At 57.4% G+C, this 56,716-nt stretch carries 58 protein-coding genes and 1 pseudogene (2 of these 59 running past the window's edge); 26 read left to right on the top strand and 33 right to left on the bottom strand.

All coding sequences use genetic code 11. The features are described from left to right. Window positions 1-834 carry the 3' portion of a cytochrome c gene (locus tag C1J02_RS10670; protein ID WP_114878565.1) on the top strand. 57 nt of this gene lie to the left of the window's left edge, so the window shows 834 of its 891 coding nt (coding positions 58-891); the start codon falls outside the window, past its left edge; it ends in the stop codon at window positions 832-834. A 27-nt stretch (window positions 835-861) separates the two neighbouring features. Here C1J02_RS10670 and lipA read toward each other — a convergent pair whose 3' ends face one another. The 3 genes and pseudogenes from lipA to C1J02_RS10655 all read right to left on the bottom strand — a co-directional run bounded on the left by lipA (window position 862) and on the right by C1J02_RS10655 (window position 3,867). Beyond that, on the bottom strand, window positions 862-1,815 hold the full coding sequence (gene lipA, locus C1J02_RS10665) for a lipoyl synthase (RefSeq protein WP_114878564.1): 954 nt from the start codon (window positions 1,813-1,815) through the stop codon (window positions 862-864). A 123-nt stretch (window positions 1,816-1,938) separates the two neighbouring features. Continuing rightward, the gene (locus C1J02_RS10660; RefSeq protein WP_114878563.1) at window positions 1,939-2,532 is read right to left on the bottom strand and encodes a hypothetical protein; all 594 of its coding nucleotides are present in this window, start codon (window positions 2,530-2,532) and stop codon (window positions 1,939-1,941) included. Window positions 2,533-2,742: 210 nt separating this feature from the next. Then, window positions 2,743-3,867 (bottom strand): annotated as a pseudogene (locus C1J02_RS10655) (DUF6456 domain-containing protein). 255 nt (window positions 3,868-4,122) lie between these two features. Here C1J02_RS10655 and C1J02_RS10650 point away from each other — a divergent pair. Then, on the top strand, window positions 4,123-4,425 hold the full coding sequence (locus C1J02_RS10650) for a DUF6477 family protein (protein WP_114878562.1): 303 nt from the start codon (window positions 4,123-4,125) through the stop codon (window positions 4,423-4,425). A 22-nt stretch (window positions 4,426-4,447) separates the two neighbouring features. Here the strand turns inward: C1J02_RS10650 and C1J02_RS10645 are convergent, their stop codons facing one another. After that, window positions 4,448-5,986 (bottom strand): trimethylamine methyltransferase family protein, encoded by a 1,539-nt coding sequence (locus tag C1J02_RS10645; protein ID WP_114878561.1) that lies wholly within the window; start codon window positions 5,984-5,986, stop codon window positions 4,448-4,450. 205 nt (window positions 5,987-6,191) lie between these two features. Here C1J02_RS10645 and guaA point away from each other — a divergent pair, with 205 nt between their 5' ends. From guaA to C1J02_RS10595, 10 genes are all read left to right on the top strand, one after another. Then, on the top strand, window positions 6,192-7,766 hold the full coding sequence (gene guaA, locus C1J02_RS10640) for a glutamine-hydrolyzing GMP synthase (protein ID WP_114878560.1): 1,575 nt from the start codon (window positions 6,192-6,194) through the stop codon (window positions 7,764-7,766). Between the two features lie 57 nt (window positions 7,767-7,823). After that, window positions 7,824-8,699, top strand: coding sequence for a DMT family transporter (locus tag C1J02_RS10635; protein ID WP_114878559.1), 876 nt, complete (start codon window positions 7,824-7,826; stop codon window positions 8,697-8,699). A 132-nt stretch (window positions 8,700-8,831) separates the two neighbouring features. Then, on the top strand, window positions 8,832-9,950 hold the full coding sequence (locus tag C1J02_RS10630) for an OmpP1/FadL family transporter (protein ID WP_114878558.1): 1,119 nt from the start codon (window positions 8,832-8,834) through the stop codon (window positions 9,948-9,950). 110 nt (window positions 9,951-10,060) lie between these two features. Further along, window positions 10,061-10,987: a DMT family transporter gene (locus C1J02_RS10625; protein WP_114878557.1), complete on the top strand. Its 927-nt coding sequence runs from the start codon at window positions 10,061-10,063 to the stop codon at window positions 10,985-10,987. 17 nt (window positions 10,988-11,004) lie between these two features. Further along, window positions 11,005-11,865: an ATPase gene (locus C1J02_RS10620; protein ID WP_114878556.1), complete on the top strand. Its 861-nt coding sequence runs from the start codon at window positions 11,005-11,007 to the stop codon at window positions 11,863-11,865. A 96-nt stretch (window positions 11,866-11,961) separates the two neighbouring features. Further along, window positions 11,962-12,879 (top strand): homoserine O-succinyltransferase, encoded by a 918-nt coding sequence (gene metA / locus C1J02_RS10615; protein ID WP_114878555.1) that lies wholly within the window; start codon window positions 11,962-11,964, stop codon window positions 12,877-12,879. Between the two features lies 1 nt (window position 12,880). Further along, a complete protein-coding gene (locus tag C1J02_RS10610) occupies window positions 12,881-13,840 on the top strand; it encodes an alpha/beta fold hydrolase (RefSeq protein WP_254693084.1) in 960 nt (319 codons plus the stop codon). A gap of 51 nt (window positions 13,841-13,891) precedes the next feature. Beyond that, window positions 13,892-14,761, top strand: a complete 870-nt coding sequence (ppk2, locus tag C1J02_RS10605; protein WP_114878553.1) for a polyphosphate kinase 2 — start codon at window positions 13,892-13,894, stop codon at window positions 14,759-14,761. Then, a complete protein-coding gene (locus tag C1J02_RS10600; protein ID WP_114878552.1) occupies window positions 14,754-15,371 on the top strand; it encodes a TetR/AcrR family transcriptional regulator in 618 nt (205 codons plus the stop codon). The genes ppk2 and C1J02_RS10600 overlap by 8 nt, the downstream gene beginning before the upstream one ends. 55 nt (window positions 15,372-15,426) lie before the next feature. Beyond that, window positions 15,427-15,732 carry a hypothetical protein gene (locus tag C1J02_RS10595; protein WP_114878551.1) on the top strand — a complete coding sequence of 102 codons (306 nt, stop codon included), beginning with the start codon at window positions 15,427-15,429 and terminating at the stop codon, window positions 15,730-15,732. On the opposite strand, the gene C1J02_RS10590 is transcribed toward C1J02_RS10595, so the two are convergent. From C1J02_RS10590 to C1J02_RS10575, 4 genes are all read right to left on the bottom strand, one after another. Continuing rightward, entirely contained in the window at window positions 15,696-16,712 is a 1,017-nt protein-coding gene (locus C1J02_RS10590; protein ID WP_114878550.1) for an LLM class flavin-dependent oxidoreductase, read from the bottom strand. The genes C1J02_RS10595 and C1J02_RS10590 overlap by 37 nt on opposite strands. 198 nt (window positions 16,713-16,910) lie before the next feature. Continuing rightward, on the bottom strand, window positions 16,911-17,399 hold the full coding sequence (rpsI, locus tag C1J02_RS10585) for a 30S ribosomal protein S9 (RefSeq protein WP_114878549.1): 489 nt from the start codon (window positions 17,397-17,399) through the stop codon (window positions 16,911-16,913). 2 nt (window positions 17,400-17,401) lie between these two features. Next, a complete protein-coding gene (gene rplM, locus C1J02_RS10580) occupies window positions 17,402-17,863 on the bottom strand; it encodes a 50S ribosomal protein L13 (RefSeq protein ID WP_114878548.1) in 462 nt (153 codons plus the stop codon). Between the two features lie 161 nt (window positions 17,864-18,024). Next, a complete protein-coding gene (locus tag C1J02_RS10575; protein WP_114878547.1) occupies window positions 18,025-19,431 on the bottom strand; it encodes a PLP-dependent aminotransferase family protein in 1,407 nt (468 codons plus the stop codon). Between the two features lie 98 nt (window positions 19,432-19,529). Between C1J02_RS10575 and C1J02_RS10570 the strand changes: the two genes are divergently transcribed. Continuing rightward, complete coding sequence (locus tag C1J02_RS10570; RefSeq protein ID WP_114878546.1) at window positions 19,530-19,760, top strand: DUF1127 domain-containing protein; 231 nt, start codon at window positions 19,530-19,532, stop codon at window positions 19,758-19,760. A 64-nt stretch (window positions 19,761-19,824) separates the two neighbouring features. Here the strand turns inward: C1J02_RS10570 and C1J02_RS10565 are convergent, their stop codons facing one another. Beyond that, entirely contained in the window at window positions 19,825-20,253 is a 429-nt protein-coding gene (locus C1J02_RS10565; protein ID WP_114878545.1) for a PaaI family thioesterase, read from the bottom strand. A 59-nt stretch (window positions 20,254-20,312) separates the two neighbouring features. On the opposite strand from C1J02_RS10565, the gene C1J02_RS10560 reads away from it, so the two are divergent. The 4 genes from C1J02_RS10560 (at window position 20,313) to gluQRS (ending at window position 24,207) form a co-directional block, all read left to right on the top strand. Continuing rightward, window positions 20,313-21,098 (top strand): enoyl-CoA hydratase, encoded by a 786-nt coding sequence (locus C1J02_RS10560; protein ID WP_114878544.1) that lies wholly within the window; start codon window positions 20,313-20,315, stop codon window positions 21,096-21,098. A 269-nt stretch (window positions 21,099-21,367) separates the two neighbouring features. After that, window positions 21,368-22,705 (top strand): methylenetetrahydrofolate--tRNA-(uracil(54)-C(5))-methyltransferase (FADH(2)-oxidizing) TrmFO, encoded by a 1,338-nt coding sequence (gene trmFO / locus C1J02_RS10555; protein WP_114878543.1) that lies wholly within the window; start codon window positions 21,368-21,370, stop codon window positions 22,703-22,705. 39 nt (window positions 22,706-22,744) lie between these two features. Beyond that, window positions 22,745-23,359 (top strand): class I SAM-dependent methyltransferase, encoded by a 615-nt coding sequence (locus C1J02_RS10550; RefSeq protein ID WP_114878542.1) that lies wholly within the window; start codon window positions 22,745-22,747, stop codon window positions 23,357-23,359. Then, window positions 23,356-24,207 (top strand): tRNA glutamyl-Q(34) synthetase GluQRS, encoded by an 852-nt coding sequence (gluQRS, locus tag C1J02_RS10545; RefSeq protein WP_114878541.1) that lies wholly within the window; start codon window positions 23,356-23,358, stop codon window positions 24,205-24,207. The genes C1J02_RS10550 and gluQRS overlap by 4 nt, the downstream gene beginning before the upstream one ends. A gap of 9 nt (window positions 24,208-24,216) precedes the next feature. On the opposite strand, the gene C1J02_RS10540 is transcribed toward gluQRS, so the two are convergent. Beyond that, complete coding sequence (locus tag C1J02_RS10540) at window positions 24,217-24,996, bottom strand: hypothetical protein (protein WP_162798302.1); 780 nt, start codon at window positions 24,994-24,996, stop codon at window positions 24,217-24,219. Between the two features lie 83 nt (window positions 24,997-25,079). Beyond that, entirely contained in the window at window positions 25,080-25,436 is a 357-nt protein-coding gene (gene hisI, locus C1J02_RS10535; RefSeq protein ID WP_114880508.1) for a phosphoribosyl-AMP cyclohydrolase, read from the bottom strand. An 81-nt stretch (window positions 25,437-25,517) separates the two neighbouring features. Here hisI and C1J02_RS10530 point away from each other — a divergent pair, with 81 nt between their 5' ends. Next, window positions 25,518-25,979, top strand: a complete 462-nt coding sequence (locus C1J02_RS10530; RefSeq protein ID WP_114878539.1) for an iron-sulfur cluster assembly scaffold protein — start codon at window positions 25,518-25,520, stop codon at window positions 25,977-25,979. A gap of 235 nt (window positions 25,980-26,214) precedes the next feature. Here the strand turns inward: C1J02_RS10530 and C1J02_RS21235 are convergent, their stop codons facing one another. From C1J02_RS21235 to C1J02_RS10510, 5 genes are all read right to left on the bottom strand, one after another. Beyond that, the gene (locus C1J02_RS21235) at window positions 26,215-26,343 is read right to left on the bottom strand and encodes a hypothetical protein (protein ID WP_302622750.1); all 129 of its coding nucleotides are present in this window, start codon (window positions 26,341-26,343) and stop codon (window positions 26,215-26,217) included. Window positions 26,344-26,441: 98 nt separating this feature from the next. Next, window positions 26,442-28,532 carry an ATP-dependent DNA helicase RecG gene (gene recG / locus C1J02_RS10525; RefSeq protein WP_114878538.1) on the bottom strand — a complete coding sequence of 697 codons (2,091 nt, stop codon included), beginning with the start codon at window positions 28,530-28,532 and terminating at the stop codon, window positions 26,442-26,444. Then, window positions 28,529-30,649 carry an NAD-dependent DNA ligase LigA gene (gene ligA, locus C1J02_RS10520; RefSeq protein WP_114878537.1) on the bottom strand — a complete coding sequence of 707 codons (2,121 nt, stop codon included), beginning with the start codon at window positions 30,647-30,649 and terminating at the stop codon, window positions 28,529-28,531. Before ligA ends, recG begins: the two co-directional genes overlap by 4 nt. A gap of 100 nt (window positions 30,650-30,749) precedes the next feature. Continuing rightward, entirely contained in the window at window positions 30,750-31,457 is a 708-nt protein-coding gene (gene ctrA, locus C1J02_RS10515; protein WP_114878536.1) for a response regulator transcription factor CtrA, read from the bottom strand. Between the two features lie 98 nt (window positions 31,458-31,555). Next, window positions 31,556-31,834: a DUF1153 domain-containing protein gene (locus C1J02_RS10510; protein WP_114880507.1), complete on the bottom strand. Its 279-nt coding sequence runs from the start codon at window positions 31,832-31,834 to the stop codon at window positions 31,556-31,558. Window positions 31,835-31,956: 122 nt separating this feature from the next. Here C1J02_RS10510 and mnmA point away from each other — a divergent pair, with 122 nt between their 5' ends. Next, complete coding sequence (gene mnmA, locus C1J02_RS10505; protein ID WP_114878535.1) at window positions 31,957-33,099, top strand: tRNA 2-thiouridine(34) synthase MnmA; 1,143 nt, start codon at window positions 31,957-31,959, stop codon at window positions 33,097-33,099. A gap of 32 nt (window positions 33,100-33,131) precedes the next feature. Here mnmA and lpxB read toward each other — a convergent pair whose 3' ends face one another. The 14 genes from lpxB to pyrH form a co-directional block, all read right to left on the bottom strand. Next, window positions 33,132-34,343, bottom strand: a complete 1,212-nt coding sequence (lpxB, locus tag C1J02_RS10500; protein ID WP_114878534.1) for a lipid-A-disaccharide synthase — start codon at window positions 34,341-34,343, stop codon at window positions 33,132-33,134. After that, on the bottom strand, window positions 34,280-35,080 hold the full coding sequence (locus C1J02_RS10495; RefSeq protein ID WP_114878533.1) for an LpxI family protein: 801 nt from the start codon (window positions 35,078-35,080) through the stop codon (window positions 34,280-34,282). The genes lpxB and C1J02_RS10495 overlap by 64 nt, the downstream gene beginning before the upstream one ends. Beyond that, the gene (gene lpxA, locus C1J02_RS10490; protein ID WP_114878532.1) at window positions 35,077-35,859 is read right to left on the bottom strand and encodes an acyl-ACP--UDP-N-acetylglucosamine O-acyltransferase; all 783 of its coding nucleotides are present in this window, start codon (window positions 35,857-35,859) and stop codon (window positions 35,077-35,079) included. Before lpxA ends, C1J02_RS10495 begins: the two co-directional genes overlap by 4 nt. Then, window positions 35,856-36,326: a 3-hydroxyacyl-ACP dehydratase FabZ gene (gene fabZ / locus C1J02_RS10485; RefSeq protein WP_114878531.1), complete on the bottom strand. Its 471-nt coding sequence runs from the start codon at window positions 36,324-36,326 to the stop codon at window positions 35,856-35,858. The genes lpxA and fabZ overlap by 4 nt, the downstream gene beginning before the upstream one ends. A 63-nt stretch (window positions 36,327-36,389) precedes the next feature. Next, window positions 36,390-36,995, bottom strand: coding sequence for an OmpH family outer membrane protein (locus C1J02_RS10480; RefSeq protein ID WP_368073753.1), 606 nt, complete (start codon window positions 36,993-36,995; stop codon window positions 36,390-36,392). Continuing rightward, window positions 36,967-39,231: an outer membrane protein assembly factor BamA gene (bamA, locus tag C1J02_RS10475; RefSeq protein ID WP_254693083.1), complete on the bottom strand. Its 2,265-nt coding sequence runs from the start codon at window positions 39,229-39,231 to the stop codon at window positions 36,967-36,969. Before bamA ends, C1J02_RS10480 begins: the two co-directional genes overlap by 29 nt. A 251-nt stretch (window positions 39,232-39,482) precedes the next feature. After that, window positions 39,483-39,608: a hypothetical protein gene (locus C1J02_RS21230; RefSeq protein ID WP_302622749.1), complete on the bottom strand. Its 126-nt coding sequence runs from the start codon at window positions 39,606-39,608 to the stop codon at window positions 39,483-39,485. A 138-nt stretch (window positions 39,609-39,746) separates the two neighbouring features. Continuing rightward, window positions 39,747-41,261, bottom strand: coding sequence for a cryptochrome/photolyase family protein (locus tag C1J02_RS10470; RefSeq protein ID WP_114878529.1), 1,515 nt, complete (start codon window positions 41,259-41,261; stop codon window positions 39,747-39,749). A gap of 25 nt (window positions 41,262-41,286) precedes the next feature. Then, window positions 41,287-42,639, bottom strand: coding sequence for an RIP metalloprotease RseP (rseP, locus tag C1J02_RS10465; protein ID WP_114878528.1), 1,353 nt, complete (start codon window positions 42,637-42,639; stop codon window positions 41,287-41,289). Window positions 42,640-42,643: 4 nt separating this feature from the next. Beyond that, window positions 42,644-43,819: a 1-deoxy-D-xylulose-5-phosphate reductoisomerase gene (gene dxr / locus C1J02_RS10460; RefSeq protein WP_114878527.1), complete on the bottom strand. Its 1,176-nt coding sequence runs from the start codon at window positions 43,817-43,819 to the stop codon at window positions 42,644-42,646. Between the two features lie 6 nt (window positions 43,820-43,825). Further along, complete coding sequence (locus tag C1J02_RS10455; RefSeq protein WP_114878526.1) at window positions 43,826-44,620, bottom strand: phosphatidate cytidylyltransferase; 795 nt, start codon at window positions 44,618-44,620, stop codon at window positions 43,826-43,828. A gap of 12 nt (window positions 44,621-44,632) precedes the next feature. Next, window positions 44,633-45,385, bottom strand: a complete 753-nt coding sequence (gene uppS, locus C1J02_RS10450) for a polyprenyl diphosphate synthase (RefSeq protein ID WP_114878525.1) — start codon at window positions 45,383-45,385, stop codon at window positions 44,633-44,635. 42 nt (window positions 45,386-45,427) lie between these two features. Then, window positions 45,428-45,994, bottom strand: a complete 567-nt coding sequence (frr, locus tag C1J02_RS10445) for a ribosome recycling factor (RefSeq protein WP_114878524.1) — start codon at window positions 45,992-45,994, stop codon at window positions 45,428-45,430. Between the two features lie 337 nt (window positions 45,995-46,331). Continuing rightward, window positions 46,332-47,072: a UMP kinase gene (pyrH, locus tag C1J02_RS10440; protein ID WP_114878523.1), complete on the bottom strand. Its 741-nt coding sequence runs from the start codon at window positions 47,070-47,072 to the stop codon at window positions 46,332-46,334. Between the two features lie 112 nt (window positions 47,073-47,184). Between pyrH and miaA the strand changes: the two genes are divergently transcribed. The 5 genes from miaA (at window position 47,185) to C1J02_RS10415 (ending at window position 54,033) form a co-directional block, all read left to right on the top strand. Then, window positions 47,185-48,060: a tRNA (adenosine(37)-N6)-dimethylallyltransferase MiaA gene (gene miaA / locus C1J02_RS10435; RefSeq protein WP_114878522.1), complete on the top strand. Its 876-nt coding sequence runs from the start codon at window positions 47,185-47,187 to the stop codon at window positions 48,058-48,060. An 86-nt stretch (window positions 48,061-48,146) separates the two neighbouring features. Next, a complete protein-coding gene (locus C1J02_RS10430; protein ID WP_114878521.1) occupies window positions 48,147-48,971 on the top strand; it encodes an AraC family transcriptional regulator in 825 nt (274 codons plus the stop codon). 301 nt (window positions 48,972-49,272) lie between these two features. Further along, window positions 49,273-50,358 (top strand): ABC transporter permease, encoded by a 1,086-nt coding sequence (locus tag C1J02_RS10425; RefSeq protein ID WP_114878520.1) that lies wholly within the window; start codon window positions 49,273-49,275, stop codon window positions 50,356-50,358. Window positions 50,359-50,370: 12 nt separating this feature from the next. Further along, window positions 50,371-51,837, top strand: coding sequence for an ABC transporter permease (locus C1J02_RS10420; protein WP_205389795.1), 1,467 nt, complete (start codon window positions 50,371-50,373; stop codon window positions 51,835-51,837). Window positions 51,838-51,939: 102 nt separating this feature from the next. After that, window positions 51,940-54,033, top strand: a complete 2,094-nt coding sequence (locus C1J02_RS10415; protein ID WP_114878519.1) for an ABC transporter ATP-binding protein — start codon at window positions 51,940-51,942, stop codon at window positions 54,031-54,033. 146 nt (window positions 54,034-54,179) lie between these two features. On the opposite strand, the gene C1J02_RS20895 is transcribed toward C1J02_RS10415, so the two are convergent. Then, window positions 54,180-54,767: a hypothetical protein gene (locus C1J02_RS20895; protein WP_162798301.1), complete on the bottom strand. Its 588-nt coding sequence runs from the start codon at window positions 54,765-54,767 to the stop codon at window positions 54,180-54,182. 10 nt (window positions 54,768-54,777) lie between these two features. After that, entirely contained in the window at window positions 54,778-55,380 is a 603-nt protein-coding gene (locus tag C1J02_RS10405) for a lytic transglycosylase domain-containing protein (protein ID WP_114878517.1), read from the bottom strand. A gap of 201 nt (window positions 55,381-55,581) precedes the next feature. On the opposite strand from C1J02_RS10405, the gene C1J02_RS10400 reads away from it, so the two are divergent. Together C1J02_RS10400 and C1J02_RS10395 are read left to right on the top strand one after the other, a co-directional pair. Next, a complete protein-coding gene (locus C1J02_RS10400) occupies window positions 55,582-56,097 on the top strand; it encodes a single-stranded DNA-binding protein (protein ID WP_114878516.1) in 516 nt (171 codons plus the stop codon). Beyond that, complete coding sequence (locus tag C1J02_RS10395; RefSeq protein ID WP_114878515.1) at window positions 56,097-56,534, top strand: GNAT family N-acetyltransferase; 438 nt, start codon at window positions 56,097-56,099, stop codon at window positions 56,532-56,534. Before C1J02_RS10400 ends, C1J02_RS10395 begins: the two co-directional genes overlap by 1 nt. Window positions 56,535-56,537: 3 nt before the next feature. On the opposite strand, the gene aroB is transcribed toward C1J02_RS10395, so the two are convergent. Further along, window positions 56,538-56,716 carry the 3' end of a 3-dehydroquinate synthase gene (gene aroB, locus C1J02_RS10390; RefSeq protein ID WP_114878514.1) on the bottom strand. Its footprint extends 934 nt past the window's final position, so 179 of the gene's 1,113 nt are visible here — the last part of the coding sequence; its start codon lies beyond the right edge, outside the window — the gene reads right to left on this strand; the stop codon is at window positions 56,538-56,540.

The raw sequence follows: 56,716 nt of genomic DNA, 5'->3' as shown, positions 1-56,716 counted from the left end.
TTTGCCCTGACGGCCCCTGCTGCCCTTGACCCCAATTTTGGTCAGGGAACGGCCCCTGATCCCGAGGCAGGCAAGTTGGTGTTAGCGGCTGGTGGATGTGTGTCCTGCCATGCTGTTCCGGGTGCCACAGAGGACGCAAAACTGGTGTTGGCCGGTGGTCTGCCCTTTCCCAGCGATTTCGGTACGTTTTATGCGCCCAATATTTCACCTGACATGGATCACGGGATTGGTGCCTGGACCTTGGCTGAATTTGCGCGTGCGGTCACCAAAGGCGTTTCGCCCGACAACAGCCATTATTATCCGGCGTTTCCCTATACCGCCTACACGCATCTTGACCAACAGGATGTGATCAACCTCTTTGCTTACATGCAAAGCCTGCCTGCCTCAGCAATCCCCTCCAAAGCGCACGATGTGTCGTTTCCGTTCAACATCCGGCGCGGATTGGGTCTATGGAAAATGCTGTTTGGGTCAGAAGAATTTGTACTGGATGGCGATCTTTCTGATGAGGTCGCGCGCGGGCGGTATCTGGCCGAAGGCCTGTCCCATTGCGGCGAATGCCACACACCTCGCAACGCCCTTGGCGGGCTGAACCGGGATGCGTGGTTGTCCGGCGCGCCGAACCCGTCGGGCAAAGGCACAATTCCCAACATCACACCCGCCAAGCTTAATTGGTCAGAGGCAGATCTGATCGAATATTTCACGTCTGGCTTTACACCTGAGTATGACAGCGCAGGGGGCGAGATGGCCGAAGTGGTCAGCAACCTCGCGCAACTGCCACAAAGCGACCGGGCCGCGATTGCAGCTTACCTCAAGGCGATACCGGCGGTCGAGTGACCGGTCGCAATCGCGAAATTCAGCTTGTCAGGAAATGCCCAGCTTTTTCTGGCGTGCCGCGCGCAACTGCGCAAAATCATCGCCCGCATGATAGCTTGAGCGCGTCAGCGGCGTGGCCGAAACCATCAGGAACCCTTTGCCATAGGCCGCCTTTTCATAGGCCGCAAATTCATCCGGATGTACAAACCGATCGACCCGGTGGTGCTTTGGCGTGGGTTGCAGGTATTGCCCAATGGTCAGAAAATCGATGTCAGCGGCGCGCATGTCTTCCATGACTTGAATGACCGACTGGCGGTCTTCGCCAAGCCCCACCATGATGCCCGACTTGGTGAACATCGAGGGGTCCAGTTCCTTGACCCGCTGCAACAGCCGCAATGAATGGAAATACCGCGCGCCGGGGCGCACTTCGGGATACAGCCCCGGGACTGTTTCAAGGTTGTGATTAAAGACATCAGGGCGCGCCTCGACCACGATCTCAAGTACTGATGGGTCACAGCGGATAAAATCAGGGGTCAGAATTTCAATGGTAGTGTCAGGCGACCGTTTGCGGATGGCCCGGATGGTCTGGGCAAAATGCTCCGCACCGCCGTCCGCAACATCGTCGCGGTCCACTGATGTGATAACCACGTGATTGAGACCCAGCTTTTGAACGGCATCCGCCACGCGGCCCGGCTCAAATACATCCAGATCTTCGGGTGGCTTGCCGGTCGCAATGTTGCAGAACGTGCAGGCGCGGGTACAGACCTCGCCCATGATCATCATCGTGGCGTGGCCTTGGGACCAACATTCGCCAACGTTTGGGCATCCCGCCTCTTCGCACACCGTGACCAGTTTATGATCGCGCATGATCTTGGCGGTATCGGCATAGCCCTTGCCGCCAGGTGCCTTGACCCTGATCCAGCTTGGCTTTTTCGGCTGCGCATTGTCAGGCTTGCGCGCTTTTTCGGGGTGACGCTGCTCGGGGATTTTCAGATCACGCATGGTTCGGCACCTTGTTCGGGTTCACTGCTTTACCCTATTTAACACAAACAACTGAATGGGAAAGGTACTGTGACCTTTTGCATGGCTGCTGCCCGGCCCAGTTGTGGAACGGTCCTGGCGCACCTAAAATGAACGACGCAGCCCGAACACAACCCCATTTGATCCCGCCGGTGGATCGAGAAGCCCAAAGGCATCCGATCTGTGGTGCAATCGCAGAAATACCGTGTCACTTGGCTGCGGGGTGGCAAATTCGACTTCGAACAACCAATAGATCAAATTGCGCCGGGTCGCGCCGTCGTTGTTGATTTCCACCTGTGGCAGCGCAGTTGCATGCGACCCTCCGATACCAAATGCCACGCTTTCCAAAGGGCGCGGCCACGGATTGCGTGGATGATAGCGCAGCACCACCGGCACATTTATTTCCGTATGGGTCTGAATGCCAAAATGCTTTGCCACCTGCAACTCGGCCCCCAGCGTCCAGCGGTCGTCGGGCAGACGCAATTCATAGCCCAGAATCACCCCTGCGATCTGACTGTCGACAAAGTCGATTTGGTTGGGCTGAAAAACCTCTTCAAAGTCATTGCTGGTCAGAACACCCCCAAAAACCGCACCAGTCCACGCCCCCTGCTGCGCGGCCAGAGGCGTCGCCAGCGCACAAAACGCAACAGTGACTATCTTGCGGATCGGCAGCCTGAAATGTGGGGTGGGAAGACGCATGAAAATCTGCTTTCAGAGGGCGGGGTCAACTGCTCTTTGGATCAGGGCAGAGGTCATAAGACGCATGAACATTGCACAAACCCTTTCACAATCAGCCCCCGCGCGATTGATCTTAGTCAACCACCTCACCAGAACGCTTTTGCACGCGCCTGCTCAGTAACCCGTTTCCGCACTCCTGCAAAACATCAAACCCGGACCACGCACAAAGCCCTACCCGATCATCGGCCCGCCCGGCCCGATGGTTTCATCGTAATGCCGCTTAAGACGCATCAGCGCGATCCGTAGCACGATCTTACCTGACCGCGCCGACCAACCCAGCCGTTTTTCCGTTGTCTCCAACCCCTCGAGGTAACAACAGCAGCGCAATACAACATCCGACAACCCCGGTCCCAGATCGGCGAGTGCGGCTGCAACCCGCGCACGCGCGGCCGAGGGCGCGTCAACGATGCCACCGCCGCGTTTTGTCGCGCCACCCGTGCCCGGTGTCAGGAAATTATCCCAGTTTTGCGTGACCCGCGTGCCCATCTGTGCAAGCTCAAAATCCTCGCGCAGCCTTTCACCCGCATGGACCAAATCATCGCGCAAAAACGGTTTGCCCTTTGCATCACGGCGCCGCGCCAGAGCGGCCAGAGGGCTTTCAGCCAGATTGTATTTCGCCCGTTGGGTGGCCGTGTCCTGTCCTTCTGCGTCATCATCCCATGTATCTTGTGCCCCGGAAAACGCGGCTTGCGCCTCGGCAAATCCCTGTTGCGCTGGAACCGGCTCTTTCAGGTTCTCCAACATCCCGTCCAGTGCGGCGCGTCCGGCGGCGGTGATGTGATACCGGATGATCCGGCCGGTATTCCCGGCAGCAATCCAGTTTTTGAGCGCCAATGCCTGCGCCACATTTGACGCCACCACGGCTGTGCGGGTGCTGCCACCGCTGGCCAGGTCGCGCACAACGACGGCTTTTTCCATTTCAGCGGCAACCGCCAGGACGGCACCGGTTTCGCACAAACGCCGCAATATGCGCAGCGCTTCGCGCGTCAATGTGGCTTCATCTGGCAGGGCATCGGTTGGCGTTTTGGCCATCGGGGCGCATTCCTTGCTTGTTTTGTATGATGTTTGGGGCGTTTAACTCAGCGGCACCGACCCCAGCTTGCGCAGGGCGGCGTCAACAAGCGGATCATCCCGGCGCGTTTCAATTTGCCGGATTTGCCGCATGACAGTTGACGCATGGCAACCCGCCACACGGGCCAGCGCGCGGATCGGCTGACCACGTTCAGTATGGGCCAGATAATGCAGCGCCCCGGTGGGCACCCATCCCGGCAGTTTCAGAATGTCTGGGGTTTCCATTCCTGCATCTTTCTCCCGTCTAAGGAAAGTTATCCACAAAGTTACAGACAATTTTATCGACACAACCTAAGGCTGTATCTGTTACCCATTCGTTAAAATGAGGCGGTTTGGTAATCATTGTTTCTAAAAGATAAACAGTTATGAAAGCACCGCGCGGGTCCCTATCGCGCCGCGCAACACCCGCATGGGTTGTGCCACTGTGCTGAGGACAAGGCGATTCTGACCGCCTCCCACCAAGTGACCAAAGGACCGACCATGCAAGATCTGATTTCCATGCTGCACACGCTCCACCGCCCTCGTCTGATGATGCGCGCCGCGCGCATCGGAGCAGAGGGATATTCGCGCACGAACCACCTGCCCCGGCTCCTGGGCTATGGCGTGTTGCCCCGGCACGGTGCCGCCCTGCTCAAGCTGATGGAGATTGAGGCGGAGTTGAACGCCCAACGCAAAGCGGCGGATGCAGGTTATAGCCTGATCCGCCACATTGACGTTCTGATCGCGATGGTGGGTGAGGCCCGCGTGCTGAAGGCCTCACAAATTGCCGAAGTCGCAGGTTGACCCTGCGGCACGGGCAGCCAGCCTACATAAAGCTGTCGGGCTCGGCCGCTTTTTTCTGCGCCACATAGGCATCGAGTGCCTCGCGGATCGCTGGATCAAGCGCTGGCTGCTGATAATCGGCCAACATCTTCTCAACCCGGATTGACGCGAGGGCTTGCGTGTCGCGTGCGCCTTCGTCTTCCCATGTCTCAAAGGGTTTGTAATCCAGCAGGTCGGACTTCCAGAATGCCGCCTTGAAATTGGCCTGAGTGTGCGCACAGCCAAGGTAATGGCCACCCGGACCCACTTCGCGGATCGCATCCATGGCCTGGGCATTCTCGTCTATATCAACGCCCTTTGCGATATGATGAAGCGCGCCCAATTGATCCGCGTCCATCACGAATTTTTCAAAGGAACTGACCAGACCGCCCTCAAGCCACCCACATGAATGCAGCATGAAGTTTACCCCTGCCAACAGCCCCATGTTCAGGCTGTTCGCAGTTTCATAGGCCGCCTGCGCATCCGGCAACTTGGAGCCACAGAAGGATCCAGCAGACCGGAACGGCAGGTTCATGCGCCGTGCCAGTTGACCGGCACCATAGGTGATATGCGCCGCCTCGGGGGTGCCAAATGTCGGCGCACCGGAATTCATGTCGATCGACGTCACAAAGGCACCAAAGATCACCGGCGCGCCCTTGCGCACCAATTGGCTATAGGCGATGCCCGCCAGAACTTCGGCCATGACCTGCGTCAGCGTCCCCATCACCGATACCGGTGCCATCGCCCCGCCGACGATAAACGGCGAGATGATGCAGGCTTGGTTATTCTCGGCATAGACTTTGAGCGCGCCCATCATCACATCGTCAAATGTCATCGGTGAGTTGATGTTGATGAGCGAAGTCATCACAGTGTTTTTCTGAACAAAGTCCTCACCAAAGAGGATGCCGCACATATCGACGCTGTCCTGCGCGCGGCTGGGTTCGGTCACAGATCCCATAAACGGCTTATCGCTAAGCGTCATATGCGCATAAAGCATGTCGAGATGGCGTTTGTTCACCGGAATATCCGTCGGCTCGCACACTGTACCACCAGAATGGTGCAGCCATTTCGACATATAGGCCAGTTTCACAAACTTGTTGAAATCCGCCATCGTGGCATAGCGGCGACCACCCACAGCGTCGCGTACGAAGGGCGGGCCGTAGACGGGTGCCAAGACAAGGTTCTTGCCGCCCACCACAACATTGCGCGCCGGGTTGCGGGCATGTTGCGTGTACTCGGAAGGCGCGGTTTTGCACAGCTCACGGGCCAGGCCTTTGGGGATACGCACGCGGTCGCCGTCAACCGACGCGCCAGCGGCGCGCCACAGGTCCAATGCCTCTGGGTTGTCCGGGAAATTCACGCCAATCTCTTCGAGAATGATGTCCGCGTTGCGCTCAATAATCTCAAGCGCCTCTTCATTCAGCACTTCGAAATTGGGAATATTGCGCTCAATATACTTTGCCGTCTCAAACGACACTGCGCTGCGCTCTGCGCGCCGTGCGGCACCGCCGCCGCCCCGAGCCCGCCGTGCTGATTCCGCCATTGTGTATCCCCTCTCGTGCCAACTGTTGCCCCGTAGGTATCCCATTCCCCACGCACCCTTCGCGCGGATAACGGCTAGACTGAGAAAAAAGCGACATGACCCAAAGTGAAGAAGTCGTTTTTTCGGCCAAGATATCCAGCCCGACACGCACCCCGCGCCCCTTCACCTCTTGCCACCCTCGCCGCCCGCGCATAATCAGACAGCCATGACAGATATCATTTCCCCCGCCGACCATGACCGCCTGCTGATCATCGACTTTGGCAGCCAGGTGACGCAACTGATCGCCCGCCGCCTGCGCGAATTGCACGTGTTTTGCGAAATTCACCCCTTTAACGCGGTCACGGACGCGTTTCTGGCTGATTTTGCGCCAAAAGCAGTGATCTTTTCAGGTGGCCCGTCTTCTGTCTTTACCGAGGGCGCACCGATGCCGCCAAAGTCGGTTTTTGATTTGGGCGTGCCGATCCTTGGTATCTGTTATGGCCAGCAGGTGATGATGCAGTGTCTTGGCGGCAAAGTGGAACGCGGCCATGGCACCGCTGAATTTGGCCGCGCGTACGTGACCCCTGAGGCGCGTAAATTGGCGCTGCTGGAGGGATGGTTTGAGGCCGACCGTGAACAGGTCTGGATGAGCCACGGTGACCATGTCAGCGAAATCGCACCGGGGTTTGAGGTCTATGGCACCTCGCCCAACGCACCTTTTGCCATCACCGGCGATACGGAACGAAATTTTTACGCGGTTCAGTTTCACCCAGAGGTTCATCACACGCCCAATGGGGCCAAGCTCTATGAGAACTTTGTCAAACTGGCCGGGTTCAAAGGCGACTGGACCATGCGCGCCTACCGTGAAGAAGCGATTGCCGCGATCCGTGCGCAGGTTGGCGATCAAAAGGTCATCTGCGGGCTGTCTGGCGGTGTCGATTCCTCTGTCGCTGCGGTGTTGATCCACGAGGCGATTGGCGATCAGCTGACCTGCGTGTTTGTCGATCATGGGTTGCTGCGCAAAGGTGAGGCTGAGGAAGTCGTCACCATGTTCCGCGACAATTATAACATGCCGTTGATCCATGCCGATGAACAGGAACTGTTCCTGGGTGAACTTGACGGTGTAAGTGACCCGGAAACAAAAAGAAAAATCATTGGCAAGCTATTTATCGACGTGTTTCAGAAACACGCCAAGGCCGTGGGCGATGCGACGTTTCTGGCACAAGGCACGCTCTATCCCGATGTCATCGAATCGGTGTCCTTCTCTGGTGGCCCTTCAGTGACGATCAAGAGCCACCACAATGTCGGTGGCCTGCCTGAAAAGATGGGGTTGAAACTGGTTGAACCCCTGCGTGAGTTGTTCAAAGACGAAGTGCGCGCTCTGGGCCGTGAATTGGGCCTGCCCGCCAGCTTTATCGGCCGCCATCCGTTTCCCGGCCCCGGTCTTGCGATCCGGTGCCCCGGTGAAATCACCCGTCCCAAGCTTGATATTCTGCGCGAGGCCGATGCGGTCTACATCGACCAGATCCGCAAACACGGGCTATATGACGAGATCTGGCAGGCCTTCGTCGCGATCCTGCCCGTGCGCACCGTTGGTGTGATGGGCGATGGCCGGACCTATGATTTTGCCTGCGCCTTGCGCGCGGTGACATCCGTCGATGGGATGACAGCGGATTATTATCCGTTCACGCATGATTTCCTTGGTGAAACGGCAACACGCATCATCAATGAGGTGCCGGGCATCAACCGGGTGACTTATGATATCACCTCCAAGCCACCGGGCACCATTGAGTGGGAATAATGTACTGGCGCGAATGGCGTTTCACCGCGCGGAATTGCCTGATTTGGACCCCATGACATGAGCACAACCCTGCGCGCCGCACTTTGGATGATCGGGTCAATTGCGTCGTTTTCTGCCATGGCCATAGCCGGGCGGGAACTGGGCGCGCGGTTCGACACATTTGAGATTATGATGTACCGCAGCGCCTTTGGCGTATTCGTTGTGATCATCGTCGCATTTGCCACCGGGGCATGGCGTCAGATCAACACCCGCAACATGGGCCAGCAGGTCATTCGCAATCTGGCGCATTTTACCGGGCAAAACCTGTGGTTCTATGCGGTGACTGTCATTCCGCTGGCGCAGGTCTTTGCGCTTGAATTTACCTCCCCGCTTTGGGTGATCGTGCTGTCGCCGCTGATCTTGGGTGAACGGCTGACCTTTATGCGTGGCATTGCCGCGATCATGGGCTTTATCGGCATCCTGATTGTCGCCCGGCCCAGCATCGACGGGATAAACGCCGGTCTGATTGCTGCGGCATCCTCTGCGATCTTTTTTGCGCTGACGATCATGTTCACCAAACGCCTGACGCGGACCCAGACCATCACCGGCATTCTGTTTTACTTGACCACAATGCAATTGGTCTTTGGGTTGATTACCGCTGGATATGACGGCGACATCGCCCTGCCGGACGCCGCCAGCCTGCCGTTTCTGGCGCTGATTGGCGTGTGCGGCCTGCTTGCGCATTATTGCCTGACCAACGCCCTGTCGATTGCGCCCGCAACTGTCGTCGTCCCGATTGATTTCATCCGCCTGCCGGTTATCGCGGTCCTGGGGATGCTGCTCTATCAAGAATCGCTGGATATCTTGGTTTTTGTCGGAGCTGTGGTGATTTTTGCCGGGAATTACCTTAATATCTGGTTTGAGACGCGCAAAAGTGTTGCTCAAAAGCCGTAACGTAGGGTCACGAACAAATGTGCCCTAGCGTCACGAATTGACCGAATGGCACATCTGTCCACATAACACGTTCATCCCGCGCACACCCTATGATTGTACCTCGCGACGGGGAACTTCTGGGGAGGAGTGATAATGAAGAGATTTATTCTGGCTACAACAGCCCTGACCGCATCCGCATTCGCCGCACAGGCTGGCGGCATTGATCGGTCGAACCAAGATATCGGCATCATCTTTGAGAGCGGCAACCGATTCGAGTTGAGCTTCGGGGCAGCTGATCCCAGCCTTGATGGCACGGACCTGGGTTCGACAGCTACAACCGGGAACGTCGGGGGTAACTTTAGCGTCCTCAGTGGTGGTTTGCGTTACGAGATCAACGACAAGATCTCTGTCGCGATGATCGTTGACGAACCATTTGGCGCGGACATCAGCTATCCTGTCATTGCGACCTCCCCGTCACTTGGCGGCACCCAAGCTGTCGTCGACAGTATCGCTTTCACAGTCCTTGGCCGTTACAAGTTCAATGACAATTTCAGCGTCCATGGTGGTTTGCGCTACCAGGAAATCGAAGCTGACGTTTCATTGCGCGGTGTCGCTTACGCCGGATTGAACGGCTATAGCGCCAAACTTGACGCAGCTGGTGCTTTTGGGTTTTTGCTTGGCGCGGCTTATGAAAAGCCCGAAATCGCATTGCGTGTGGCGCTTACGTATCAATCAAAGATCACCCATGATTTGCCAACAAATGAAACATTTGGCGGGGTACCTGTTGCACCTCCCGGCCTGACAGAAGTTGTAACACCAGAAAGCCTCAATCTTGAGTTCCAGACCGGTGTTGCAAAAGACACATTGGTGTTCGGTTCAATCCGCTATGCGCGGTATAGCGATACACGTGCCATTCCGGCGTTTTTCGGTGCCAACACACCTGCCGGCACCAGCCTGACCAATATTGAAGATTCAACCGATTATGAGATCGGTGTTGGCCGCAGGTTTAACGACCAGTGGTCCGGCTCTGTCGCAATCGGCTACCAAAGAGAAAACGGGGATGACCTTGTCTCCCCGCTGTCCCCAACAGATGGCGCAAAATACATTACACTGGGCGCAAAGTATCAGGCATCCGACAACTTGGATATCTCAGCTGGTATTCGCTACACAAATATCGGTGATGCCCGCGCCCAGACCGGCGGCGCGCCACGTGCGGCATTTACAGATAACTCCGCTGTATCGATCGGTTTCAAGATCGGTTACAACTTCTAATCAAAACGAAATCTGACTGAGAAAGCCCGGTGTCAAAAACGCCGGGCTTTTTTCATGTCTTGCGCATGAACCGGGTCGCCGACGGGTGCGGTCTGGGATAGTGCTTTGGCATGATGATCCAAAAAACCATATCTTCACGCGCATGGACCGAAATGTTGGTGTTGGCTCTGCTCTGGGGGGCCTCGTTTTTGGCCGTTCGCGTGGCGCTGGACGAAATCGGGCCGCTGACCTCGGTCGCGCACCGCGTTGGATGGGCGATGATTGCACTTTGGATTGCCGTTGCGGTGATGCGGTTGCCCTTGCCGAGTGAGCCGCGCGTCTGGACTGCTTTTCTGGGCATGGGTTTGTTGAACAACGTCATTCCCTTTGGCTTGATGGCCTGGGGGCAATTGCACATTGAAAGCGGTCTGACCTCGATCCTGAACGCCGCAACCGCCATATTCGGGGTGCTGGCCGCGGCGATCTTTTTTGCGGATGAACGCATTTCAACCCGCAAGGCCGTGGGCGTCATGCTGGGCTTTGCAGGTGTCGCCACGGCCATCGGTCTGGAAAACCTGCGTAATTTCGACATTCGGTCGCTGGCGCAACTGGCCGTCATCGCGGGCACCGTGTCTTATGCGCTGGCGGGCGTCTGGGCGCGCAAAATGCTGTCAGATCAGCCGCCGCAGGTGGCGGCAGCGGGTATGGTCACCGGGGCGACCTTGATCATGCTGCCCGCTGCATGGCTGATTGAAGGGCCGCTAACGTTGAACCTGCAAACACCGACGTTGCTGGCGATTGCCTATTACGCGCTGGCGGCCACGGCGTTTGCTTATCTGCTCTATTACCGGGTGCTGAGCATGGCGGGCAGTGGCAATCTGATGTTGGTGACTTTGCTGGTCGCACCCGTGGCTATCGTTCTTGGGGCATGGGTGCGCGACGAAACGCTGCGCGCGTCGGCGTTTGGCGGTTTTGCACTGCTTGCCCTTGGATTGATGGTGCTTGATGGCCGCATCTGGCGTCTGCTGCACGGCTGGGGTACTCAGGGTAAACGCTGATCAACGGACCCGAATTTATGCTGTATTCCTCTGCCCAAGAATGGCGCGATGCCGCCCATCGCAAAGTGCTGGTGTTCGGCATGTCGGGATTGGGAAAAACCCATCTTTCCGGCCTGTTGCGCGGCTCAGAGAACTGGTTTCACTATTCAATCGACTACCGGATCGGCACCCGCTATCTGGGCGAAACCATTGCCGACAATGCCAAGGCAGAAGCGATGAAAGTGCCGTTTCTGCGTGATCTGCTTTTGAGTGACAGCATCTATATCGGCTCAAACATCACCTTCGAAAACCTCAGCCCAGTGGCGACCTGGTTGGGCAAACCCGGCGATCCGGACAAGGGTGGTTTGCCAATGGCGGAATATGCCAAACGTCAGGAGTTATTCAAACAGGCCGAAATTTCCGCGTTGCTGGACACCGGTTATTTCTCGGCCCGTGCGCAGACTCTTTATGGCTATGACCACTTTATCTGCGACACCGGGGGGTCGATCTGTGAATGGGTTGATCCCGGCGACCCGCAGGATCCCCTGCTGAATGCGCTGTCGGAGGAATGCCTGCTGGTCTGGATCAAAGGCGACGATGCGCATACTCAGGAACTGATCCGTCGCTTTGACAAAGCCCCGAAACCGATGGCCTATCAACCTGAATTCCTTGAGCGCGTCTGGCAGGAATATCTGAACGAAAACAAATGCTCAGAGGATGATGTTGACCCCAATGCTTTCATTCGATGGACCTATGCAAAGGCCCTGACCCATCGGCAACCCCGCTATGCCGCCATGGCAAAATGGGGGGTGACCATCACCCCGGACCAGATCGGCACGCTGCGCAGTGAGGACGATTTTGTTGACCTGATTGCCACCACCTTGCCCGCCGCCGGTTGATCTGTGCAATCTGCCTGACCCCTTCGTGATGTGCGCCCTCTTGGCAGGGTCAATGTCGCGGTCTATCTAAAGCATCCAAGATAGCGAAAGTGTCCCATGCCCATCAAGATACCATCCACCCTGCCCGCTTATGACGTGCTGACGCGCGAAGGCGTGATGGTGGTGGACGAGGAACTGGCCGCACGGCAGGACATTCGCCCGCTGCGCATTGCGCTTTTGAACCTGATGCCCAAGAAAATTCAGACGGAGAACCAATTTGCCCGTCTGATCGGTGCCACGCCCCTGCAGATCGAACTGACCTTGTTGCGCATGTCCGGTCACCAGACCCGCAATACCGCCGCCAAACATATGGAAAGCTTTTATCACCCGTTTGAAGAGGTCACGGACCAGAAATTTGACGGGTTGATCATCACCGGCGCGCCGATCGAACATATGCCATTCGAAGAAGTGACCTATTGGGACGAACTCACCCAAGTGATGGAATGGACGCAAACCAACGTGCACGCCACCTTTGGGGTCTGTTGGGGTGGCATGGCGATGATCCATCATTTCCACGGCATCAAAAAGCATCTGCTGGATGCCAAGGCTTTCGGCTGTTTCCGTCACAAGAACCTGGCGACGTCATCGCCGTTCTTGCGCGGCTTTTCCGATGACTGTGTGATGCCCGTATCGCGCTGGACTGAAATGAAACAGGCCGAAGTGGACGCGAAACCCGGTCTCACGACGTTACTTGGGAGTGACGAGGTTGGCCCTTGTCTGATCGAAGATCCGGGCCACCGCGCGCTCTATGTCTTTAATCATTTTGAATATGACCGGGACACGCTTAAGCAGGAATATGACCGCGATATTGCGGCTGGAACGCCGATCAACGTGCCGTGCAATTATTATCCAAACGATGACCCGTCGCTGATGCCAGTCAACCGGTGGCGCAGTCATGCGCATCTGCTTTATGGCAATTGGATCAACGAGATATATCAATCTACTCCTTACGAGATTTCCAGCATTGGGGGTTAAGGTGTATTTGTTTTTCGGATGCTTCATCGCGGTGATTGCACTGACCCAATGGCGCGCCAATGCGCGCGAGACCACCGCAGAGGCACAATATCCGGCGATTGGCGAGATCGTCATGACCGACGGCGTTCCGGTGCATGTCCATGTGAGCGGAACAGGTCCCGATCTGGTGCTGATCCATGGGGCGAGCGGCAATCTGCGCGATTTTACCTTTGGCCTGACCGGGCACCTCACCGACCATTACCGGGTCATCACCTTTGACCGCCCCGGAATGGGCTGGACCGGGCGTTTGCCCGGCACCGCTGGTGCCTGGAACACCCTGTCAGAGACGCCGCAGGAACAGGCGGCGATCCTGCAAAGGGCCGCCGACCAGATCGGCGTCAAGAACCCGGTTGTTCTGGGCCACTCTTATGGCGGCGCTGTGGCCTTGGCATGGGGCTTGGCCCGGCCGAGTGATACCGCGGCGCTGGTGCTGGTGTCTGCCGCATCCGAACCTTGGCCCGGCAGCCTTGGCTGGGTCTATGCAGCAACCAGTTCGGCGCTTGGCGGTGCTGTGCTGATCCCTCTGGTCACGGCCTATTTGCCAGAGAGCGTTGTGGACGCCAGCGTCAGTTCCATCTTTGCACCGCAAGACCCGCCCGAAGGCTATGTCGACCATATCGGTTCGGGCCTCACGCTGCGCCGTGCATCAACCCGCGCCAATGCGCAACAGGTCAACGGGCTTTTACCCTATATCATTGAAATGAAAAAACAATACGGCACCCTCACCATGCCGATTGAAATTCTGCACGGGGATGCGGATACCATTGTGCCCGCCGCCGTTCATGCCGAGGTTTTGATAAACGACGTACCGAATGGTGCACTGACACTATTGCCGGGCCTCGGCCACATGCCGCACCACACCAACCCTGAGACCGTTGTCGACGCCATTGGGCGTGCCGCAACGCGTGCGGGTTTGCGTTAATCGGCTTAACATCCCATATATAAGATCAGACACCGAATTTCAGGAGGCCATATGGACCTGCCCTTTGACGGCGCGATCAGCGCGTTTTTTGAAAATGATGCCCCGGAAGATATCCGCAATGCCATTCGCGGCGCGGACAAAAATGATATTCTGGCGGCCTCGTATCCGCACAGCGACCGGTTGGCGCGCAAGCGGTACGAAAAAGACTATAAGAAGCTCCAGATCGAACTGGTCAAACTGCAGTCATGGGTCCGCGACAGCGGCACGCGTATCGCGATGGTGTTTGAGGGCCGAGATGCGGCTGGCAAGGGAGGGACAATTGGCCGGATACTGGAACATCTGAACCCACGTGCGGCCCGGGTCGTCGCCTTGTCCAAACCCACCGAAACGGAACAAAGTGAATGGTATTTTCAGCGCTATATCAAACACCTGCCCTCAGCCGGTGAAATGATCTTGTTTGACCGCAGCTGGTATAACCGCGGCGTCGTCGAGCCGGTTTTTGGCTTTTGCACTGACAACCAACGGGCGCATTTCTTTAGACAGGTCAACCCGTTTGAGGCGATGTTGGCAGAAGATGGCATCCATCTTTTCAAATTCTGGTTGAACGTAGGGCGTGCCGAACAGCTGCGCCGCATGCTGGCGCGCGAACGTGATCCGCTCAAGCAATGGAAGCTCAGCAGCATCGACGTCAAAGGCCTGACGAAATGGGATGCCTATACCACCGCGATCCAGGAAACCTTGACCCGCAGTCATACCGAAAATGCCCCCTGGACAGTGATCCGGTCCGATGACAAACGCCGCGCGCGGCTTAATGCCATTAGGGTTATCTTGCACACCTTTGATTACCCACAAAAAAACAAGAAGGCCATCGGGCCAATCGATACGTCGATCTGTGGCGGACCGGACATCTGGGATGCCTAAACGCGGCTATCACCACGGCAATCTCAGACAGGCGCTAATTGATGCAGCGCTTGAGTTGATTGAGTTGCGCGGGCCCACCGGCTTTACCCTCTCTGAGGCTGCCAAACAGGCGGGTGTGACCCCGGCGGCTGTTTACCGGCATTTTGAGGGGCGCGAAGACCTGATTGCCGAAGGTGCGATGCAGGGTTACGAGATTTTTGCCGATCTGATGGAATTTGCCTACCAATCCGGCCAACCTTCGGCGCTCAAGGCGTTTGAAGCGACGGGTCGCGCCTATCTTGCTTTTGCGCGCAAATACCCCGGCCATTACATCGCGATGTTTGAAAGTGGCATTTCGGTTAACAGGACACCGGAACTGGCCGCTGTTGCCAACCGTGCCAATGGGGTGCTGGAACAGGCCGCCGCCGACCTCAGCCAACATATTCCGGCTGACAAACGCCCGCCTGCGTCGATGTTTTCCGCGCATATCTGGGCAATGAGCCACGGTGTGGTCGAACTTTTCGCCCGCAACTCCCCGGGCCGGGCATCGCCGTTCCCGGCTGATGAGCTTTTGGAAAGCGGCATCGGGATATATCTGCGGGGGCTCGGTCTGGTTCGGCCAGATGAATAGGTTTGTGCGGATGCTGCCGCAACGTTGGCAATATCCGGCCTAGGAATGGGGCGCATTGATTGTTGCTGGATTGGTTTTCACAATCGCAAGCGCTGCCTATTTCATCTACCGCACGCCTGACCATCACGTGCATGCGGGCTATACGACGGGCAAAGTTCTGTCGACGTTCGATACCTCGGATGAGCTGCGTTTTGATGTGCGTGCGGTCGTCGCTCTGCCAGACGGCTCAAACATCGCTGTGCGGGCCCAGTCATTTGCGATGGCGCAATGGCTGATCGACGAAACCTGTATCGACGTGCGAAAGGCTGAAAGCAGCCGCACCTATTACCGACTTGCCGCCCTCGCCAACTGCGCGTCCTGATCACCTGTCAAATCCGCCATCACACCAGCCGCAATTTCAAACGACCTGAGCCGCGCGTCATGATCATGTATCTGCCCGGTCAGAATAATCTCATCCGGCTGATAGGACTGGATCATCTCAGCCAATTGCCGCTTAACCGTCTCTGCCGATCCAACGGCCGAAACCCGCAGCATCTGGTCTACGGCGCGCCGAACAGGGGTGCCAATCTCTGCGTCAATATCCTCAACAGGTCCCGGCAGTTTGCCCCGTTTGCCGGTCCGCATGCGCGCAAACGCCTGTTGCATTGAGGTGCGCAGATACGCGCCTTCCGCATCTGTATCAGCGGCAAAGACATTGGCCGCCAACATGAAATAGGGCTTGGCCTCCGGTGTCGCCGGTTTGAAGTCCCTCCGATAAAGATAAAGCGCCTCTTCCAGCGCGTCCGGCGCAAAATGCGATGCAAAGGCATAGGGCAGACCAAAATGTGCCGCCAGTTGCGCGCCATAAAGCGATGACCCAAGAATCCAGATCGGCACATGGCTGCCCTCGCCCGGTATCGCGCGCACCGGGGCACCGGGGCGCGGATCGCCAAGATAGCCCCTCAATTCGGTTACAGCTCCCGGGAAGTCATCACCGCCCCGTCGCAAGGCGTGATAGACCGCCTCATCGCCACCCGGCGCGCGGCCCAGCCCCAGATCAATCCGGTTGCCGTGGATCGCCGCCAATGTGCCAAATTGCTCTGCAATGGCCAGGGGCGCATGATTGGGCAGCATGATCCCACCCGCCCCGATGCGCATCCTTTGGGTCTGGCCTGCCACATGGCCAATCAGCACCGATGTTGCCGCCGAGGCGATGCCGGGCATGTTGTGATGCTCTGCCATCCAATACCGGTGATAGCCCCAGCCTTCGGCGCTCTTGGCCAAATCAACTGTATTTCGAATGGCCTGCGCTGCCTCTGACCCGTCAGGGATCGGGGCCAGGTCAAGAACGGAGTACTTCATCTTTGTTTCCTAAGCGTGTCATCGCTTCACATAATATCGCTGCTGTTTTTGAAAACCCCCAGCCTCTTCACCCTTTTCAAAAATACCGCGGGGGTTTGGGGGCAGCGCCCCCATTCCGGTCGGCGCGCGTCAGCGCGTCGACATAAAAAAGGCCACCCCAAACAGAGGCGGCCTTCTTTGCAATAATCGTAGGTAAACTTAACGCTTGGAGAACTGGAAGCTCTTACGCGCCTTGGCCTTACCATATTTCTTACGTTCCACCACGCGGCTGTCGCGTGTGAGGAAGCCTGCTGCTTTCAGGGCACCGCGCAAAGCGGGTTCATAAAGCTGCAATGCTTTGGACACGCCATGCTTAACCGCACCGGCCTGACCGGACAGACCGCCACCTTTGACTGTGGCAACCACGTCGAACTGGTCAACCCGGTCGGTGATCGAGAAAGGCTGTGCCAAGATCATCTGCAAAACAGGGCGTGCAAAATATTCGTTCTGCGGCTTGCCGTTGACGGTGACCTTGCCGGAACCCGGCTTGATCCAGACGCGGGCAACCGCATCTTTACGCTTGCCTGTGGCATAAGCCCGGCCCAGCTCGTCACGGACGGGCTCGCGGGGGGGCAATTCAACCTCTGGAGCTGCGGCAACGCCTGCAACTTCGGCCAGGTCTTCGAGTGTGTTGATTTCGTCAGCCATGCTCATGCACTCCGCGTGTTTTTAGAGTTCATTGATTTCACATCCAGAACGACAGGGCTTTGCGCCTCGTGGCCGTGCTCAGTGCCTGCATAGACGCGCAGGTTGGTCATGATCTGGCGTGACAAGCGGTTGCCGGGCAACATGCGCTTGACGGCTTGGGTCACGATCCGCTCGGGGTGCGCGCCTTCCAGGATCTGTGCCTTGGTGCGCTGCTTGATCCCGCCGGGATGGCCGGTGTGCCAATAGAAGTTTTCTTCGCGCTTCTTGCCGGTCATCTGGATTTTCTCGGCATTGATGACGATGACGTTGTCGCCGCAATCCATGTGAGGGGTGAATGACGGCTTGTGCTTGCCGCGCAGGCGCGTGGCAATGATCGACGCAAGACGGCCCAAAACAACGCCTTCGGCGTCGATGATGATCCATGTCTTGTCGATGTCTGCCGGTGTTGCAGAAAAGGTTTTCATCGGAATTTCCCGTTTGATGGTAAAAGCACGGCCAAACGGGCGATGCCTTCATGTGATGGGCGGGTTATAAACATGCGGTTTGCCACGTCAAGCGGTGTGCGTCGTATTTAAACACACAAAAACAATAGCTTAATAAATAGGTATTATAGTACCCCAACTTATTACACCGAAATCTGTTCCGGTGGATTATCCAGCAAGTCACGCAAACGCTGCACGGCGGCAGCAAAGCTTTCAATGGAAACGCCCGCGTTGATGGCAAGGCGCACCTTGTGGCGCACACGCGCATCGCGTCCGGCAAACTCTTCGGCGGGCCGCACCGGCACATCCGCCGCCTCTGCCGCCTGGCAGAACGCGACCGCCCGCCAGCCCTGCGGCAGCGTGAGCCACAAGAACGGGACATCCAGCCGCCAGTTGACGTCGTACCCCTGCAAGGTATCCGCTGCGGTCTGTATATATTGTCCATAGATGTCGCGCGCCTTGGCCGTCAGGGCATTGACCCGGGGATCACCCAGTAACAGTGCTGCCAGATCCAGCATCGGTGTGGGCAGCCCGAAAAAGCCATGTTCCTTGGCGCGCCGCAAGCCGGATGTCTTGCCTTTCGGGGCCACGGCAAACCCCAGCCGCAGCGCGGGCGTCAGCGTCTTTGCGATCGAAGAAACATACCACCCCAATTCAGGAGCCAATGCACGGTATGTGGCGGCCCGCTCCATCCCCATGCGGTAACAATCGTCCTCCAGTATTTGCAAATCGTGGCTGCGTGCAACGACCACCAGTTCTTCACGACGCGCAAGTGGCGTGTGTGCAACCGTCGGATTGTGCACTTCGGGGGACGTGCAGAATACCTGAGCATCACACCCCTTGGCTGCGGCATGAAGGGCATCCGGGATCACACCTTTCTCATCCATCGCAACCGGCACGACATCCGCGCGCAGCAGTTCCGCCGCGCGGCGAAAGCCGGGATAGGCGAGCTCTTCAACCAAAATCGTAGGCCGGCGCCCACTCAGCACCGCCTGCAACACCAGAAAAATACCGTGCTGCCCACCCATGGTCATGACAACATCTTCTGCGTCTATCGGCCCCAGCGGTGTGTTAGCCAACCATTTCAACGCGGCCTTGCGCGCCAGAACCGCGGACGCACGGGTCGGGTAATGCATCACCCCCGACGCCGGGTTGTCGGCCACCTGACCCAGCAATTCCCGGATCAGTGCGGCCTGTCCAATGCTTGGCAGCACCGGAGAAAACAGATTAACGCGGTGCATGTCATGCGGGCCCATGTGCGCCACCGCGTCAATTTCGATCGGCACATAGGGCACGTCGCGCAAGGGTGCTGTCACAAAGGTGCCGCGCCCGACCTCGGCGGTCAGCACCGCCTCATCGGTCAGAATGGTATAGGCGCGGGCCACGGTGCCGGGGGTGATGCCAAGCTTCCAGGCCAGATCGCGCACTGGCGGCAATTTGTCCCCGACACCAAGCTCACCCTTGCTTATCGCTTTGCGGATCGCCGCCACCACGGCCTTATATTTGGGCCCTGCGCCATCGGACAGTTCCGGTTGCCAAATTGTACCCATTACAATGTTTGCCTAGTCATTTCAGATCAATCTTTGTACCAATTGATCGTAGCGATTTGCTATATTGTGTCAATACAATTGAGTAAAAGGAGATACCCATGACACACGCATTGACCCTCTCTTCCGAGATGTTGACCGCCCTAAACACACGCAGCATGCCAATCGCTGCGCTGCTGGCGGTCAAATTTGCGGTCTGCGTGACGAAATGGGCCACACGCCGCCGCACACGTCTGGCGCTGCGCAAGCTGGAGCCGTGGCAATTGCGCGATGTGGGACTGACACCGGATCAGGCCGAAACGGAGGCTTGCCGCGTGTTCTGGAAGCCATAACATCCCTGTGGTGACTTTCAGACCTCTTCACTTGGGCCGGGTTTTCCCCGGCCCATTTTTCATCTTATCCAATGGATTTCGGCGGAATCGCATAGGTCAGGCTGGCCCGCGCCACCGGTTTGTCAGACCCTTCTGAATAGATCAGCACATCCGTCACCGACAATTGCTTGCCCAGCTTCAACAGCCGCGCTTTGGCAATCAAATTCACCCCTGCCAGCGGCTTGCGCATGAAATCAATTGAACAATTTGTGGTCACGGCCAATGCCTGTGGTCCGATCATGGCCAGCGTCACCAGATAGGCCGCAACATCCGCAAGCGCGAACATCGAAGGGCCAGACACGGTGCCACCGGGGCGCAGATGCCGGTGCGCGGTCAGCAACCGCATGGTGATTTCGCCCTCGCCCACATGATCGACAGCAAAGTCTTCTGCCACCTGATCAAACACCTCGTGCATGAAGTGTGTCAGCGCCTCTTCGTCCATCATTACGGGCATGCTTGTTCTTTCCTGCTGTGTTGACCTAGGATTGGCCTATTTGAGGGTAAGAGAGCAAGATGGCAATTCTTGAGATTGAAGTACGCGGACCAGTGGCGCACATGACAATGAACGCACCAGAACGGCTTAATGCGCTGTCCGATGAGATGTTGGAAGCTTTGCAAACCGGTTTGGATGGTCTGGCAAACAATGCGCAGGTCCGGGTCATCACCATCGCGGGCGCGGGCAAAGCATTTTGCGCCGGACATGACCTGCGCCAGATGGCAGAGAAACGAAAAGAAGCGGACGGCGGGGTTGCCGCCTTCAGGGATCTGTTCGATCGATGCTCTGCCCTGATGGCCCGTATTCGGTTCATGCCGCAGCCGGTCATTGCCCAGGTCCATGGCATCGCAACCGCCGCGGGGTGCCAATTGGTTGCCACCTGCGATCTGGCGGTCGCCGCCAAAGAGACACGTTTCGGCGTGAACGGGGTCAATATCGGATTGTTCTGTTCAACCCCGATGGTGGCGCTTAGCCGCAACATCGCCCGGAAAAAGGCGTTTGAGATGCTGACCACAGGCGATTTCATTAACGCCACCCGCGCTGAGGAGCTTGGCCTGATCAACCGTGTCGTCGAAAGCGACGACCTCAGCGCCGCCACCGCGGCCTTGGCGGATCAAATCGCCTCTAAATTGGGGTCGGCTGTGAGACTGGGCAAAGTCGCCTTTTATCAACAGCTGGAGCTGCCGGTCGCTGAGGCCTATGCCTATACCGGCGACGTTATGGTTGAAAACATGCAGAACAAGGACACCCAGGAGGGCATCAATGCCTTCATCGAAAAACGGCCCCCCGACTGGTCGCAATGATTGTTTCCAAATATGATTGCGATTGTTTACGTTTTTGCTCTAGTAAATCGGGCATAATTGGGGCATCAATAGGGCAAGGCCAATAGCCTTAATGATTTTGGGTCGCCGACGGCGGAAGGTCCCTCCAGGTCAGCCTCTCACTGACCGACCATACCTGCAGCGGCGACCCCAAAAATCACCCCCTCCTGACATTCTCCACTGCAAGTAATTGTACCGCAGGTGTTGGCTGCCTGTTGCTTACCAAAGCACCCTGCCCTACATCGCGTTTCATGACACAGACACTCCATATCATCGGCGGCGGCATGGCCGGATCAGAAGCAGCCTGGCAGGCGGCAAACGCGGGCATTCCCGTCGTGATCCATGAAATGCGGCCCAAGGTCGGCACATTTGCACACCAGACCGGGCTTTTGGGTGAAATGGTCTGTTCAAACTCATTCCGGTCTGACGACAGCGAACAGAACGCGGTGGGCCTGTTGCATTGGGAGATGCGCGCAGCGAACGGGCTGATCATGGCCACGGCCGACAAACACCGTCTGCCTGCCGGCGGCGCGCTGGCGGTGGACCGCGATCCCTTTGCCCAATCGGTGACAGATGCGTTGCTGGCCCATCCGAATATCAGCGTCGAATACGGCGAAATCACTGAACTGCCCGATGACGGCCACTGGATCATTGCGACCGGGCCGCTGACGTCCGGTTCTTTGGCCGATGCCATTGCCGCGCAAACCGGTGCCGAGGCGCTGGCATTTTTCGACGCCATCGCACCAATTGTCTATTTTGACAGCATCAACATGGATAAAGCATGGATGCAGTCGCGCTATGACAAGGGCGATACCGAGGAAGAACGCACTGCCTATCTCAACTGCCCGATGGACAAAGACCAATACGAGGCCTTCATCGACGCGCTGTTGACGGCAGACAAAACCGAATTCCGCGAAGGCGAAACGGCTGCCTATTTTGACGGATGTCTGCCCATAGAAGTCATGGCCGAACGCGGACGCGAAACCCTGCGCTTTGGGCCGATGAAACCTGTGGGCCTGACCGATGCACATCAGCCCGATGTCAAAGCCTATGCCGTTGTGCAACTGCGCCGGGACAACAAACTGGGCACGCTGTACAACATCGTCGGCTTTCAGACAAAGATGAAGTATGGCGCACAAGCCGATGTTTTCAAAATGATTCCAGGTCTAGAGAATGCGCGATTCGCGCGCCTTGGTGGCATCCACCGCAACTCCTTTATCAATTCCCCCACGCTGTTGGACGACCAGATGCGTCTGCGCGCCCGGCCTCATATCCGCTTTGCAGGCCAGATCACTGGCGTCGAAGGCTATGTTGAAAGTGCGGCGATGGGTCTGCTTGCCGGGCGCATGGCGGTGGCCGAGATCAGGGGAGAAGCGATCACCACGCCGCCCAACACAACAGCGATGGGCGCATTGATCACCCATATCACTGGCGGTGCCGAGGCAAAAACCTTCCAGCCAATGAACGTAAACTTTGGCCTGTTTCCCCCTGTTGAGGGCCTGAAATCAGGTCGGCGGGGGCGCAAGGACCGCTACAAGGCCTATACAGATCGCGCCAAGGCAGACTGGCAAAGCTGGCTGGAAAGTTAGGGCTGGACGGGACCATACATCCTTCGTAGATTTTTCTGCATGAGTGATCCTTTTCTCGACAAAGCGTATGGCGCGCGCGATGCCGCCTCAACCCGCGAGCTTTATGACGACTGGTCCGCGAGCTATGAGGCCGAAGTAGGCGAAAACGGCTATGCCACGCCTGAACGATGTGCAAAAGCGCTTGCCAAATACAGTGATGATCCCACCCAGCCCATTCTTGATTTTGGCTGTGGCACCGGGCTTTCGGGTTTGGCGCTCAAACTCGGTGGATTTACCACGATTGACGGGATGGATCTGTCGGCAGATATGCTGGCGCGGGCCAATGACAAAGGCGTTTATCGCACCTTGCATCATGTTGAGGCTGATGCACCGCTGATCCACGCGCCCGGCGATTATGCCGCGATTGCCGCGATCGGGGTCATTGGGGCCGGTGCTGCCCCGATCTCTGTGTTTGACACGTTGATGAAGGGGCTCGCGAAAGGCGGGCTAATGGTATTTTCTTTCAACGATCACGCGCTGCAGGACAAGGCCAACGAGGCACGGGTCAGCGAATGGCTCGACTGTGGTGCCGCGTGTTTGCTGTTTCGCGAACACGGACCGCATCTGCCGGGCATTAACTTGAAGTCCAATGTCTATGTGATTGAAAAGACTTGAACTTTCGGACACGTTTTGCACCGTCACCCACAGGGCCGCTGCACCTTGGACATGCGTATTCCGCGCTTTTGGCCTTTGATATGGCACAGGCACATGCCGGTGAATTTCTACTCAGGATCGAGGATATTGACCAGTCGCGCGCACGCCCTGAATGGGAGATGCAGATTTATGATGATCTGGCTTGGCTGGGATTGCGATGGCCAGAACCCGTGATGCGGCAGTCGGAGCGCCATGCCGCTTATGATGACGCGCTTGATCAGCTTTGGCAGCAAGGGTTGCTTTATCCATGCACCTGCTCTCGCGCAGATATCGCGGCGGCGGCCTCTGCACCTCAGGAAGGCGCGCCGCTGCATGGGCCGGACGGGGTAATTTACCCTGGTACATGCCGTGTAACGGCCTGTCGCACGGGCCTGAGACCCACGATTACCCCCTTGCGTCTGGACATGAGGAAAGCGGTTCAGAGCATTGATAATACTTTCTATTTCACTGAAACGGGGCAACGACACGGCGATATCCGCGTTGATGCCGATACCTTGACCTTGGGTATTGGCGACATCGTCCTTTCCCGTCGTGATATGGGCACATCCTATCATCTCTCGGTGGTGCTGGATGATGCGGCTCAGGACATTACCCATGTGGTGCGCGGTGAGGATCTTTTCGAGGCGACAAAAATCCATGTCGTCTTGCAAAAGCTTCTTGGGCTACCGACACCCACCTATCACCACCACCGCTTGATCCGGGACGCGGCAGGCAAACGGCTGGCCAAACGCGACGACGCGCGGGCGATTTCGCTTTATCGGGTTGAGGGCAAAACCCCCAAAGATATTCGTTTGATGGTGGGGCTTTAGGCGCGGTTCCTAACCCGGCAGACTGTGCCAGGGTTTGGGCATAATCACCCATCGGCCATTCACATAGATCAGCCCGTCAAATGCCAGACCCAAGGTTTCGCCCTGCTTTACAAATTTGAACCGGACGATCGGCACGTCGATCTTGAAATACTGCAGCACGTCTTTATACCCGCCCGGGAATTTATCCAGCACCGGCTTTTGTTCAAAAAGCGCACGGGTGGTGGTGTGGACCACAATGATATCGTCTTGATACGGTTTGGGGCCAAACGCCGTTCCCGGCCCCATCTGCTCTTGATAACTGGCCCACAAGGCGGTCGCCAATGGATCGGCATAGACCGCCCTGACCTCTGCTTCGGTGGGCAGGATCGCCTGTGTCAGCGCCCGTAAATCGGCCCCCGGTTCCAAAAATGCGCTGAGCAAGGCGTGCGCTTCGGCTTCGCTGCCTGGGGTCGCGACAGGTGCGGTGGCGGGCGGTGAACGATCCTCTGGCCTGCTGCTGGCCTCAACCAGTGCCAAAAGGCTGGCAGTCGGGTTGGCCTGACAGACTTTGGCGAGGTTCCCCAGCAGAATGGCGTTGTTGTTTGGGTCAACGGGCCGCACGTTGTCGGTGTTGGCCGCAATAAACCCAAACGTCCATGCCGCGATCATGACCTGATCGGCCTCGGTCGCAGTGCCCAACACGGTGCTGCAGTTGCCGCGCGGATCGAACCCGGCCGATTGTGCCTGCGCCATCGGGGCCAGAATCGCGGCACATAAAACCGCGCTGATACCCGTTATTGCCGTGTTCATATGCCAAACCCCCATCCCTGACCCCTTTGAATGAACAGGCTAGCGGAAGTATGTGATCTTGGCAAAAGACCGCGCATAGGCGTCTAGATGGGTTTGGTCAACTCACGCTCATTGCCATCCTCGACAGCCGTAAAAAAGCAGCTCCGCCGCCCGGTGTGGCAGGCCGGCCCGGTCTGGCGCACCAACACCAACAGACAATCCCGGTCACAGTCAAAGCGCAGTTCAACCAGTTCCTGCACATGGCCGCTGGTTTCACCCTTGATCCAGAAAGCCTGCCGGGAGCGGCTCCAATACGTCGCGCGTCCGGTTTCCAGCGTTTGGGCAATGCTTTGCGCATTCATCCACGCCAGCATCAGCACCTCTTTGCTGTCTACATCCTGCGCAATCGCAGGAATGAGCCCCGCGTCATTAAAGGTCAGACTTGCAGGATCAAATCGCATCCGCTTGGCCCCTCTCAGAAAAGTTTTTTGCATCTTTGGTGTGGGGGGTTATGTAGGCATTCAAAGGCAAAGGAAACAACCATGTCGGGCGATACCGATCTTATCAAACTTTACTCGGCGCGTATCCTGGCGCTGGCGGCGGACATTCCCCATCTGGGTCATCTGGATGCGCCCGATGCCACGGTAAAGCGCCGCTCGCCGCTGTGCGGGTCCACGGTGACGGTTGATGTGCGCGTCGCAGACGGACGGTTGGCGCAGTTGGGCCAAGACGTCAAAGCCTGCGCTTTGGGCCAGGCAGCGGCGGCTGTCATGGGTGGTGCGGCACTGGGTGCGACGCTGGAACAGGTCGAAAAGGCCCGCGATCAACTGCATGCCATGCTGAAAAACCATGGGCCGGTGCCCGATGCGCCCTTTGACGGATTTGAGATTCTCACGCCTGCGGTTGAATACAAGAACCGGCATGCGTCGATCATGTTGAGCATTGAGGCGCTGGCTGAGGCGATGCAGCACGCCACGGCACCGGCAGAAGTCAGCAAATCTTGATTTGATACATGGAATGTCGGCTGGGGCGGGCTTTGAAGTCCGGGCTGATATGATGTGCAAAAAAAACGCCGCACATCCTGAAAAGGATGGCGGCGCAAGGAAAGCGTTTCTCATGTGGGACCCGGATTTGCCGTAGGGGATACCCCCGATGCCAACGTCAGACAGGCAGTGTCAGTTGGCAGCATCAATTTGGGACGGATGCGTCAGGCAAGCGGCATGAGAGCGCAGGCAGATATCAAACAAAGGCAGGAAGATGCAGACCAACAACAAGCATCACAATCAAGGCAGCCGCACCGACGGCATCCTGCAACAACGTGCCTTGCGACCGGGTTGCGATGGATTTGAGCGATTTCAGCGTTGTCATTCTGTGTCTCCGTCTTTGTTGCCTCTTTGTTCTCATTTTATTAACCACTTGTAAAGAACTAAATGAGAACATTTGCGAACAAAGCAGGTGGAAACCCGTTAACCCACTGAAATCAAACGGATCGCTTCATCCTGCCGCATCAACCACAGCAGCAGCCGCGTTGCCTCGCCGCGGGGGGATGTCAATGCAGGGTCATCGTTCAAGAGTTTGCGGGCATCCGATTGCGCCACTGCCATCAGCCCGGCCTGTCGTTCCAGATCGGCCACACGGAACCGCGGCACCCCTGATTGTGCCGTGCCAATCAGATCGCCGGTGCCGCGCATTTTGAGGTCGGTCTCGGCAATGATGAACCCGTCTTCGGTCTCGCGCAGAACCTCCAGACGTTGTCTGCCGCTCTCACTCAGCGGTGGCTGGTACATCAACAAACAGGTCGACGCCTCTTGGCCGCGCCCTACGCGGCCCCGCAACTGATGCAGTTGCGCCAGACCAAATATCTCGGCGCGCTCCACCACCATGATCGTGGCATTTGGCACGTCCACGCCCACTTCAATGACGGTCGTAGCAACCAGAACCTGGGTTTCGCCATTCTGAAACGCGCGCATGGCCGCATCTTTTTCGGCGGGCGGCATTTGCCCATGCACCAGCCCCACGACCCCCTCGCCCAAGGCGGCGCGCAACCGTTTGAACCGTTCCTCGGCAGCGATCAAATCGCTGATTTCACTTTCCTCAACCAACGGACAGACCCAGTAACACTGCCGCCCCTCGGCAATGACAGAACGCAACCGTCCCACCACTTCATCAATACGTTCGGTGCTGACCAAAGCGGTCTTGATCGGTTTGCGGCCGGGTGGTTTTTCATCCAATACGGAAACGTCCATATCGCCATATTGTGCCAAGGCGAGCGAACGGGGGATTGGCGTTGCGGTCATGACCAGAACATCCGCATGATGGCCCTTCTGGCCCAGTTCAAGACGCTGACGCACGCCAAACCGGTGTTGTTCGTCCACCACGGCAAGCCGCAGATCGTGAAAATGGACATCCGCCTGAAACACCGCGTGGGTCCCGACAAGCACCTGAATATCGCCACGTGCCAATGCCGCGAGCTTGGCCTGTCGTTCGCTGCCCTTGTCCCGTCCGGTCAGAATTTCCAACACCACGCCCGCCTGATCGGCCAAGGGGCGCAAACCCTGAACGTGCTGGCGGGCAAGGATTTCGGTCGGGGCCATCAACACCCCCTGCCCGCCCGCCTCGACCGCGCGCAATAATGCGATGAAGGCGACAAGCGTCTTGCCCGCCCCGACATCGCCCTGCAAAAGCCGGTTCATGCGCTGCTCGGTTGCCATATCGCCGGTGATTTCCGCGATTGCGCGGTTCTGGGCTGTGGTCGGTTTATAGGGCAATGCGGCCATCACCCGGGCCTGCAAGCGACCGTCACCGGTGCTGGACCGGCCCTTTTTGCGGCGTTCCTTTTGTCGGGCCAACGCCAAGGTCACCTGATGGGCAAAAAGCTCATCATAGGCCAGCCGTTCGCGCGCAGGTGCGGTCGGGGCCAGATCCGCCAGCGACGCAGGATCATGCGCCTGCGTGACCGCCGTCAGAAAATCAGGCCATTTCGATTGGTTCACGTGCCCTGCATCGCTCCATTCGGGCATCTGAGGCACCCGCGCAATGGCACCACGGGTGGCTTTGTACATCAGCTTTTGGGTGATCCCTGCGGTCAGCGGATAGACGGGTTCAAAGGCCGGAATAGTGTCTGCGTCCGCTTCGGCCACGGCGAAATCGGGGTGCACCATCTGGGCCATGCCGTCAAAAAGCTCAACCCGGCCCGAGACAATTCGACGAGACCCCTCAGGCAGTTGTTTTTTCCAATAATCGCCGCGCGCATGGAAATAGACCAACTGAAAGCTGGTCTTGGCATCCTCGACGTGAATGCGGTACGCCCCGCCTTTGTTCTTGGCCGGGTAATGTGCGCCAATGGTCACGGCCACCGTCAATGTTGCAGGCAACACCGCGTCTTTGACCGTTTGAGACAGGGCGCGATCAATCCCGGAATAGGGCAAGGTGAACAACAGGTCCCGTGGGGCCAGAATGCCAAGTTGCGCAAACAGTTGCGCGGTCTTGGGGCCGACACCTTCAAGCGTTTCCAACCCTGCAAACAGCGGGAAAAGGGGTTCCGGCCGCCCGCTCATGCGTCACTGATCAACGAGAGCCAGCCGTCTTCATCCAGGGTTTCAATGCCCAATTCCGCGGCCTTTTTCGCTTTCGATCCGGCACCGGGACCGGCAATCAGAATATCTGTCTTTGCGCTGACCGACCCGGACACCTTCGCACCCAGCCGCTCTGCCCGCGCTTTTGCCTCTGCGCGGGTCATTTTTTCAAGCGTGCCGGTGAAAACCACCGTCTTTCCGGCAACCGGGCTGCCGGATGTGTCGGGCCGTTTTGCGGCGATGACGTTCAACTGCGCAATCAGCCGATCGATGGACGCACGTTCGGCTGATTGCGCAAAGGCATTTACCACCGATCCCGCCATCACGGCCCCGACGCCATCGACCCCGATCAGGTCATCCCAGGCGGACCCCTGTTGCGCCTCTGCCGCGATCATCGCGGTTTCAAACGCATCCCAGGTGCCATAATGCAGCGCCAACAGATTTGACGCCGCTTCGCCGACATGGCGGATGCCAAGTGCAAATATCACGCGGCCCAGCGGGATATTCCGTTTATCCTCAATGCTTTGAAAGAGGTTGTTCGCAGATTTCTCGCCCCAGCCTTCCCGGTTTTTCAATTGCTGCAGACCCTGACCATACCGTTCTTTGAGGGTGAAGATATCTGCCGGTTCCTTGATCCAGCCATCGGCATAGAACTGTTCAACCTGCTTGGCACCCAGCCCCTCAATGTCAAACGCCCCGCGCGCCACAAAGTGTTTCAGCTTTTCAACAGCCTGTGCGGGACAGATCAGACCACCCGTGCAACGGCGCACCGCATCCCCCGGTTCCCGGACCGCCTCGCTGCCGCATTCCGGGCAGAGGGTCGGAAAGACAAAAGCGGTGGCACCGGGATCGCGTTTGCTCAGATCCACATCAGCGACCTTCGGGATCACATCGCCGGCACGATAGACCTGCACCCAATCGCCCACGCGGATGTCTTTGCCGCCGCGAATCTGCTGTCCCTTGCTGTCCAGACCGCTGATGTAATCCTCGTTATGCAAGGTTGCGTTTGACACGACCACACCACCAACCGTCACTGGCCGCAGCCGCGCGACGGGGGACAGAGCGCCTGTGCGCCCAACCTGAATGTCGATGCCCTCCAGCACGGTCCAGGCCAATTCAGCCGGAAATTTGTGGGCGATCGCCCAGCGGGGGGTGGTCGATCTGAAGCCGAGCCGGTCCTGCAGCGCCAGATCATCGACTTTGTAGACCACGCCGTCGATGTCATATCCCAGCGTCGCACGCTGTTCCTCGATCAGTGCGTAATGGGCCAGCATCGCGTCCGGTCCGTCACAGATCGCGGTCAGCGGGTTGGTGGCAAACCCAAAATCCGACAACCGCGTGATGGCACCCATCTGGGTGTCTGCGAGCGGATCTGACAGCGCGCCCCATGCATAGGCAAAAAACCGCAGCGGGCGTGATTTCGTGATGCTGGCATCGAGCTGGCGCAATGATCCTGCCGCCGCATTGCGCGGGTTGGCAAAGGGTTTGGCATCCGCCGCCAATTGACGATCATTCAACGCCGCAAAATCGGCATGGCTCATGTAGACTTCGCCGCGTACCTCAAGAACGGATGGCGCGCCTGTCAGGACCTGTGGGATATCGCCAATTGTACGCGCATTTGCCGTAACGTTTTCGCCCACGGCCCCATCACCGCGTGTTGCGGCATGGATCAGCCGGCCGTCCTCGTATCGCAAGGACAGTGACAGACCGTCAATCTTGGGTTCGGCAGTGTAGGCCAGCGTGACATCCGCGCTTATTCCGAGGTATTTTCGAACACGGGCATCAAATTCAACGACATCTGTTGTGTCGAAAGCATTTGAGAGCGACAGCATCGCGACCGCATGGGTGATTTTCGAAAACCCGTCAGCTGGTGTGGCACCGACCTGATCGCTGGGGCTGTCCTGCCTCTTCAGGTCCGGGAACCGCGCCTCGATTGCGGCATTGCGACGTTTCAGCGCGTCATATTCAGAATCGTCAATTTCCGGGTCGTCTTGTGTGTGATAGGCGGCGTTTGCACGTTTCAGAATTTTGGCAAGCCGCGCGAGTTCATCCTTGGCCTGCGCCTCAGTCAGCGCTTCTATTGCAATCTCAGATGTCAAAAGACCTGCCCCCGGAAGTGTCGCTTCTATCTTCTTAGATAGGTGGCGACGGGGGGCAGGTCTAGCACGATTTGGAGGGTCGTATCGGTTGGATGGCGGCTTAGGCGCTCGCTGCCAAACTCATCGTAGCAGGTTCCGGATCACGCAGCACATAGCCCCGGCCCCAGACTGTTTCGATGTAATTCTCGCCGCCGGTCGCAATGCTCAGCTTTTTGCGCAGCTTGCAGATGAACACGTCAATAATCTTGAGTTCAGGTTCATCCATGCCGCCATAGAGGTGGTTCAGGAACATTTCCTTGGTCAAGGTTGTCCCTTTTCGCAGGGACAGCAGCTCAAGCATTTGGTATTCTTTGCCCGTCAGATGTACTGTTGAATTGTCGACGCTGACGGTTTTGGCGTCCAGATTGACGGCAATTTGACCGGTTTCGATCACAGATTGCGAATGCCCCTTGGAGCGTCGGATGATCGCGTGGATGCGCGCCACCAGTTCTTCGCGGTGGAACGGCTTGGTCAGATAATCATCCGCCCCAAATCCGAAACCCTTGATCTTGCTTTCGGTGTCATCAGCCCCGGACAATATCAGGATCGGTGTATCAATGCGTGACAGGCGCAGTTGGCGCAAAACTTCGTGGCCATTCATGTCTGGCAGATCAAGGTCCAGAAGGATCAAATCGTAATCATAAAGTTTCGCCAGATCGATCCCTTCTTCACCCAGATCAGTGGCATACACATTGAGGTTTGCATGGGTCAGCATCAACTCGATGCTGCGAGAAGTAGTTGGATCGTCTTCGACTAGTAATACACGCATTAATTTTTTCTCCGGGGCGGCTTCATTGCTTTGGACTAGATCGTGAACAAAAAAGGTTAACCACTCGCTAACAGAGATTGGATTAACAGATTCGCAACCTAAAGTTGTCTATATTTTTGCAATGCAGTCGCTTTTAAAGCCGCTTCTCCGTGATCTGTGACCGCACGGACCCACTCCAGAAATTCATCCTCACTGATCTGGTAACGTTCCAGCGCCTCGGCCTGGGTGATCAGGCCATAGACCACCCCCCGCACCACAGCAGCTTTGCGTGACGCAACCCAGCGGCGGGTCGCGGTATTTGGCAGATCACTGCGCGACATCACCGTGCCATCGGCAAGGGTCACAGAACGCGGTCCGTCAACTTTTTTCAGATACATGAGCTTTTCCGGCATTATTTGACCCCAATCTGCACCCGCAGCCTTAATGCAAAGTGAAGCGCGCCCTTGTGAGTAGTTCGCATTTTCCTATATTCGCTCCTAACACCTCCCGGAGACATGACATGCCCCTCGACCACACACCGCCGCTCAATTCATTGGGCTTTGCAAAAGCGCCCGCCGACACGCGCGTCGTGGTGGCGATGTCGGGTGGCGTGGACAGCTCTGTCGTTGCCGCGATGCTTGCGGATGAAGGATACGATGTGGTCGGCGTCACCTTGCAGCTTTATGATCACGGTGCGGCGCTGGCCAAAAAGGGTGCGTGCTGCGCCGGTATCGACATTCACGATGCGCGGCGTGTGGCCGAAGAAATGGGGTTTCCGCACTACGTGCTCGATTATGAAAATGTGTTCAAAGACGCGGTGATTGATGAGTTTGCGGACAGCTATCTGGCCGGTGCAACGCCGGTGCCCTGCATCCGTTGCAATGAGCGGGTGAAATTCAAGGACCTGCTGGAAACCGCCAAGGATCTTGAGGCCGATTGCATGGCAACGGGCCATTATATTCAGCGCAAAATGGGTGATAACGGTGCCGAACTGCACGCCGCCGCCGATGGCAGTCGCGATCAAAGCTATTTCCTGTTTTCAACCACCCCCGAGCAGCTTGATTATCTGCGCTTTCCGCTGGGCCATCTGCCGTCCAAGGACGACACTCGTGCTTTGGCTGCGAAATACGGGCTGGGCGTGGCGATGAAGCCGGACAGTCAGGATATCTGCTTTGTGCCAAATGGCGATTATGCCTCTGTCATCCGCAAACTGCGCCCGGAAGCCGCTGATCCCGGCAATATTGTCGATTTGGAGGGCAACGTGCTGGCCCGTCATGAAGGTGTGATCAATTATACCATCGGTCAGCGCCGGGGCCTTGGCATTGGCGGGCTGGCAGATCCGCTGTTCGTGGTGAAGCTTGACGCGGACCGCAAAGAAGTTGTGGTCGGCCCGAAATCCATGCTCGCCACCCGTAAAATTCCGGTCCGCGAGATCAACTGGCTTGGTGATGCCGCGCTGATGTCGCAATCTGAATGGCCGATTGCGGTGCGGGTCCGGTCCACAAGGCCGCCACGCGATGCGATTTTGCGCCCGCTCACACCCACCACTGCCGAGGTGGAATTGTTGACACCCGAAGAAGGTGTGTCCCCCGGTCAGGCCTGCGTGTTTTATGACCCCGACAGCACCCGCATTTTTGGCGGTGGCTGGATTCACAAGGGGTAAATATTTTCCGCGCGTTCGGTGGGGCGCATGATTTAAAGACGGGCCAGCACCGCCTTGGCCGCGCGCAGGCCCGGTGCCTCGCCGCCCTGCCCCAACCGTTTCATTGTCACCGCCATCGCGGCATTCTGGGCATCTGGATTGGCCAGCACCTTTGCCAAGCCGCCGGCAATCTGATCGGCGGTGCACTCTGGCCCCAGAAATTCGGGGACAACGCGGGTGTCTGAAACCAGATTGACCAGCGTGACCGTGTCAATCAACGCCATCCAGCGGATGATCCGAAAGCTGAGCCAGTGCATGCGATAGGCGATCACCATCGGGGTTGCGGATGCTGCAAGCTCAAGTGAGACAGTGCCGGACGCCGCCAATGCGACATCTGCAGCCCGAAATGCCGCACGTTTTTGGGCCTTGGCTACGTCTGGCAGATGGTCACGCGGATCCAGAATGATGGGTGCAAAGGCCCAGTCTTTGGTAACCTCGATCACATCATGGACCACCGCGCTTGCGGCGGGGATGACCACCCGCAAACTGGGCTTTTGGTACATCAGCTTAGCCACCGCTTCACCAAAGACGGTGCCAAGCCGTGCCACTTCACTGCGCCGTGATCCGGGCAGAACCAGCAGCATCGGTGCATCGCCAATCCCCAACTCCGCGCGGAATTTTTTTGCGTCCATTTCACTGGCGACAGGTTCGGCCACAACCGGATGGCCGACAAAATCGCAGGCCATTCCAGCGGCCTGCATCAGGGGCGGCTCAAACGGGAACAGCGCCAGCACATGGTCGATGAAACGCGCCATCTTCTGCGCCCGACCGGGGCGCCACGCCCAGACGGTGGGTGCCACGTAGTGGACTGTTCTGATGTTACTTTTTTCCTTGACCAGCTTGGCGACGCGCAGCGAAAAATCGGGGCTGTCGATGGTGATCATGACATCGGGCTGCAGGGCGAGGACGGCATCCGCCGTCTGTCTGATGCGCGCTTTCAAGGCGCGGTATTTTGGCAGAATTTCCGCCAGCCCCATGACGGACAGTTCGGACATATCAAAGCGACTGACCAGACCCTGCGCCGCCATGTCCGGCCCGCCGATCCCTTCAAAGCGCACGTCGGGCTGCAGCGTCTTGAGCCCGGCCATCAAGGCGCCGCCCAAACGGTCGCCAGAAGGCTCTCCTGCAAGGATGAAAATCTTCACCCCTCGCCCCCGCGCCGGGACCACAGGACCATGCCGAACTGATCCGCCAGTGCTGTGCATTTGTCCGCGTCAAGAAGGATCACATCGCCTGCATCGATGATCACACCAACCAGACCGGCGGCGTGGGCCTGTTCAATGGTCGCGGGACCGATGGTGGGCATGTCGATCTCTCTGATCTGCCCCTCCTTGGGGCCTTTGCATAGAATTGCTGAGACACTACGCACCCTGTCTGGCAGGGTCGCCAGCAAATGTGCAGTTCCACCAATTGTTTCGATCCCCAACACCTGTTCGGCACCGATCACACAGGCCTGTCCGATGTCCAGCGGTGCAAGGCCTGCCAAGACCTGTTCGCCGCGCGCGGCATCGCGGCGCATCTGCGCGTCCGGCCATTTTTCCGACAACACGCCGGGCGGGGCCACCAGATCGGGAAGCAGTTGATCCACCCCAACGACAGTGAACCCGGTTTGTTCAAAAATATCCTTGATCACCTGCAACGCGCCATTGTCACCCGCTGCCAGTGCTTCTTTGAGCATGGGGACCAGCGCTGCCGTCTCAGCATCCAGTTTCGCGGGATCAAATGTCGGGCGGTCGATCCCGCCACAAAAACACACCTGCGTCACCCCGCGCGTGCCCAGATTCAGCAGCAGCGACCCCAGCGTTTCAAGCCGGAAGGTCAGATCGGCGGTCACATCATCAGGCTTGCTTTCGTCAAACACACAGATCAATGGCCGCTCTGCCTGAGCCTGAACAACTTGTGCGGGCAATGCACCGTTTCCTGCGATCAGCGCCAGGGTCATTTGGGGGTCAGGAAATGACGGCCCGTGTCGGCCATGATAAAATCAACGATTTCATGCACATAATCGCTGCTTGTCTCTTCGCCCAAGCGCTGTGCACGGTCATGGAACGTGCCTTCTCCCTGTGCCAGCATTTGAAAAGCGGCCCGCAGCGCGGTGATGTCAGTGCGTGCCACGCCGCGCCGTTTCAGACCGACGAGGTTGAGCCCATCCAGATCACCGCGCGGTGCCTGCACCAGCCCGTACGGGATCACATCATTTGTCACCATGGTCACAGCGCCAATGATGGCCCCATGCCCCACGCGCACCCATTGATGAATGCCCGACAACCCGCCGATGATCACGTCATCCTCGATCACACAATGTCCGGCGATGGCCGCTGAGTTCACCACAATCACCCGGTTGCCGATGATCGCATCATGGGCAATGTGGCATCCCGCCATGAACAACCCGTCATCGCCCACCGACGTCAATCCGCCGCCGCCCTCGGTACCGCAGTTCATGGTGACATGCTCGCGGATGCGGTTGCGTTTTCCGATGACCAACCGGCTCGCCTCGCCCTTGAATTTCAGGTCCTGAGGTATTTCACCAATGACAGCAAATGGAAAAATCACGGTGCCCTCGCCCACTTCCGTCTGGCCAGAGATCACCACGTGGCTTTTTACAACCACATCCGCGTGTATCACCACATCTGGCCCGATCATGCAAAACGGCCCAATGCGCGCCGATGGATCCACTTGCGCGCCCGGTTCAATCACCGCTGAGGCGTGAATTTTGCTCATGCAGAGACTTTTGGAAGGTCGAGCATCGCCATGAATTCGGCCTCGGCGGCCATTTCGCCATCAACCGTGGCCACACCCGCAAAGCGCCAGACCTTGCCGCCCGCCTTGCCGCGCACCGTCTTGAGATCCATGCGCAAAACGTCACCCGGTACAACTTTGCGACGGAATTTGCAGTTATCAATGGACATGAAATAGATCAGCATGTCGCGGTCCATCTGATCAAGGGCAACGCCGACCATCACACCTGCGGTCTGGGCCATCGCCTCGACAATTGTCACACCGGGCATGATGGGTGTGCCGGGGAAATGGCCCTGAAAGTGGGGTTCGTTCATGGTGACGTTCTTATATCCGACGGCGGATGCGGTGCCGTCGATCTCTTCGACTTTGTCGACCAGAAGAAAGGGATAGCGGTGCGGCAGAATGCGCTGGATCATCTGAATGTCGGCGCGCTTTTTCTCTTGGGTCATTGGCTGTCCGTCTTTTGCAATTATTTACAAATGGCTACCAATTCCGCAGCCTCGGGGCAAGCGTCAGGGCTTGGGCGTCGCCGTACCGCTGCCTATTGTTTCATTCAGCAACGCAATGGCATCATCTGTGATCTCAACCGTAGACGCGCTGACAAAGACGGTGCGCCGGTCGAGAATAACGGCCGCCCCTGCATCGCGCATCAACCGTTCCAACACTGGGGCCGCGGCGCTCAGAAACACGTCGCGTTCCTCATCCAGCAAGGCGTTCAAGGCACGTCCCTTGGCCGCCTGTTCCTGCCGTATCTGTTGAACCTTCTTGTCGAATGCATCTGCCAGAACGCGAAAATCTTCCGGGGCCATATCGGCGCGCTGGGCGGTCAATGCCTTTTCCTCGGCCTCCAGATCCGTCGCGATCTGATCGTTTTCAGCGGCGAGTTTATTCCCCTCGATCTCGATCTCCTGCGCGACCCGCAAGCCAAATTCGCTTTCCTGAAAAACCCGGTCAGAATCGATGGTCAAAATCGGGCTGCTCACCACGCCGCGTTCAAGCGGAATGTCGGTTTGGGATTGGGCAGAAAGAGGTGCGGCCCCCAAAAGGGCCAGCACCAGTATCACGATGGCACGCGGGCCGATCATCAGATCAGAACGTCGTGCGCAGAGTGACTTCAAAGCTCTGTTCTTTGTCGAAGGTTTCGCTCTTCAACGCTTTCGAGATATTGAACTGCAGCGGACCCACAGGTGTGTCCCAGAACAATGATACGCCCACAACATGACGGAAAGAGCCGCTTTCGCCAACCACGGTGCCAGTTGCCGCACCGGTGTTCACATCGCTTAGATCCCACAGGTTCCCGACGTCATAAAAGAGGCCGCCATTGATCCCATATTCCTCTGGCAGGCCCAGCGGGAATTCAGCCTCAAAGCGTGCCACAACATAGAGATTACCACCCAAGGGATCATCAAGTGTGCCACCTATCTCACGCGGACCGATGCCACCGGGTTCAAATCCACGAATGTCGGACGGCCCAAGAATAAACCGGTCCACAACGCGGTTTGTGCCGCTTTGCCATGCCAATGCGCCGCCTTCGAGCGTCGCGCGCAACGTCACATCTTCGTTAAAGATTTTCTTTTCGCCGGTGACTTTGGCCACAGTTTTGATGTACTTGTTGTCGCCGCCCAAGCCGGCAAAGTCCTGCGAAAATTCAAACAGAATGCCAGACGTCGGATCAAGCCCCGTTGCGCGTGTGTCATATGCGTAGGCGTAACCAAGCGACGACGAGGAAAGAGATCCTGCGTTAATATCGCTTTGAACAATCCCGCCATTGGTTTGCGCCGGCGCAACATCGCGATCAATCAACTCAATATCTTGAAAGCTGTATCGCAGAGACAGCCGGCTGTTTTCGCCAATGGGGAATGTCAGACTTGGCTGAAAAATGAATCTGTTTGAATCATAAGAAGAGAACGACGAATTGGTTTCGGCATAGTCAAGGTTCAAACCAAGCGCCACGTCGCGACCCAACAGGCGCGGCTCAACGAAATTGATGCCATAGCGTGTCGCCTCTGACGCGGTTGAAACCGTGAGGGCCAATTTCTGTCCGCGTCCAAGAAAGTTGGACTCAGAGAAACTGACCGCCAGACCGATGCCATCGTTGTTCGAGAATGTACCACCAAAGTTCAGAGACCCCGTTGGTTTTTCCTCAACGTTCACATCAACGACAACCTGTTCGCTGCTGGATCCTTCGCGGGCGTTGACCTCTGCCGTTTCGAAATAGCCAAGGGCGCGTATCCGTTCCGCGGCCTGCCGGATTTCGCGCGGGTTGAAGGGGTCGCCCTCTACCGCATCGAATTCACGCCGGACGACGCGGTCAAGCGTGGTTGTGTTGCCTTCGATGTCGATGCGTTCGACAAAGACCCGTGGTCCACGGCTCAGTACATATGTAATGTTCAGCGACAGATCACGGTCGTTCCGCTCGACCTGCGGTTCAACACGCAGGAAATCCACCCCATCGCGGATTGCCTGACGTTCCAGACGGGCGATATCGGCCTCAACCAGGGTGGGCGAATAGACCACGCCGGGGCGCACTTTCACAATCTGGCGATAGGCGTTTGCATCCACGTTCGGCATTTCCGAGACCACATTGATCTCACCAAACTTGAATTGCTGTCCTTCGGTGATGTTGAACGCCACAAAATAACCGTCACGTTCTTCGGTCAGTTCAGCGTTAACTGCCGAGGTGCGCATGTCCACATATCCGCGCGACAGATAGAAATCACGCAGCAATTGCTTATCCACGTCGATGCGGCTTTCGACCAGCGTATCGCGTCTGACCAGACGGCGGAACAGGCCCGCCTGCTTGGTGTCCAGCACGCGGCGCAGGCGGCGGTCCGAATAGATGCGATTGCCGACAAAGCTCAGGCGTTCAATCTCGATGTTGTCGCCTTCGAAAATTTCAAACACCAGATCGACGCGGTTTTGATTGCGACGGATAACGCGGGGCTGCACACGGGCCGACAAACGGCCATCGCTGCTATAGGCCTCCGCAATCGCCGCGGCATCTGCCTCTGCTTGCGCAGGATTAAAGACGCGCCGTTCGGTCGAGTTGATCACCCCTTCCAGCACTTCGTCCTTGATCCGCTTGTTGCCCTCAAACCGCACGCGGTTCAGCGTGGGCAATTCCGTCACGGTGATGACCAGCGTGCTGCCACGCGGCTCAATGGCAACAGTTTCGAACAGACCCGAGTTTTGCAGGTTCTGGTAGGCGTCATTTAATTGACCACCACTGACCGGTGCACCGCGCCTGATTCCGGCCCTTGCCAGAATGGCGCTGTCGCCGATCCGCTCGTTGCCGTTGATCACGACGCTGTTGAACTGATAACTCTGCGCAAGAACTTGTGTGGCAGGTGCCATCCAAGCCGTTGACAACAGGGCACAAACAGAGACCCCGCGCATTAAGTTCGACAGTGTTTTCGTTATTGCCCGCTCGGAAGGCGCAGCGCCTTCAATCCTCAGCCCCATGGTTCTAACCCAATCTTAAGACATCATTGACGTCCTGAGTACGCAGGTTATCGCCGTTTGTCAAAACCATCGGTGGTAAAAATTCACTACATAATGCAGTTATCTAACCCAGTTAGACATCATACAGTGGGTTGGCAGATCAATCAAAGAGATCCGACAAAGGCGCCTGCGGCCAGCGCGAAGGCAATGGTGGCCACATAAAGGACGCGATCCCAGTTGAGTTCCATCAACAGGCTCAGGCCCCGGTATGAACTTTGAATCGCTTGCATGTCGTGCTCCTTTGGCAACGCATCAAGTCCTAACAAAGGATTAAGGCACGAGTTTGACCAAATGTGGCCGGAATATGGCGATTGCGGATGTTTGCTCAGGATAAGAAATACCCCTAACCGGTGCACCGCCCCGCGGTCCTAGACGGCGTCGCCCGCGTCCATCCGCGCCAGAAAACGGGATGCATCTTGCAGCACCGTCTTTTGATGATCGGGCTTCATCCGGTCCCAGGTGCGGTACATGTTGCCCATCCGTGCATTGCCTGAAAACCGGTCGCGGTGGCGGATCAGGAAATCCCAGTACAGCAGGTTGAAAGGACAGGCATTCTTGCCGGTCTTGTCCTTGACCTTGTAGGCACAGCTCTTGCAGTAATCAGACATGCGGCTGATATAGGCCCCTGAGGACACATATGGTTTTGATCCCACAATCCCGCCGTCAGCATATTGGCTCATCCCGATGACATTGGGGGCCTCAACCCATTCATAGGCATCGGCATAAACCGCCAGATACCATTCATGCACCTTCCCCGGATCAATCCCCGCCAGCAGAGCGAAATTTCCGGTGATCATCAGGCGCTGGATATGATGGGCGTAGGCGTCTGTCTTGGTCTGCTCAACCGTTTTGGCAACACAGTTCATCGAGGTGTCCGCGCCCCAAAAGAAGGCCGGCAGGTCCCGGGTGTGGCCCAGCACGTTGCGCGACGTGTATTCCGGCCCTTGCAGGAAATAGATGCCACGCATGTATTCGCGCCAACCGATGATCTGGCGGATGAACCCTTCCACGGCATTGATCGGTGCGCGGCCCGCCTGATATTCGGCTTCCGCTGCGCGGCAGACTGCCAGGGGATCAAGCAGGCCTGCGTTGATGTAAAGGCCAATGACAGAGTGATAAAGAAACCTGTTCTCGTTGAGCATTGCATCCTGAAAGTCGCCAAAAAGCGGCAAGGCGTCCTGCAGCCACCGTTCAAAATGGCGCAGCACCTGTTCCTTGTCCGTGGCAAACCACATCGGTTCCAGATCACCAAAATTCTGATCAAAGCGCTGTGCGACAAGCGCCATCACCTCCGGGTCAGGATCAAACTGCATCGGGCCGAAATAATGAATGTCCTTGGGCGCTGCCTTGCGGTTGTCATGATCAAAGTTCCATTGGCCCCCGACCGGCTTGTCGCCGTCCATCAACAACCCGGTCTTGCGGCGCATGTCACGGTAAAACCACTCCATCCGCAGTTCCTTGCGGTCTTTCGCCCATGCCTCGAACTCGGCGTGTGAGGCGATGAACCGCGTATCGGGCAGGACCGTTGTGTCCAGTGGCAAATCGTTCAATGCCGCAATCAGCCGCCATTCGCCCGGTTCTGTCGCAATCACTGTGCTGGTGCCATATTCTGCGGCCCTGCGCAGCAGCTCGCCGGTGATTGATCTCGTATTTTCAGGATCATCCAGTTTCGTGTAAACCACGGTCAGCCCGTCATTGCGCAGTTGCGCCGCAAATTTGCGCATCGCGGTCAGAACAAAGGCAATCTTCTTGGGGTGATGCGGCACATAGGTGGTTTCATCCGCGACTTCGGCCATCACGATGATGTCGCCTTGGGTGGCCTGTTCCAATGCCGAAAGCGTCGGTGTCAGTTGATCACCAAGAACCAGAATAAGCCGCGTCATGAGGCCCCTATTTTTGGCTTGCCCTTCATGGGCAGAATAGATCGTTCCCAAGCGCGAAGACCATCAGCATCAGCACCAGCGACACACCAACGGTCATCAGGACGCGCAAAGCACCATCGCTGGGTGGTTTGCCAGCCACAGCCTCATAGGCATAAAACACCAGATGCCCGCCATCGAGCGCCGGGATCGGAAAGAGGTTCAGCAGTCCCACAGCCGTGGACAAAACGGCGATGAAGTAGATGAACGACTGCGCGCCCTGGCTCGCCATGGCACCGGAAGTCTGTGCGATACCCACCGGGCCTGACAGATTACAGGTGCTGATGTTGCCAACGATCATCTGTTTAAGACCAGACAACGACCCATCAATGATCCGCCAGGTGTTCGCCACACCGCCCCAAAGCGCCTCACCCAGACCGGGTGCCTGGGTTGCAGCCTCGAACGCCATCCCACCGGCAATGCCGATGCGGAGGTTTTTCACAAAGCTGCCGTCGGGCTGCGGCTCATCCGTGGACTTGGGGGTCATGGTAAACTCAAGGTTTTCGCCCGCCCGCCAGACGTTGAGCTGCAGCGCTTTACCATCCGATGCCTCAACGGCGGTTTTCAATTGCTGAAAGGCAAAGATCGGCTCGCCATCCACGCCCGTGATGACATCGCCTGATTTGAGCCCCGCCTGAAAGGCGGCTGATTGCGGCACAACCTGATTAACCAAAGGTGGCAACAGATAGGGTCCATCAACGCTCAGAGCGGTGCCATCGCGCACCACGTCGTAATTGAGGACCTGCTGCTGTGGGATGCCTTCAATGAAATCATTATAGGCCTCTTCATCTTCCATACTGGGTGTGGTCACACCATTGATGCCCGCAATCTCATCTCCGGACTGCAGACCTTGTGCCTCATTGGGCAGCGGGCGCATCTCGCCGACAGTCAGCGGGTCCCGAGCCACGCCAACGGTCAGCGCGACTGCAAAAAAGATGATGATCGACAGGGCAAAGTTGAACACAGGCCCCGCTGCCACTGTGAGCGTGCGCGCCCAAAGCGGTGCACCGTGCATGGTGTGGCGCTTGGCCTCCGGGTCATCAGCAACCGCTGCCATCGCCGCCTCATCCTTGCCCGATGCGGCATTGGCGTCGCCTGCGAATTTCACGAAGCCGCCAAAGGGCAAGGCGGCGATCTGCCAGCGGGTGCCATGTTTGTCGCGACGGGACCACAGCACCGGGCCGAACCCCAGTGAAAACACGTCTGCCTTAATCCCTGTCCAGCGCCCGACGATGTAGTGGCCGTACTCATGGATCGCCACGATGACCGACAGCGCGACCACAAATGCCAGCAAAGTCCAGATCAGCCCGCCAAATTGCGGCAACAAACTCAAAATATCCAAAACGCTACCCTGCTCTTTTTTCAATCGCGGCTTTTGCCGCCTCACGTGCCAAATGGTCCACTTTGTGCACGTTATCAAGGGTCATGCTCAGATCAATATGGCCGGGCTGGCGATCAAGCTGTGTCATCGCGTCCTCAACCACCTCGGCCATCTGGGTGAAATTGATCTGCCCTGCGATGAATCCGTCCAATGCAGTTTCCTTGGCGGCGTTGAACACCGCTCCCATCAATCGGCCCGTCCCCATAACCTCGCGGGCCAGCCGCAGGGCGGGCCAACGCGCATCGTCGGGGGTCGAGAAATCAAGCTGGCCGATAGCCGCCAGATCCAGACGCTCCACCGGGAGATGTGCCCGGTGCGGATGGTGCAGCGCATATCCGATCGCATGGCGCATATCGGGTGGGCCAACATGCGCCATCAAGCCGCCATCGCGAAACCCGACCAGGGCGTGCACCATCGACTGCGGGTGCACCAGCACCTCGATCTGGTCCGGTTCGACGCCGAAAAACTCTCGGGTTTCAATGACTTCCATCGCCTTGTTGAACATTGACGCGGAATCAATGGTGATGCGCTGGCCCATGTCCCAATTGGGATGGGACGACGCCTGATCCAGCGTTGCCTGCGCCAGTTTATCCAATGGCCAATCGCGAAACGCGCCACCGCTGGCGGTGATGATGATCCGCTCCACCGCTGTGATATCTTCACCGACGAGGGCCTGAAATATCGCAGAATGTTCGCTGTCGACGGGCAGTATGGTCGCGCCGTGGGTATGGGCCGTTTCCAGCAAAAGCTGCCCGGCGCACACCAGCGATTCCTTGTTGGCAAGCGCCAGCGTGCATCCCTGCGCCAGTGCGGCAAATCCCGGTGCCAGCCCGGCGGCACCCACGATTGCCGACATGATCCAATCTGCCGGACGGCTGGCCGCCTCAACAACCGCATCCGCGCCTGCCGCGGCCTCGACATCTGACCCTTTCAGCGCATCGCGCAGATCCTCCAGCAGGTCAGGCCGCGCTGTTACCGCGATTTCGGCCCGCATTTCCATCGCATCTGCGGCCAATTGCGCGATGTTGCCCGCCCCGGTCAGCGCCACAACGTCGTAGGCTGCCGCGTTGCGGCGCACCAGATCGAGGGTATTCTGCCCGATGGATCCGGTGGCCCCCAGAATACTGATGCGGCGCGGCATCGCGGGTCAGCCCAGTCCCGGAGGAAAGCCAATAAACTGGCCGATGATCAGCAAAAACAATGAGGCTCCCAACATCCCGTCAAAGCGGTCCAGCAATCCGCCGTGGCCGGGGATCAGGTCTGAGCTGTCCTTGACACCCATCGTCCGCTTCAGCCCGGATTCAGCAATATCGCCCATCTGCGATGCCATCGAGACCGCGATGGATATCCCGATCAATTGCAGACCCACGCCGGTGTTGATCGAAAAGAGCAGCCCCACAATTGCTGCGCCCACCCATCCAGAGGCGGTGCCGGACCATGTTTTCTTGGGGCTGACGCGGGGCCAAAATTTTGGCCCGCCAAAAGCGCGACCGGCAAAATAGCCAACCACATCGGTGACAACCACAACCATCACCAGCCACAACAGCCACCCAAAACCCATGTCATCGCGGACCTGCATCATGCCGTATCCGGCCAGCAGGATCAGCACGGTATAGGACATATAAATTGTCCGGTTTTCAGACAGATAGCCAAATCCGATCATCGCCGGGGCCAGCAAAATCGGCAGGGCGAATCCGACCGGAAGATAGATCGCAAGGAAGACCGCGAACCCGGTCAACACGCCCAACTGCAACTGCACGTGGCGCACGCCCGGACGCAGCATGCCAACCAGCTCCCAGACCATCAGGCCACAAATCAGCGCCACCAGCGCATGAAATATGTGCCCCCCAAACCAGATACCGATCAATCCGATCAGCACCATCGCAGCCGACGACGCCATCCGCGCTGTCAGGTCAGACCATTGTTCAGGCGATGTGTTCATCTGTCTCTCCGGTCAGGTTTTCACGGCACCGAAACGGCGATCACGGTCGCCGTAGGCGGCGCACAGTCGGCCGAATTCTTCTTTGGAAAAGTCGGGCCACAAGGTGTCGATAAATTCGTATTCAGCATAGGCAGATTGCCACAGCAGAAAGTTGGAAATCCTCGCCTCGCCGCTGGTGCGGATGACCAGATCAGGATCGGGAAGAACGTAGGTATCCAAATATTTGGGCAAGGTTTCTTCATCCACCGCTGCCGGATCAAGCCGCCCGTCTGCCACATCCTGCGCCAACCGCCGTGTGGCGCGGGCGACCTCGTCGCGGCTGCCATAGTTTATCGCGATGGTCAGGTGCACCAGCGTGTTGTGCTCTGTCGCCTCTTCAAGATCGGTCATCATCTTGATCAGCTTGTCGTCAAGCCGGACCCTGTCGCCGATGAAACGCACCCGCACGCCAAATTCAGACAGGCTGCGGGTTTCCTTTTTGATATAGCGCCGAAAAAGGCTCATCAGCCCGGCAACTTCGACCTGAGTGCGCTTCCAGTTCTCCGTCGAGAATGCAAAGATCGTCAGGTATTCGACGCCAAAATCCGGGCAGGATTCGACCACTTCCCGTACTCTTTTGGCCCCCGCATGGTGGCCAAACAACCGCGGTCTGCCGCGCTGTGTTGCCCACCGCCCGTTGCCATCCATGATGATCGCCACATGGCGCGGCCCACCGGGAACGATTTTGGTCTTTGGCCCGGAAGCTGGCAGGTTGGCGGAACTCATGTACTAACTTTCAATTGACAGGCATCTAGCTCACAGATCGGATTAAACCTGCATGATCTCGGCTTGTTTGGTTTCAAGTTGATCATCGATCCTGGAGATGAACTTTTTGGTAATTTCCTGAACTTCATCTTCCCAAATTTTCTGATCATCTTCTGACAGCGCGCCGTCATTCTTGGCTTTTTTGATCTGGTCCATGCCGTCGCGGCGGACATTGCGGACGCTGACGCGCGCATGTTCGGCGTATTGGCCCGCGACTTTGGTCAGCTGGGTGCGCCGTTCTTCGTTCAATTCAGGGATCGGCAGCATGATGATGGTGCCATTCAGCTGTGGATTGATGCCCAAGCCAGATTCGCGGATCGCTTTTTCAACCTTGCCGACCAGCGCCTTGTCCCAGACGTTGATCGTGACCATCCGCGATTCCGGAACGTTGACCGTGCCGACCTGATTGATCGGGGTCATGGAGCCATAGGCATCGACCATTACCGGTTCCAACATAGACGCCGAGGCGCGCCCTGTGCGCAGCGACGCAAATTCCGTGCGCAGTGCGCCAAACGCCCCCTCCATCCGCCGCTCAAGATCGTCGGTATCAAGTATGAAGTCTTCTGCCATGGTTTCCTCGTACTGCTGTCTGGGCTGTTGGTGGACTATTTATGACAGCCTGTCGCACTTGTATAGTCGCCTCCGCCCACCGATGTCCCGGAATAACCATATCTCAAGGAATATTCGCGAATTATGACCGGACCCAAAATTGGATCGGAAGGCTTGGTCGGGGCGGTATGATCTGAACTTTGCACATCGGACCGCAGTGGATACTAGGGATTAGCTTGGTCCAAGCATCTGCACCATCAGATCCGTCGCCGATTTTGATGGTTTCCTCATCCCTTGGTTCCACATCAGCCCCGCAAAGACCTGCGTCACCGCAGGAACGGCAAACCTCTGATGCTTCCTACCCCTGCACCCGCGTGTACGTGCCCTCGCCCGCGAGAATGCCACGGAAACCGCCCGGTTCATCCAATGAGAACACAATGATCGGCAGGTTGTTGTCTCGGGCCAGTGCAATGGCGCTGGCGTCCATCACACCCAGACGCTTTTGCAAAACGTCATCATAGCTGACCGTGTCATAGCGTTTGGCATCGGCAAACTTGTTGGGGTCCTTGTCATAGACACCGTCAACCTTGGTGCCTTTAAAGATCGCCTCGCAGGACATTTCATTGGCGCGCAGGGTGGCGGCGGTATCGGTGGTGAAATACGGGTTGCCGGTGCCGGCGGCAAAGATGCAAACGCGTTTTTTCTCAAGGTGGCGCACAGCACGGCGGCGGATATAGGGCTCTGCCACCTCGTTCATCGTGATGGCCGAAATGACGCGGGTGTGGATGCCCAGCCCTTCCAGCGCGGATTGCATCGCCAGCGCGTTCATTACCGTTGCGAGCATGCCCATGTAATCTGCGGTGGTCCGTTCCATCCCCTGAGCCGACCCTTGCAGGCCCCGAAAGATGTTGCCGCCCCCAATGACCATGCAGATTTCAACGCCCATTTCGTGCACGGTCTGCACCTCGCGCGCAATCCGTTCCACCGTCGGCGGATGCAGGCCGAACCCCTGATCTCCCATCAGCGCCTCACCCGAAATCTTGAGCATGACCCGTTTGAACGTGGACTGCGGGGCGTCTTGGGGCGTGGCATCGGACATTGGGGGCACCTTTCGGAGGGTCATTGAGCATTTCAATCTGCCGCAAAATGTCGCAAATGGAGGCAAGGTTCAATCCGTCCCCGCTGGTCTTGAGAAAGAAATATGCCGCCCCATGCCAATTGCCGCCTCTGATCTGCTGGAACAGCTGTCGCCTGATCAGCCCGTCCTGATTGCAGGCCCGACCGCGTCGGGTAAATCGGCGCTGGCGCTTGAGATTGCCGAACGGCAGGGCGGCGTCATCGTAAATGCCGATGCCTCGCAGGTTTATGCGTGCTGGCGGGTGATCACCGCGCGCCCCTCTGCCGAAGAAGAGGCGCGCGCGCCGCATCTGCTTTATGGGCATATTGCGGCCACCCAAGCCTATTCCACCGGCCACTGGCTGCGCGAGGTGGCGGGATTGCTGGACGGGGTCAGGCCGATCATCGTGGGCGGTACCGGGCTTTATTTTACCGCTCTGACGCAGGGTCTGGCCGATATCCCGGCCACGCCACCCGCGGTCCGCGCGCAGGGCGATGCACTGGAGCACGCACAATTGCTGGCCGGGATTGACCCCGAAACCGCCAAACGGATCGACATCATGAACCGGGTCCGCGTACAGCGGGCATGGGAAGTTCAGCAAGCAACCGGGCGGGGTCTGGCCGCATGGCAGGACAATACGGCCCCGCCGCTTTTGCCGCTGGATCGGTGTTTTCCCATTGTGATCGACGCGGACAAGGACTGGTTGAACAATCGGATCGCGCAGCGGTTTGACCTGATGATCGACGGCGGTGCGTTGGACGAGGTTGCAGCAGTTCAGCCGACCTATGATCCTGCCCTGCCTGCGCACCGCGCCATTGGGGTGCCGGAACTGATGGCGCATCTGCGCGGTGACATGACGCTTGATCAGGCACGAAACGCCGCTGTGACCGCCACCCGGCAATTTGCCAAACGACAACGCACCTGGATGCGCAGCAAAATGGCAACGTGGGCGCATATTCACCAGCCTTGAGTGTCCATAAAATTGACAAATGGTGATTTTTGTGGGGGTATTTTGGGATTAACCGCCCTGAACTCTTTCCCATATGCGATGTTTTCATGACTGAGCACTCCTTTGACATCAAGATCCAGACCTTGCCGCAATTGACCGCCGGACAGGACTGGAAACTGCAGCTTGCCCATGACCGCCCACACCATCTGCTGATCTGGATTACCCGTGGACAGGGCCGCGTGTTGCTTGATGGGCAACGCCGGGGTCTGGGGGTGCACAACGCGCTGTTGATCCCGTCGGGTGCGCTTTTTGCCCTTGATCTGGGTCGGCAGGGCATGGGGCAAGTGGTGGTGATCCCGCAAGGCACGCCGCTCAGGTTGCCTGAAATTCCACGCCATCTCAGAATCAGGGATGTCCATGTGCAAACAGAGCTTAACGGCCTGATTGAAGCCGCACAGCGCGAACAAAATTCGCAGCGCCCCCTGCGTCAGGACGCATTGGAAGCACATGCGGCGCTGATGTCTGTCTGGCTCAGACGACAGATCATGCAAGAGGAACATGTGCCCACCCGCCGCAACGCCGCTGCCCGGCTCAGCGCACGGTACTGTGCAATGGTATCTGCACGCTATGCCAGCGGCGCACCAATGGCCGACTATGCCGCCGAGCTTGGCGTGACACCCACCCATCTGACCCGTGCGGTCAAGGCCGCCACCGGCAAAACCGCGGCTGATCTGTTGACCGAACGTGTGGTTTACGCGGCCCGCAGTCTCTTGAGTGAAACCATACAGCCCGCTCAGGACATTGCCCGACATCTTGGATTTGGATCAGCCGCCTATTTCACCCGATTTATGCAGCAACATACGGGACATGCGCCCAGCAAGCTGCGCGCGGCAAAGCCCGGGCAAGAGAACAACAGACAAAGCCGCCCCTGAAGTAAAGGTCGCTTTCATACAAGAAACATGTCGCAAAATAACCGCGAAAGGGCGGAAGTTGCCGTTGACCTGTGCATCGGAGTCATGCCTCATAGGCGTGGGGGATTTTCAGGTGATATTGATTGTGCAATGCCAGCGCGCCCCCAAGCGCCCCCGTAACCACGTGGGGGTTCGAAAAGAAACGATAAATAATTCAGAGCACTATGTGCTTGGATGATCACAGCAAGGCACCGAGCGCCGGACGTGATAAAAACCAAAACCGGCGGGACAAACCTGCTTAGCCACTCAACAGGGGCACTTCATGGGACTATTCATACTTCGCCGCCTGGGCGTGATGTTGCTGACGGCGCTGTGCCTGACGTTCATCGTGTTCTGGCTGACCAATCTCTATCCAAACCTTGAAAAGCTGGCCAAGACGCAAGGCAACTTCCGGATGTCGGATGAAGCGGTTGCCAGCTATCTGGGCGACCGTGGCTATCTGCAACCCACCTACGACAAGTTTGGCGAATGGTTGGGCGTCATGCCGGGATGGGTCACGGAAAAAGAAGATGGCAAGGTATTTGGCCGCTGCTTTCCAGAAGGCACCCCCGAGGCGGAGCGCCCGACACGCTGCGGTATCCTGCAGGGTGACTGGGGGTTCTCAACCGTATTCAAGGATGATGTCGGGGCGACAGTGCTGACCCGGTTGGCGCTGACCGGAAAGCTCATGCTTTGGGTGTTGATCCTGATGGTGCCAACGGCGCTGCTTGTCGGTGTATTGGCGGGCATGCGCGAGGGATCAAAGCTTGACCGGTCGCTGTCCACCTTTTCGATCGCCACAACCGCAACACCCGAATATGTCTCCGGCGTTATTTTCATTGCGGTTCTGGCGTCCTCAAAGTTTGGCATATCACCCTGGCTGAGCGAGATCGGGCTTTTGGAAAGCAAGACCCTGTTCCTTGGCTCTGCCACCAGCGCCATGGATAGCGCAAATTTCTGGAACTTCTTTTTGCCGGTGCTGACCATTTCGCTATATGGGATGGGCTATATTGCGCGGATGACACGGGCCTCGATGACCGAGGTGATGACCGCACAATATATCCGCACCGCGCGTCTGAAAGGCGTTAAATTCAGCGACATCGTGTTAAAACACGCGCTGCGTAACGCGCTGATTGCACCGTTTACAGTGATCATGTTGCAGATCCCCTGGTTGCTGAATGGGGTGGTCATCGTTGAGACCCTGTTCAACTACAAGGGCTTTGGCTGGCTCTTGGTACAGGCGGCCTCCAACAACGATATTGAGCTGTTGCTGGCAGTGTCGGTCGTTTCAGTTGTCGTGGTGCTGGTGACGCAGCTGATATCGGATATCGGCTATGTTTACCTGAACCCACGCATTCGCATTTCTTAAGGGAGCATGGACATGGAACAATTGTCATGGACCGGGTCCTTAAGCGGACTGAACTTTATCTTTTTTCTGGTCATCGCACTGTTGGCTTTGATGGTCGTGATCCAGATCGTGGCCTCCTACGTCACCGTATCCGGCACGCGGGCAGTCAATGCAGATGGGACACTGGCCGCAGATAGCGGTGCCAGCGGATTTATCGGTGTGATTGTCACCTACCTGTTTTATTCGGCGGTGGCACTTGTGCTTGCCTACCTCGTTCTTGGCGTCTTCATGGGCACAGGGGCCGGTATCATTGGCGGCATGTCACGCCAGTTCTTGCCGGTGTGGATCGCGCTGATCGCAACCTTCGCGCTGTCGATCACATTCAAGCGCAAGCTGGGGCTTTACGGCAAACTCTTTGACAGCACCGTGGGCATGATCGGGTTTGCGATTGTGATGTTCTGGGTGTTCACCGGCATCTTTGGGGGTGTCTTCGACATGCTGACCACCCATGACAGCCTGAGCCAGGTCTCGGGCATGAAAAACAAACTGCCCGGTACCCCGCTCGCGCGGGCCGAGGAAAATGACTTTCAGTGGTTCCTGCTGGGCGGTGACAATCTTGCGCGCGATGTGTTCAGCCGCTTGATCAAGGGATCATGGGTCGTGGTGCAGATCGCCCCGCTGGCAACGCTCTTTGCGTTCATGGTGGGCATCACGCTGGGGTTGCCTGCGGGGTATTATGGCGGCCGTCTGGACACGATCCTGTCGTTTCTGGCCAACCTCATCCTCGCCTTCCCGGTGATCTTGCTGTTTTATCTGCTGGTCACACCAGAGATCGTGCTGACAGGTATTCCCAATTATATGGCTGCGTTCCTGTTTGTGTTCCCGCTGGTGTTCGTCGGGATCTTGCTGAATTCGCGCTATTACACGCAACCGACATTCCGCACGCCTTTGCTGGTCGTGGTTCTGGGGGTGATGGCCTGGCTCTACCTGTCATTGATCAGCACGAATGGCGCGATTGTGGATGCAGAGACCTACCGCATTCCCGGCCTTCCCAACGCGATTGACCTTTTCAACATCGATGCAGGCATTCTTGTGGTGTTTGTGTCGGTGGTGTTTGTGAATTCGCCTACAGTGTTTCGGATCGTCCGGGGCCTCGCGCTGGATATCAAGACACGCGACTATGTGGCCGCGGCACAGACCCGTGGTGAGGGTCCATGGTACATCATGTTGTGGGAAATCCTGCCCAATGCGCGGGGGCCGCTGATCGTCGATTTCTGTTTGCGCATTGGCTATACGACCATCCTGCTGGGGACCTTGGGTTTCTTTGGTCTGGGGCTTGAATCTGAAAGCCCGGATTGGGGCAGCACGATCAACTCGGGTCGTCGTTTGCTGTCGCTTTATCCACATGCGGCCTTGGCACCGGCGGTGGCGCTATTGAGCCTTGTTCTGGGGCTCAACCTGCTGGCGGATGGTCTGCGAGAAGAAAGCCTGCGCGATTGATGAAAGGTGCGGACCGGGCGGATACCCCCGGTCCACCAAATATTTAAGCTGATAAGAGGCGATACCACCCTCTAAATCGGCACCCTATGAGGGAGACAAGAGATGCCTAAGACGGATTATGACGGTCCAATTCTGGAGATCGACAAACTGTCGATTTCGTTTTTCACCCGGCTGCGGGAAATTCCGGCGGTCATGGACTTTTCCGTTTCAGTCAAGCCCGGCGAAGCGGTCGGGTTGGTTGGCGAATCCGGTTGCGGCAAATCCACTGTGGCGCTGGGCGTCATGCAGGATTTGGGCAAGAATGGCCGCGTTGTCGGCGGCTCGATCAAGTTCAAGGGCCGCGATCTGGGCGAAATGTCGGACGAGGAACTGCGCGACATCCGCGGGTCCGAGATTGCGATGATCTATCAAGAACCGATGGCATCCCTGAACCCGGCCATGAAGATCGGAAAGCAACTGGCCGAGGTTCCGATGATCCATGCCGGGATGGATGAAAAAGAAGCCATGGCGCGCGCGCTTCAGGTGGTGACGGACGTGAAACTGCCCGACCCGTCGCGCATCCTGAATGCATATCCACACCAGTTGTCCGGCGGACAGCAACAGCGCATCGTCATTGCGATGGCGCTGATGTCAGAACCGTCATTGTTGATCCTGGACGAACCCACGACAGCGCTGGACGTGACGGTTGAGGCGGCTGTGGTGCAGCTGGTCAAGGAACTTGGCACCAAATACGGCACCTCGATGTTGTTCATTTCGCATAACCTTGGTCTGATCCTTGAAACCTGCGACCGGGTTTGCGTGATGTATTCCGGCGAAGCGGTCGAGCGCGGCACCATCGAAGAGGTGTTCGACGAGATGCAGCACCCCTATACGCAGGCGCTGTTTCGTTCGATCCCGTTGCCCGGTGCCGACAAGAACGCGCGCCCGCTGATCGCCATTCCCGGTAACTTCCCCCTGCCCCACGAACGCCCGCCGGGCTGTAACTTTGGGCCGCGCTGTGACTATTTTGAAGAGGGTCTGTGCAACGAAAACAAGGCCATCCCGATGTATCCGGTGCCGGGCAATGACCGCCACCACACCCGTTGCCTGAAGTTCCAGGAAATCGACTGGCAGGCCCCGCTTGAGTTGGCCGAGGTCAAAACCAAGGGTGATGTGGGCAAAGTTGTCCTGAAGATGGAAAACCTCAAGAAATACTATCAGGTCGCGGCCAATGCGATGTTTGGCGGCGGCGACACCAAGGTGGTCAAAGCCAACGAAACCCTCAGCTTTGAAGCCCGCGAATCCGAGACGCTGGCGATTGTGGGTGAATCCGGCTGTGGCAAATCGACCTTTGCCAAGGTGCTCATGGGACTGGAAACCGCCACCGAAGGGACCATCACGCTCGACAATCAGGAGATTGGCAGCGTCCCGATCGAAGAACGCACAACCCAGAACGTGGCCGACATTCAGATGGTGTTCCAGAACCCCTTTGATACGCTGAACCCGTCAATGACCGTGGGCCGCCAGATCGTACGTGCCCTTGAGATCTTTAAAATCGGCAAGAACGAGAAAGAGCGCTGGCAACGGATGCTGGAACTGCTTGATCTGGTGAAACTGCCGCGTGAATTTGCCGTCCGGATGCCGCGGCAATTGTCCGGTGGGCAAAAGCAACGGGTCGGCATCGCGCGCGCCTTTGCGGGTGATGCGCGCATTGTGGTGGCGGATGAACCGGTGTCGGCGCTGGATGTGTCGGTGCAGGCTGCGGTCACGGACCTGCTTATGGAAATCCAGCGCGAACAGAAAACCACGCTGCTTTTCATCAGCCACGATCTATCGATTGTGCGCTATCTGAGCGACCGGGTGATGGTGATGTATCTGGGCCATGTGGTTGAACTCGGGAGCACCGATCAGGTGTTCAGCCCGCCCTATCACCCCTATACCGAGGCGCTGCTGTCGGCGGTGCCGATTGCAGACACCAAGGTCAAGAAAAAGCACATCGTGCTTGAGGGGGACATTCCGTCAGCCATGAACCCGCCACCGGGCTGTCCGTTCCAGACGCGGTGCCGTTGGAAATCCGAGGTACCGGGCGGGCTTTGTGAAAAAGAAGTGCCGCCGATGCGCACCATGGCGGATGGGCATCAGGTCAAATGCCATCTCTCACAAGAAAAGTTTGATGAAATGGAGCCAGTGATTGAAGTGAACGTCGCGGCGGAATGACATTCAACATGAAACAAGGGGCGGATCATTCCATGATCTGCCCATTGCCATAAACTTCGCTGGTTGTCCGACTTTCGGGTTCAAAATAATTGCCCGCAGTCCTCTGTGATCCGGTGCTGGGCTGCTGGCTGAGACACCGCCGAAATTCACATATTCCCAGAATAAAATCCAAAAATAAGCAGAACTGTACCATAAGCTGCGAGCCAAACTTGACCAAAAATAGCTATTCTCAGCGGTTTCCTTTGAATGCCGCTGATGGACAGGCAGGAAAAGATGTAAAAAAGTGGCAGATAACAAATGGTCAGGATGGTGGGGGCCAATTGGTTATATTCTATATTGTGCCAACTAAACATTTCCCCTGTCAGGATAGAGTTGATCAGCCAGAACAACCAAAAAATGTTTGCAACCGGGATGCCCCAAATTTGAGAAACCGGCGCAAGGACAATCAAAATGGCGAACCCGATCAAGCGTCCGATATTTGGTTTAAGAACTGAACGCATTCGATGCCAATTTACCCATAAAAGCGCAAGCTGCGTTCCAAGAGCCATGCCGATTAGCAGTGATGCGAATATTGTCCAAGGCCTGGGCAAAGGAAATCGGTCAGTTTGCAGCCTTGAGACAGCCGGATCAACATTCAGGTCAAGGTGCAGAAAAAACGCGCAAACGGCGATCGAAATGACAGCGCCAATTACGAGAGCCCAACAAAATGTCGGACGTGTCTTAGATAATGCCAAGACCCTAGCCTCAATTGCCTGCGATTACTTTCACGTAATTCCTGGTTTCTTTGTACGGCGGGATGCCTCCGTACTTTTTCACCGCCCCTGGACCTGCGTTATAAGCGGCAAGCGCCAGACGCCATGTGCCAAAGGTCCGGTATTGCTGTTTCAGATAGCGTGCGCCGCCTTCGAGGTTTTCTTCGGGATTGTCGGGATTAACCCGTAATTTACGCGCCGTGGCTGGCATCAGCTGCGCCAATCCCATCGCCCCTTTGTGCGACCGCGCACCGGCATTCCATCCGCTTTCCTGCTGGATCAGGCGCAAGAACAGGTCAGCCGGAATGCCGTGCCGATTGGCCGCCTCGCGGGCGAGTGCAAGATAGACGCCCTTGTATTTGCCCCGGTATTCGGGGGTCTGGTCGTCCCATTTGGTGGGTGTCACAACGGTCGGTGGTTTCAGCCGGACCGAGGCGGAATATTGTTTGGCCGCGCGGTTATCGAGCACGCTTTTTTGGGCGTTAAAGAGGCCACGGCGGTTCTTAGACGAAAAAATATCAGCGGAAACCGGCGCAGCGGACCCGAAAACCATACTGGCGACTGCCGCAACGGCCCATATTTGCGATCTGCGCATCTATTCCAGTCCCCCAACCCTTCGTTCGGTCCACTCCTTACCAACTCCAGCGGTTTTTGTCAGCCTTTGAATTCACGACCGGCTGCGGCAATTTGGGCGGAAACCCGATGTTAACCATGGATCAACCAAGCTATAAGCAACACAATTAGAAGAGGTCGATGGATTCGGCCCTGCAAAAACGACAATACCAAGGGGGGCGACATGGCCGGCTCAGTCAACAAAGTGATCCTTATCGGCAATCTGGGGCGCGACCCCGAAGTGCGTTCGTTTCAGAACGGCGGCAAAGTGTGCAATCTGCGCATTGCGACATCCGAGACATGGAAAGACCGCAACACCGGCGAACGCCGCGAAAAGACCGAATGGCACAGCGTTGCGATTTTTCAGGAAGGTCTGGTGCGGATCGCCGAACAATATCTGAAAAAGGGCTCCAAGGTATATATCGAGGGCCAGTTGCAGACCCGCAAATGGCAAGATCAGTCTGGTGCCGACCGCTATAGCACTGAAGTGGTGTTGCAGGGCTTTAACGGAACGCTGACCATGCTTGATGGGCGCGATGGCGGCGGATCAGGCGGTGGGGGCGGATATGATGACCGCGGCGCTGGCGGCGGCGGCTACGATCAGGGCGGCGGATATGACAGCGGCCCTTCCTCCTCAGGGGGCGGTAGCGGCAGCGGCGGTGGATCGTCGCGTGATCTGGATGATGAAATTCCGTTCTGATGCGGTCGGGCGTCTCTGTTCGCGTTTTGGGTCATGCCGACGTGGACAGCGCGCTCTTGCTTTACAATGAACTTACGGTCGGACCACCCGCACAAGATGCGGGTGCGTTTGACGCTGTGATCACCCATCCCGGCACCTCGGTTTTTGGCGGCTTTATCGGCGATGATCTGGTTTCAATGGTGACGCTGCATTTGCTGCCAAATGTGCTTTGGAATGCGCGTCCCTATGCATTGATCGAAAACGTGGTGACGCGGCGCGATCATCAAAAACAGGGTCTGGGCCGCACAGTGATGAATGCGGCGATCGCGGCGGCCTGGGATGCGGACGCCTATAAAATCATGCTGATGACCGGGCAAAAGCGCGGTGCCAAGGCGTTTTACGAGGTCGTCGGTTTTTCAGCAGAGGACAAGTTCGCAATGGTTCTGCGGCGCGACTGACGGTTAGCGCGCGGCCAATCCATCGCGCAATACGCCAAGCACCGCATCGCGGGGCACATCGCCGGTGACAAAAGCGGCACCAATGCCGCGTGCCAGAATAAACCGCAACTGACCATCGACCACTTTCTTGTCCTGTCCCATCAGATCCAGCAGGCCTTCGGCATCCGGCAGATCACCCGCAA

The sequence above is a fragment of the Sulfitobacter sp. SK011 genome (genome assembly GCF_003352065.1).
GTDB lineage: Bacteria > Pseudomonadota > Alphaproteobacteria > Rhodobacterales > Rhodobacteraceae > Sulfitobacter.
Note: the sequence above shows the minus strand (reverse complement) of the source record. Positions and strands in the feature narration are given on the sequence as shown.

Coding starts and splice junctions, on each gene's coding strand:
- lipA (WP_114878564.1), bottom strand. CDS start 1,815: ATGCGTGATCTGAAAATCCCCGAGCAGCGTCACCCCGAAAAAGCGCGC.
- C1J02_RS10660 (WP_114878563.1), bottom strand. CDS start 2,532: ATGCGTCTTCCCACCCCACATTTCAGGCTGCCGATCCGCAAGATAGTC.
- C1J02_RS10650 (WP_114878562.1), top strand. CDS start 4,123: ATGCAAGATCTGATTTCCATGCTGCACACGCTCCACCGCCCTCGTCTG.
- C1J02_RS10645 (WP_114878561.1), bottom strand. CDS start 5,986: ATGGCGGAATCAGCACGGCGGGCTCGGGGCGGCGGCGGTGCCGCACGG.
- guaA (WP_114878560.1), top strand. CDS start 6,192: ATGACAGATATCATTTCCCCCGCCGACCATGACCGCCTGCTGATCATC.
- C1J02_RS10635 (WP_114878559.1), top strand. CDS start 7,824: ATGAGCACAACCCTGCGCGCCGCACTTTGGATGATCGGGTCAATTGCG.
- C1J02_RS10630 (WP_114878558.1), top strand. CDS start 8,832: ATGAAGAGATTTATTCTGGCTACAACAGCCCTGACCGCATCCGCATTC.
- C1J02_RS10625 (WP_114878557.1), top strand. CDS start 10,061: ATGATGATCCAAAAAACCATATCTTCACGCGCATGGACCGAAATGTTG.
- C1J02_RS10620 (WP_114878556.1), top strand. CDS start 11,005: ATGCTGTATTCCTCTGCCCAAGAATGGCGCGATGCCGCCCATCGCAAA.
- metA (WP_114878555.1), top strand. CDS start 11,962: ATGCCCATCAAGATACCATCCACCCTGCCCGCTTATGACGTGCTGACG.
- ppk2 (WP_114878553.1), top strand. CDS start 13,892: ATGGACCTGCCCTTTGACGGCGCGATCAGCGCGTTTTTTGAAAATGAT.
- C1J02_RS10600 (WP_114878552.1), top strand. CDS start 14,754: ATGCCTAAACGCGGCTATCACCACGGCAATCTCAGACAGGCGCTAATT.
- C1J02_RS10590 (WP_114878550.1), bottom strand. CDS start 16,712: ATGAAGTACTCCGTTCTTGACCTGGCCCCGATCCCTGACGGGTCAGAG.
- rpsI (WP_114878549.1), bottom strand. CDS start 17,399: ATGGCTGACGAAATCAACACACTCGAAGACCTGGCCGAAGTTGCAGGC.
- rplM (WP_114878548.1), bottom strand. CDS start 17,863: ATGAAAACCTTTTCTGCAACACCGGCAGACATCGACAAGACATGGATC.
- C1J02_RS10575 (WP_114878547.1), bottom strand. CDS start 19,431: ATGGGTACAATTTGGCAACCGGAACTGTCCGATGGCGCAGGGCCCAAA.
- C1J02_RS10570 (WP_114878546.1), top strand. CDS start 19,530: ATGACACACGCATTGACCCTCTCTTCCGAGATGTTGACCGCCCTAAAC.
- C1J02_RS10565 (WP_114878545.1), bottom strand. CDS start 20,253: ATGCCCGTAATGATGGACGAAGAGGCGCTGACACACTTCATGCACGAG.
- C1J02_RS10560 (WP_114878544.1), top strand. CDS start 20,313: ATGGCAATTCTTGAGATTGAAGTACGCGGACCAGTGGCGCACATGACA.
- trmFO (WP_114878543.1), top strand. CDS start 21,368: ATGACACAGACACTCCATATCATCGGCGGCGGCATGGCCGGATCAGAA.
- C1J02_RS10550 (WP_114878542.1), top strand. CDS start 22,745: ATGAGTGATCCTTTTCTCGACAAAGCGTATGGCGCGCGCGATGCCGCC.
- C1J02_RS10540 (WP_162798302.1), bottom strand. CDS start 24,996: ATGAACACGGCAATAACGGGTATCAGCGCGGTTTTATGTGCCGCGATT.
- hisI (WP_114880508.1), bottom strand. CDS start 25,436: ATGCGATTTGATCCTGCAAGTCTGACCTTTAATGACGCGGGGCTCATT.
- C1J02_RS10530 (WP_114878539.1), top strand. CDS start 25,518: ATGTCGGGCGATACCGATCTTATCAAACTTTACTCGGCGCGTATCCTG.
- C1J02_RS21235 (WP_302622750.1), bottom strand. CDS start 26,343: ATGACAACGCTGAAATCGCTCAAATCCATCGCAACCCGGTCGCAAGGC.
- recG (WP_114878538.1), bottom strand. CDS start 28,532: ATGAGCGGGCGGCCGGAACCCCTTTTCCCGCTGTTTGCAGGGTTGGAA.
- ctrA (WP_114878536.1), bottom strand. CDS start 31,457: ATGCGTGTATTACTAGTCGAAGACGATCCAACTACTTCTCGCAGCATC.
- C1J02_RS10510 (WP_114880507.1), bottom strand. CDS start 31,834: ATGTATCTGAAAAAAGTTGACGGACCGCGTTCTGTGACCCTTGCCGAT.
- mnmA (WP_114878535.1), top strand. CDS start 31,957: ATGCCCCTCGACCACACACCGCCGCTCAATTCATTGGGCTTTGCAAAA.
- lpxB (WP_114878534.1), bottom strand. CDS start 34,343: ATGCACAGCACTGGCGGATCAGTTCGGCATGGTCCTGTGGTCCCGGCG.
- C1J02_RS10495 (WP_114878533.1), bottom strand. CDS start 35,080: ATGACCCTGGCGCTGATCGCAGGAAACGGTGCATTGCCCGCACAAGTT.
- lpxA (WP_114878532.1), bottom strand. CDS start 35,859: ATGAGCAAAATTCACGCCTCAGCGGTGATTGAACCGGGCGCGCAAGTG.
- fabZ (WP_114878531.1), bottom strand. CDS start 36,326: ATGACCCAAGAGAAAAAGCGCGCCGACATTCAGATGATCCAGCGCATT.
- bamA (WP_254693083.1), bottom strand. CDS start 39,231: ATGGCACCTGCCACACAAGTTCTTGCGCAGAGTTATCAGTTCAACAGC.
- C1J02_RS21230 (WP_302622749.1), bottom strand. CDS start 39,608: ATGCAAGCGATTCAAAGTTCATACCGGGGCCTGAGCCTGTTGATGGAA.
- C1J02_RS10470 (WP_114878529.1), bottom strand. CDS start 41,261: ATGACGCGGCTTATTCTGGTTCTTGGTGATCAACTGACACCGACGCTT.
- dxr (WP_114878527.1), bottom strand. CDS start 43,819: ATGCCGCGCCGCATCAGTATTCTGGGGGCCACCGGATCCATCGGGCAG.
- C1J02_RS10455 (WP_114878526.1), bottom strand. CDS start 44,620: ATGAACACATCGCCTGAACAATGGTCTGACCTGACAGCGCGGATGGCG.
- uppS (WP_114878525.1), bottom strand. CDS start 45,385: ATGAGTTCCGCCAACCTGCCAGCTTCCGGGCCAAAGACCAAAATCGTT.
- frr (WP_114878524.1), bottom strand. CDS start 45,994: ATGGCAGAAGACTTCATACTTGATACCGACGATCTTGAGCGGCGGATG.
- pyrH (WP_114878523.1), bottom strand. CDS start 47,072: ATGTCCGATGCCACGCCCCAAGACGCCCCGCAGTCCACGTTCAAACGG.
- miaA (WP_114878522.1), top strand. CDS start 47,185: ATGCCAATTGCCGCCTCTGATCTGCTGGAACAGCTGTCGCCTGATCAG.
- C1J02_RS10430 (WP_114878521.1), top strand. CDS start 48,147: ATGACTGAGCACTCCTTTGACATCAAGATCCAGACCTTGCCGCAATTG.
- C1J02_RS10425 (WP_114878520.1), top strand. CDS start 49,273: ATGGGACTATTCATACTTCGCCGCCTGGGCGTGATGTTGCTGACGGCG.
- C1J02_RS10420 (WP_205389795.1), top strand. CDS start 50,371: ATGGAACAATTGTCATGGACCGGGTCCTTAAGCGGACTGAACTTTATC.
- C1J02_RS10415 (WP_114878519.1), top strand. CDS start 51,940: ATGCCTAAGACGGATTATGACGGTCCAATTCTGGAGATCGACAAACTG.
- C1J02_RS10405 (WP_114878517.1), bottom strand. CDS start 55,380: ATGCGCAGATCGCAAATATGGGCCGTTGCGGCAGTCGCCAGTATGGTT.
- C1J02_RS10400 (WP_114878516.1), top strand. CDS start 55,582: ATGGCCGGCTCAGTCAACAAAGTGATCCTTATCGGCAATCTGGGGCGC.
- C1J02_RS10395 (WP_114878515.1), top strand. CDS start 56,097: ATGCGGTCGGGCGTCTCTGTTCGCGTTTTGGGTCATGCCGACGTGGAC.